Consider the following 56,731-nt stretch of genomic DNA (forward strand, 5'->3'; position numbering starts at 1 on the left):
CTCGACCCGCCCGCGACGGCGACGCGCGCGACGGTGCCGCCCGAACCGGCACCGGCCGCGCCACCCACCGCCCCGACTGGCGCCCGCAGACCGGCGCTACCAGCACCGGCCGCCCGACGCGCTCGTTCGACCGCGACGCTCGTCCGGCGCGCGACGAGCGCGCGCCCCGCAGTTTCGACCGCGACGCCCGCCCCGCTCGGTCGTTCGACCGCGACGACCGTCCGGCTCGCTCGTTCGACCGTGACGCTCGTCCGGCTCGCTCGTTCGACCGCGACGAGCGCCCGACCGAGCGCCGCGAATCGAGCTTCTACCCGAGCCGCGACGCGAAGGCCGCCAAGGTCGACGACGTCGTGCTCGACCGCCTGACGGCCGACGCCGTGCTCGCAACCGACGTCGAGGGCGTCACCTTCGCCGACCTCGGCCTCGGTGCGAACATCGTGCGCGAGCTCGAGGAGCAGGGCGCGAGCTCGCCGTTCCCGATCCAGGCGGCGACGATCCCCGACGTGCTCGCGGGCAAGGATGTGCTGGGCCGCGGCCGCACCGGCTCGGGCAAGACGATCGCGTTCGGGGCTCCGTTGGTTGAGCGGCTGATGGAGAACGGTGGCGGCAAGAAGCGTCAGATGGGCCGCGCGCCCCGGGCGCTCATCCTGGCCCCGACCCGTGAGCTTGCCCTGCAGATCGACCGCACCGTGCAGCCGATCGCGCGCAGTGTCGGGCTCTTCACGACGCAGATCTACGGCGGCGTGCCGCAGGGCCGCCAGGTCGGTGCGCTGCAGCGCGGCGTCGACATCATCATCGGCACGCCCGGTCGTATCGAAGACCTCATCGAGCAGGGTCGCCTCGACCTGAGCCACATCGAGATCGTCGTGCTCGACGAGGCCGACCACATGTGCGAGCTCGGGTTTCTCGAGCCCGTGCAGCGCATCATCCGCCGCACGCGGCCGAACGGGCAGCGCCTGCTGTTCTCGGCCACGCTCGACTCGGGCGTCGCGAGCCTCGTCACCGAGTTCCTGCACGAGCCCGCCGTCTACGAGGTGGCGGGCGAGGATCAGGAGTCGTCGACGATCGACCACAAGGTGCTGCTCGTCGACCAGCGCGAGAAGCGCGGCATCATCGAGCAGCTCGCGGCCGGCGACGGCAAGACGCTCATCTTCGCGCGCACCCGCGCGTTCGCGGAGGAGCTCGCCGACCAGCTCGACGACGCCGGCATTCCCGCCGTCAGCCTGCACGGCGACCTCAACCAGGCCCGCCGCACGCGCAACCTCGAGAAGCTCACGAGCGGTCGGGTGAATGTGCTGGTGGCGACGGATGTCGCGGCCCGGGGCATCCACGTCGATGACATCTCGCTCGTCATTCAGGCCGACGCGCCCGACGAGTACAAGACCTACCTGCACCGTTCCGGCCGCACGGGCCGCGCGGGCAAGGTCGGCACGGTCGTCACGCTCATCACGCGCCCGCGCGCCCGCCGCTTCGGCGAGCTGCTCGAGCGCGCCGAGATCGAGGCCGAGACCACCGAGGTGCGCGTCGGCGACGCGTTCCTCGACCGCCTCGCCGCGCTCTAGCACCGCGCTCACATCACCGCCCGACGGGGTCGGCCGCGCACCTGCGCGCCGGCCCCGTCGTGCGTCTCCCGCCAGACTCCCGAATCCAAGGAGTTTCGACCGACCGAGTCGTCACGAACTCCTGAGATTCGGGAACGAATCGGGGGGACACCCGCTGCGGCTGCAGATTCGGGAACGAATCGGGGGAACACCCGCTGCGGCTGCCGCCGGGCGACGCCGGGCTCTGCAGCGGCCGCCAACGGGGCGGGATGCTGCGCCTAGGCCGCCGCGAGCATCGCGCTCGCCGCGAGGGCCAGCACGAGCCCGACCCACTGCAGCCGCGCGATGCGCTCGCGCAGCACGAGCGCCGCGAGCAGAATCGTGCCGGCGGGGTAGAGCGCCGTGAGCACCGAGACGATCGTCAGATCGCCGACCCGCAGGCCGACGAGCACGATGATGTTGGCGATCGCGTCGAGCAGTCCGCAGCCGACGGCGAGCCAGAACCCGCCGCGCCAGCCGCCGCGCAGGGCGGCCGCGCTCGCCCCCGCGCGACGTCGGCCCGCGATGACCGCGAGCACGACGATGAGCGTGATCATGATCGACGCGTTGACCGTGCGGTTGACGACGAGCGGCACGAGCCCGCTGTCGTCGGGCGTGTGATCGATGAGGATATAGAAGGCTCCGATGAGCACGCCCGAAGCGGTGGCCATGAGCAGCCCGCCGAGGGTCGGTCGCACCGCTTCTTTCGCCGGCACGAAGCCCACGAGCACGACCGCCACGAGGGCGAGCGCGAAGGCCGGGTAGGCGATCGCGCCCAGCTGGGCGCCCGTGACGAGTCCCCAGGTGAGAGGCACGATCGCCGACGTCACGGCGGTGAGGGGCGACAGGATGCTCATCGGCCCGATCGCGAGGCACGCGTACAGCAGCGCGATGGCCGCCGCCCCCGTGACCCCCGAGAGGCCGCCCCAGAGCACAGCCTCGGGCGACCAGCGCCCGGGCACGACGAGCGTGCCGAGGGTGAGCAGCACGACGCCCGAGAGCGCCCCGAGCGCGGTCACGCGCAGGGCCGAGATGCGGCGCGCAGCGAGCCCGCCGAAGAAGTCGGCGGCGCCGTAGACGAGGGCGCCGGCGAGCCCGAGAACCACAGTGAGCACGTCGCGCACCTCCTGGCGTCGATCTTGCCAGGTCACGCTCGATGAACAGCTTCTGACGATTCGTTGACCACTGGTGGCAGCACTCGACGATTGGCATATCGTCGAATAGGGTCGATCGTGTGACCCCCGTTCGGGGGTAAACCGGTGTGTCTACACCTGACGTCATTTCATGGGGAGTCGTTCCGTCATGCCTTCTTTCTCTTCTCTCGGACGCCGATCGGCGCCGAACCGCACCATCTCGCTCGTCGCGGCCCTCGCAGTCGGCGTGGGCCTTACGTCGCTCGCGGCTGGGTCGGCCGTTGCCGCTGAGCCGACCGATCCGACCGCAGGACCGGTCGAGATCGACATCCTGACCATCAACGACCTGCACGGTCGACTGGAGGCGGCCCCCCCGGCCGCCGGCGCGGCCGTGCTCGGCGGGCTCGTTGAAGCGACCCGTGCGGCGAACCCGAACACCCTGTTCATCTCGGCAGGTGACAGCATCGGCGCCTCGACGTTCACGTCTTTCATCCAGCAGGACGAGCCGACGGTCGACGTGCTCAACGCCATGGGCCTCGACCTCAGCGCGCTCGGCAACCACGAGTTCGACCAGGGTCGCGCCGACGTCGACGGCCGCGTCATCCCGAACTCCACCTTCCCGTACCTCGGAGCCAACATCTACGAGAAGGGCACGTCGACGCCGGCGTACCAGGAGTACGAGGTCATCGAGGTCGGAGGCGTGGACGTCGGCTTCATCGGGGTCTTGACCGAGAGCATGCCGTCGCTCGTCAGCCCCGCCGGTATCGCGACGCTCGACTTCGGCGACATGACGGCGGCCGCGGTGCGCGTGGCGGACCAGCTGCAGGACGGCAACGCCACGAACGGTGAGGCGGATGTTGTGATCCTGGTTGTGCACGAGGGCGCCGAGACGACGACACTCGCCGCGGCGACCGGCAACACCGAGTTCGGCAACCTCATCAACGGCGTGCTCGGCAAGGTCGACGCCGTCGTCTCGGGCCACACCCACCTGCAGTACGACATCGAGGTGCCGGTTCCCGGCACGAACGAGGTCATGCCGCTCATCCAGGGCGGCCAGTACGGCGAGGCCTACGGTCACCTCGAGCTGTCAGTCGACCCCACGACGCACGAACTGCTCAGCATCACGGCGGGCGTCAAGCCGCTCGTCGGCGCCGCGCAGCCCGACCCCGAGATCGCGGCGCTCGTTGCGGAGGCAGTTGCCTTCGCCAACGTCGCCGGCAACGAGAGCCTCGGTTCGATCTCAGCCGACATCCGTCGCGCCGTGACCACCACCGGCAGTGAGAACCGCGGCGGCGAGTCGACCCTCGGCAACCTCGTCGCCGATGTGCAGCTCTGGGCGACGCAAGACCTCGGTACGGACCTGGCCATCATGAACCCCGGTGGCCTTCGAACCGACCTGGTGTTCGCGTCCTCCGGCCCCCTCGACCCCAACGGGAACCTAACCTTCCGTGAGGCAGCGAACGTGCAGCCCTTCGCCAACACGCTCGTCACGCTCGACCTCACGGGGGCGCAGCTGCGGTCCGTGCTGGAGCAGCAGTGGCAGCCCGTCGGCGCGGCGCGGCCGTTCCTCAAGCTCGGTCTGTCGAACGGCTTCGAGTACACCTACAACCCTGCCGGCGCCGCCGGCTCGCGCATCGGCACGATGACCCTCGGCGGCGCCGTCGTGGCCGATGACCAGGTGGTGACCGTCGTCACGAACTCGTTCCTTGCGTCGGGCGGCGACAACTTCGGTGCACTGCTGCAGGGCACGAACCGGGCCGACTCTGGCCGCATCGACCTGCAGGCGTTCGTCGACTACGCCGCGGAATTCTCGCCCCTCTCGCCCGACCCGGCGCAGCGGTCGGTCGGTCTGTTGCTCAGCGCTCCCGACGCCGACGGCTACTCGGCCGGCGACTCGGTCACCGCGACCCTGAGCTCGTTGCTCTTCACCAACGCGGGTGACCGCGACGCCTCGGTGACGCTCTCGATCGGTGGCATCGAGGTCGGGTCCGCCCCGATCGATCCCACGATTGTCAACGCCACCGACGAGAGCGGTCGCGCGACGATCGACTTCACGGTGCCCGCGGGCATCAGTGGCGAGCAGCAGCTCGCGATCGCGGTCGCCGACAACGGCACCTCGGCGAGCGTTCCGTTCGAGATCTCGCCGCCCATCGGCATCGAGAAGGCGCCGAAGATCATCGGCGGTGTCGTGGTGGGTCGCACGGTGGCCACGGATGGAGGCCGCTTCGAGCTCGACGCGGTCGAGCGCACCTACCAGTGGCTGCGTGATGGCGAGCCGATCGAGGGCGCCACCGGCGCGACCTACCTCGTGTCGGCTTCCGACGCCGGAGCCCGTCTCTCGGTCGTGGTCTCCGCCAGTGCGGCGGGGTATGCGACGACGAGCAGCGAGAGCGCCGACCGCAAGGTCGCCGGCAAGCCGGTGAAGCTCCCCAAGGCGGCGTAGCAGGCGTCCTGAGCGCGAGCGGGGCGGAGGGCGTGCTCTCCGCCCCGCTTTCGCGCGCGCCCGAGACCACGCAGCTGGCCGAGTGCGACACGGGCGCCGACCCCCAGCCGCGCGGGAATCAACGCCGCGCTCCCATCGTTGACGGTACGGGTGCTCGGCACCCGCGGTACCCGTCACATTCGGGCGGTGCTCGCGTGGCGCCCGTACGCTACAACGACACGACTTTCGGCAAGGAGACCCTCATGGCCCGCATCTACTCCGACATCACGCAGGTGTTCGGCAACACCCCGCTCGTCACGTTGCGGAAGGTCACCGACGGCGCGGGCGCGACGGTGCTCGCCAAGCTCGAGTTCTACAACCCCTCCGCGAGCGTGAAAGACCGCCTGGGCTTCGCCATCGTCGAGGCCGCTGAGAAGAGCGGCGACCTGAAGCCCGGCGGCACTATCGTCGAGGCCACGAGCGGCAACACGGGCATCGCCCTCGCGATGATCGGCGCGGCCCGCGGCTACAAGACCGTGCTGACGATGCCCGAGACCATGAGCAACGAGCGCAAGATGCTGCTGCGCGCCTACGGTGCCGAGCTCATCCTCACCCCCGGCAGCGAAGGCATGAAGGGCGCCGTCGCCGCCGCCGAGACGATCGTCGCCGAGCGCCCTGGCACCATCCTCGCCCGGCAGTTCGAGAACGTGGCCAACGCCGAGATTCACCGCCGCACGACGGGCCCCGAGGTGTGGAACGACACCGACGGCGCCGTCGACATCTTCGTCTCGGGCGTCGGCACCGGCGGCACGCTCACGGGCACCGGACAGTACCTCAAGCAGCAGAAGCCCGGCGTTCGGGTCGTCGCGGTCGAGCCGGCCGAGAGCCCCATCCTCAACGGCGGCGCCCCCGGCCCGCACAAGATCGCCGGCATCGGCGCCAACTTCGTGCCTGCCGTGCTCGACCGCGCGGTCTACGACGAGGTCATCGACGTGAACATCGACCAGGCCGTCAGTATGGCCCGCCGTATGTCTGCCGAAGAGGGCATCCTCGCCGGTATCTCCTCCGGCGCCACGGTGCACGCCGCTGTCGAGCTCGCGAAGCGCCCCGAGAACGCCGGCACGACGATCGTCGTCATCGTGGCCAGCTACGGCGAGCGGTACCTCTCGAGCGTGCTCTACGACGACCTGCGCGCGTAGATGGGCATGCGGGAGGACATCCGCACCGCCCGATTGCGCGATCCGGCCGCGCGCTCGGGCCTCGAGGTCTTTCTGACCTCGGCGGGCCTGCACGCCGTGTGGTGGCACCGCATCGCGAGCTGGTTGTGGCGGCACGGATTCAAGCTGCTCGGCCGCATGGTCGCGCAGGGCGCGCGGTGGTGGACGGGCATCGAGATTCACCCCGGTGCGACGATCGGCAAGCGCTTGTTCATCGACCACGGCATGGGTGTCGTCATCGGCGAGACGGCCGAGATCGGCGACGACGTCATGCTGTACCACGGCGTCACGCTCGGCGGCCGCAGCCTCGAGAAGGGCAAGCGCCACCCGACGGTCGGCAACGGCGTGCTCATCGGCGCGAACGCGACGGTGCTCGGCCCCGTCACGATCGGCGACCGCTCGCAGATCGGCGCGCTGGCCCTCGTGACGAAGGATGTTCCGGCCGACTCCGTCGCGACCGGCATCCCCGCAACCTCCCGCCCCCTCGATCGCGGCGCGGGAACCACGGGGGCCGACGGCTTCGTCGTCGATCCCGCCATCCACATCTAGAGGACGGCGCGAGCCGAATTCTGTTCGCGACTCGACTCGTGCTGACCTGGAGAGGGACGAGTGCCTGCCGTCAAAGTTCCTGAGGTTTGCTCTTGACGCGACAAGACCCCGAGGCCAAAGTAGGGTTCACAGACTCTTCTGTCTACGTCAACGAAGGGGCCCACGTGTGACCACTCGCCGTAGTCGTTTCTTCGCCGCTATCGCCGCTATCGCCGTCATTGCCATCTATGGCTCATCTTTCATTCTTGGCTCGCCTGCCAGCGCTACAACAACTGCGACTGATCCGTACGGAGAGGTACGCACGCACCTCGAATTGTTCGGAGTTCCCGCAATTCAAGTGGAATCCCTCGTCGCTGCCCTGGATGGCGGCGAGTCCTGGGACGTGTACGACACCGAAGCGAAACCGGTAGACCGCGATCGGATGATCATCAATGGAATGGACTATCGCATCGACCGTTTCGCTGATGGGTCATTCTCCGCGCACGGAGTAGAAATTCCGCAGGTCTTGACGAGTGGTCTCATTCAACCCATGGGAATACAGGCTTGCGTGGTCACCGGTGGGACTGGATTCAAGAACTACGACAATTGTCAGATTGATGGAGTTTGGGGCGCGGTCGTCGCCGGGGCTACAGGGGTGGACTTCACGATTGTCCAGGGTGGTTACGACCGGATCAGGTACGCCGGCGTTCCTTTCCAAAGGTGCCTCGTAGGAACAACAGGCAGTTCACCGTCTCTTGTTGCGTCTCGGATGACCGAGACAGCTTCTTACCGCGCTTTCGTGCGCTGGCAGGGTGATGCAAGCACAGTTTGGGGCGGAAGTTGGAACTACTGGGTCGAATTGCGCGTCGGCCGCGACACCTACTCGACGGTCACGTCGTGACTGTGCCTGATCCGATCATCCCACCCTGGTTCGAGGTGGCTATGCCGCTCGGGTACGCCTTGGCGGTGGCACTCGTGGTCGTGGGCGTGATTCTGGTGGCGCGAGCAGTTGGCCTCAGCAGACTCGCACGAGTCGCCTGGATTCTCGTGATCGTGATGATTCCCGTGCTTGGCCCCATCACCTGGTTCATCGTCCACGCGATTCAGAAGAGGAGCCTTCGAGAGCATACGGTTCTTCACCCATAGCGCCCGCGTAGGCTTCGGCATCGGCGCGCGGATCGGCGCCCTGGCCCTCGTGACGAAAGATGTTCCGGCCGAGTCGATCGCGGCTCAGATGTGGATAGCCGGGTCGACGACGAAGCCGTCGGCGCCCGTGCCACGCGCGCCGCGATCGAGTCGGCTATCCACATCTGAGCCGCTCTAGGACCTTCGGCACTGGCCGAGTGGTCGCGCGCGCGGCATCCTGATCCTGCCGGGGTTCGAGGGAGGCGCGATGACCGCACGCGGTTTCGTGCGCGGCCTGTTGCCGCGACGCGCGGACTACGCGATGGTGCGGCGCACGTGGCGGGGCGACCTCATCGCGGGCCTCACGGTCGGCATCGTGGCGCTGCCGCTCGCGCTGGCGTTCGGCGTCAGCTCGGGCGCGGGCGCTGAGGCGGGGCTCATCACGGCCATCGTCGCCGGGCTCGTGGCCGCTGTGTTCGGTGGCTCGAACATCCAGGTCTCGGGCCCGACCGGGGCGATGGTTGTCGTGCTCGGCCCCATCGTCGCGGCGCAGGGCGCGGGGGTTGTTGCGCTCGTCACGATCATGGCTGGCGTCATGGTGCTCATCGCCGCGGTGCTGCGGCTCGGACGAGCAGTCGCGGTGATTCCGTGGCCGGTCATCGAGGGCTTCACGCTGGGCATTGCCGTCATCATCTTCTTGCAGCAGGTGCCCTCGGCCCTCGGGGCTCCCGCCGGGCCGAGCACCAACTCGCTCGTCGCGGCCGTGCAGACCATCGCGGCGACCGATTGGGCCGCCGCGCTCGTTCCGCTCGCGATCGTCGCCGTGGTCGCGGTCATCATGATGCTCGCGCCACTCGTGCGGCCGTGGGTGCCGGGCTCGATCATCGCGATCGTCGTCGTCACGGTCGCCGCCACGTGGCTGGCGCTGCCGGTTGACACCATCGGCACGCTGCCCGCCTCGTTACCGGCTCCCGGTCTGCCGAGCCTGTCGGGGGTGGATGTCGCGGCCCTCCTGATTCCCGCCGCCACGATCGCGGCGCTCGCCGCCATCGAGTCACTGCTCTCGGCACGCGTGGGTGCATCGCTCGCCGACACGGGCCGCCTCGACCCCGACCGCGAGCTCGTCGGCCAGGGGCTCGCCTCCGTCGCCTCGGGACTCTTCGGCGGCATGCCCGCGACGGGAGCCATCGCCCGAACGGCCGTGAACGTGCGGGCCGGGGGGCGGTCGCGGCTCGCGGCGATCATCCATTCGATCGTGCTCGTGTGCGTGGTGTACCTCGCCAGCACGATCGTGGCGACCATCCCGCTCGCCGCGCTCTCGGGCGTGCTCATGGTCACGGCCGTGCGCATGGTCTCGGTGCCGACCGTGCGGCGCATCGTGACGGCGACCCGCTCCGACGCGCTCATCTTCGGCGCGACCGCGGTCGTGACCATCGCCTTCGACCTCATCATCGCCGTCGGCATCGGCATTCTCGCGGCGGGCATTATCGCGCTGCGCACTCTCGCGGCGTCGAGCGGGGTGCAGCGCGAGCCACTGCCGGGCGAGCCGCTGCCGGGCGACGAACGCATCGCGCTGTTTCGACTCGACGGCGCGCTGTTCTTCGGCGCGGCCGAGCGCCTGACCGACGCCATCAGCGAGACCGCGGGTGTGAGCGTCGTGATCGTGCGGCTCTCACAGATTCGCGACCTCGACGCCACGGGTGCGCGCGTCATCGTCGAGCTCATCGAGGGGCTCGAGCGCCGCGGCATTACCGTCATCATCAAGGGCATTCAAGAGCGGCACCTGCGGCTCGCCACGCGGGTCGGGGTCGTCGGCGCACTGCGGCACCCCAACCACCTCGTCGCCTCCCTCGAGACGGCCGTCGAGCACGCCCGTTCGCACATCGCACGCGAGCAGGCGGCGGGCACCGGGTCGTAGGCCCCGTCGCCCGCTGGCGTTGCTCACCCTCCTGGGGAAAGCCGTGACCGACGAGGTCGCCCCACTGAGATGCTCCGGCTGTGGTGAGCAGACTCCGAGCGGTCATCTATGTCGACGGCTTCAACCTCTACCGCCAAAAGCTGCAGCATCACCCCGACACCAAGTGGCTCGACCTCTATCGCATGTCTGAGCTATTGCTGCCGACGCACGACATCGTCGGCATCGAATACTTCACGGCCCTCGTCAAGCCGGCGCTCGGCACTGACCCCCATGCCCCTATTCGTCAGCAGACGTACCTTCGAGCACTCGCATCGCTTCCCACACTTCGTCAGCACTTCGGGCAGTTTCGTCACGATTCGCGACGGCTCCCCGTCATCCCGATCGAGCTTGACGATGAGGGGGTGCCGCGTCGTGTGAAGGTGCGAAAGACGTAGGAGAAGGGCTCTGACGTCAACCTCGCCGCACGCATGGTCCTCGATGCGAGCCACGACCGGGCGGACGTATACGTTCTCGTGTCGAACGACTCCGACTTCGCTGACATGCTCGGCCTGCTCAGCACCGAGCTGGATGCGAGGTTCGGCCTTTTCTCTCCCGTCGAGTCGCCTGCCGCGCGTCTCTTGCAGCAGCGGCCTTTGTTCATCAAGCCCATCCGCAGAGCGGCGTTGCTCGCATCGCAGCTGCCGTCGGCCGTCGTGACTCCCGATGGAAACACCGTCCACCGGCCTGCTGAGTGGCAGTGAGTGCGATGCGTCTGGGCGCGCAAACAAAAACAGGGGCCCCCGGAGGGGCCCCGTACCCGGTGGCCGAAGCGCCCGGGGGAGTGCAGCAAGGCTATCAGTCCACCTCGTCGCAGCCACGGCGCCTTTCCACATCGCGCGCGAGCAGGCGGCCGGTGAGGTCAGCCCTGCCGACTAACCTGGGGCGAGTGACCACGACCGCGACCACGCCCCAGCAGGTGCTCGAGTCGGTCTTCGGCTACCCGGCCTTCCGCGGCGAGCAGCAGGCCATCATCGAGCACGTCGTCGGCGGCGGCGATGCCCTCGTGCTCATGCCCACCGGTGGCGGCAAGAGCCTCTGCTACCAGATCCCCGCGCTCGTGCGGGAGGGCGTCGGCGTCGTGATCTCGCCGCTCATCGCGCTGATGAAAGACCAGGTGGATGCCCTCGAGGCGGTCGGCGTGCGCGCCGCGTTCCTCAACTCCACGCAGGGCCCCGACGAACGGCGGGCCGTCGAGGCCGCCCTGCTCGCGGGCGAGGTGGATCTGCTCTACATGGCTCCCGAGCGCGTCACCGTGCCCTCCACCGCCGAGCTGCTCGACCGCATCCGCGTCAGCCTGTTCGCCATCGACGAGGCGCACTGCGTCTCGCAGTGGGGGCACGACTTCCGACCCGACTACCTCGCGCTGTCGCTGCTGCACGAGCGCTGGCCGAGCATCCCGCGCATCGCCCTCACAGCGACGGCCACCGCCGAGACGGCGACCGAGATCGTGCAGCGGCTCGACCTCGGCCAGGCCCGGCGGTTCGTGGCGAGCTTCGATCGCCCGAACATCCAGTACCGCATCGAGCCGAAGAACCAGCCCGTGCAGCAGCTGCTGCAGCTGATCCGCACCGAGCACCCGGGCGACGCGGGCATCGTCTACTGCCTCTCGCGCGCATCCGTCGAGAAGACGGCGATCGCGCTCGCCGAGCACGGCATCCCCGCCCTTCCGTACCACGCGGGTCTCGACGCGGCCACGCGCTCGAACCACCAGTCGCGCTTCTTGCGCGAAGAGGGCATCGTCATGGTCGCGACGATCGCCTTCGGCATGGGCATCGACAAGCCCGACGTGCGCTTCGTCGCCCACCTCGACCTGCCCAAGAGCGTCGAGGGCTACTACCAAGAGACCGGGCGTGCCGGCCGCGACGGCCTGCCCGCGACGGCGTGGCTCGCCTACGGCCTGCAAGACGTCGTGCAGCAGCGCCAGATGATCGACCGCTCCGAGGGAACGCCCGCCTACAAGCGCCGCATGAGCCAGCTGCTGGATGCGATGCTCGCGCTCTGCGAGACCGTTGAGTGCCGCCGGGTGCAACTGCTGGCCTACTTCGGCCAGAGCTCGCAGAAGTGCGGCAACTGCGACACGTGCCTCGCGCCGCCCGAGAGCTGGGATGGCACGGTGCCGGCGCAGAAGCTGCTCTCGACCATCGTGCGGCTCGAGCGCGAGCGGCGCCAACGCTACGGTGCGGGCCAGCTCATCGACATCCTCATCGGCAAGCGCACGCCGCGCGTCGAACAGCTCGGGCACGCCGACCTCGCGACCTTCGGCATCGGCACCGAGCTGAACGACCAGGAGTGGCGGGGCGTCGTGCGCCAGTTGCTCGCCCAGGGCCTGCTCGCCGTGCACGGCGACGGCTACGGCACGCTCGTGCTGACCGAGGCGAGCGCGGCCGTGCTTAACGGCACGCGCGAGGTGCGGCTGCGACGCGAGGTCGCCCGGCCGACCCGCTCGGCGCGCCGCTCGGCGCCCTCCGACCTGCCCGCGGCCGCCGCGCCCCTGTTCGAGCGGCTGCGCGCCTGGCGCGCGGCGACGGCGCGCGAGCTCGGCGCCCCCGCCTATGTCGTGTTCGCCGACGCCACTCTGCGCGGCATCGCCCTGACGACCCCGTCGACCCTCGACGAGCTGTCGACGGTCAGCGGCGTCGGTGCCGCCAAGATGGAGAAGTTCGGGGATGCGGTGCTCGCGATCGTGCGCGGCGACGATCCGCCCGCCGCTGCAGCCGTCGAGCCGCCCGCTGCCGCACCCGTCGAGCCCGACCTGCCGGCATACATTCCCGACGACGACATCCCCTACGACGACATTCCCCCCGAGGAATGGAACCTCTGACACGATAGGGCGGTGCTGACCTTCCTCGCCCGGGCCTTCCTCGGCCCCATCGCGCGCCTGGTCTGGCGGCCCTCCATCATCGGGCGCTCGAACATGCCCGCCGAGGGCCCCGTGGTGGTCGCGAGCAACCACCTCTCGTTCATCGACTCGATCGTCATCAGCCTGCTCGCCCGTCGCCCCGTCAGCTTTCTCGCCAAAGAGGAGTACTTCACCGGGAAGGGCATCAGAGGCGCGATCTCGCGCGGATTCTTCTCGGGGGTCGGGGCGATCCCCGTCAAGCGCGGCGCAGGGCAGGCGGCGCAGGACGCGCTCGACGCAGGCCTTGCGAAGCTGCAGGCGGGCCAGGCCTTCTCGATCTACCCCGAGGGAACCCGCTCACGCGACGGGCGGCTCTACCGCGGCAAGACCGGCGTGGCATGGCTCGCGCTCACCGCCGGGGCGTCGGTCGTCCCGGTCGCCCTGACGGGCACGCAGAACCTGCAGCCCGTGGGTTCGACGCGCGTGCGGCTCGCCCGCATCACGATCGAGTTCGGCGAGCCGATGGACATCAGCGCCTTCGGGCCGGCCGCCTCGGGTCGCGCCCGCCGGCACGCGACCGATGCGATCATGGCGCGCATCCAGAGCATGTCGGGTCAGGAATACGTCGACCAGTACAACGAACCGCCGCCCGCCAACGTTCGCGAGCGGGTGCGCCGCTTCTTCCGTACGCGCTCCGAGCTCTAGAGCCGACTCGACACGCGGCCCCAGCGACGGGGCTGCTGCCTAGACCGAGTCGCCCTCGGCCGGCTCAGCATCGGCTCGCTCGCCCGTGGTGGTCGCCGGCTCATCCTCCGACCGTCGCCCCGTCGCGGCCCCCGCAACCGGGGCACCGAGCCGCAGTGTCGCGAGCAGGCCGATCGCGAGGAACCCGGCGGCGGTGAACGCCGCGAACCGCGTGGCGTCGCTGAAGGCCTGCCGCGCCTCGGCGGCGACCTCGGGCGACTCCGCCTCGAGGCCGGGAATGGCCGAGCCCGCGCTGTCGACGACGGCCGACACGATGCCGTCGCGCGCCTCGGCCGGCAACCCGGCCGCATCGAGCCGGCTGTCGAGGGCGCTGCCGAGCGAGGTGAAGAGCACGGTGCCGAGCACGGCGATGCCGAGCGCCGAGCCGATCTGGCGGGCCGTGGACTGCGTGCCGGAGGCCTGCCCGCTCGCCTGCACCGGAACATCCTGCAGCACCACGCCCGTGAGCTGCGCGGTCGCGAGGCCGACGCCCACGCCGTAGACGAGCAGACCGAGCGCCACCGACCACCAGGGGGTGTCGACCGCGATGACGAGGCCGATGAGGATCAGGCCGATGATCTCGGCGGCGATGCCCACGCGCACCGTGGAGACGGCCGAAACGCGCCCGCTGAGTGAGCCGCCGACGCCGCTCGCCAGGAACGATCCGCCCGCGAGGGCGAGCAAGATGGTGCCGGTCTGCAGGGCGTCGTAGCCGAGCACGTTCTGCAGCCACAGCGGCAGCGACAAGATGATGCCGAACTCACCCATCGACACGATGAGCGCGGCGACGTTGCCGTTGCGGAACGAGCCGATGCGCAGCAGCGAGAACGCGAGCATGGTCGACTTGCCCGCCCGCTCGCGGCGCAGACCCCACCACACGAACAGAACGCCGGCCACGATCGAGATGGCGAACGAGATCGGGATGGGGCTCAGCGCGAGCGGCCACTCCCAGTCGCCGATGGTCAGGCCCTCCGCGGCGAGCCACCAGCCATAGGTGCGGCCCTCGATGAGACCGAACACGAGGAAGGCGCTCGTGATGACCGAGAGCAGAGCGCCCGTCCAGTCGATCGATTGCGCAACCTCTGCCTTCGTCGCGACGACGAAGAGCATCAGCCCGATGAGGATGATGATGCCGAGCGGCACGTTGATGCCGAAGGCCCACCGCCACGAGTAGGCGGTCGTGAGCCACCCGCCGAGCAGCGGCCCGACCGCGGCCATACCGCCGATGGTCGAACCCCACACGGCAAAGGCGATGCCGCGCTCGCGCCCCTGGAAGGTCGCGTTGAGGGTCGAAAGCGTGGACGGCAGAATCATCGCGCCACCCACGCCCTGCACCACGCGCGCGAGAATCAGCGCCGAGCCCGAGTCGGCGAACGCCGCCCAGACAGAGGCGAGCATGAAGATGATCACACCGATGACGAGCATCCGTCGCCGGCCGAAGCGGTCGCCGAGCGTGCCGAAGACGAGCAGCAGGGCGGCGAAGACGAGCGTGTAGCTCTCTTGCACCCACTGAACTTCGGTCGAGGTGATGCCGAGTTCGTCGACGATCGACGGCACGGCGACGTTGACGATCGTCGAGTCGACGATGATGAGCGAGACGGCCAGGCTGATGACGAAGAGCCCGATCCAGCGGGTGCGCGGTGAGGTCACGCGCTGACGCTACTCCTGTCGCGTGCCGCGGGATTACGCGGGGGCGGAACCCGCCTCGGCCTGCGCCGCGACCTGCTTGCGCACCTCGTCCATGTCGAGGCCCTTCACCGCGGTGATGACCTGCTCGAGCGCGGGCGCGGGCAGCGCTCCGGGCTGGGCGAAGACGAGGATGCCGTCGCGGAACGCCATGAGCGTCGGGATCGAGCGGATGTTCGCGGCCGCGGCGAGCGCCTGCTCGGCCTCGGTGTCGACCTTGCCGAAGGTCACGTCGGCGTGCTGCTCGCTCGCCTTCTCGAAGATGGGGGCGAACTGGCGGCACGGGCCGCACCACTCTGCCCAGAAGTCGACGAGGGTGATGCCCTCGCTCGTCACGGTCTGCTCGAAGTCGGCGGCGGTCAGGGTCACGGTTGCCATGCCTCCATGATGCCACAGTCCACAGATACCCCTAGGGGTATTCTCTCGAGGCGAACGCGACGCGGGATGCGCGGGGCGCGACTCTGCGCCTCTCCACTATGCGAACGCCCAGCAATGTGAGGGCATCCACAACGGCTGCACGGTGCCCCGTAGCCCGCTTGGTGGAGCGAGCACCACGAAACCCCGCGCGGTGCCGCCGAGTTCTAGCGTGACCGACATGAGCACGATCGAGATGCCTGCCGCCGAGACGACCTCGGCCACGACGGCCGCCACGAGCCCCGCCGCCGCGCCTGCCGCCAGCACTGCCAGCACCGAGCCCGCGATCGACGTTGCCGCCCTGGGCGAGCAGCTCATGGGCCGCTGGGCCGACAGCCGCCGCGCCTCGCGCGCGCTCATGCGCGACTCCGCCTTCCACCGCGACCCGAGCCTCGGCATGGTCGAGCACCGCGAGCGCGTGCTCGGGCAGCTGAAGCTGCTGGTCGAGCGCGGCGATGTGCACCGCGCCTTCCCGGCCGAGTTCGGCGGCGACGACGACTTCGGCGGCTTCATCGCGAGCTTCGAAGAACTGCTGCTGGGCGACCCGAGCATGCAGATCAAGTCGGGCGTGCAGTGGGGCCTCTACGCCTCGGCGATCCTGCACCTGGGTACGGCCCCGCATCACAAGGCCTGGTTGCCCGACGCCCTCGACCTCACCACGCCCGGCGCCTTCGCCATGACCGAGACCGGGCACGGCAGCGACGTCTCGGCCGTCGGCACGACGGCGACCTACGACGCGGCGACCGATGAGTGGATCATCCACACGCCGTTCCGCGCCGCGTGGAAGGACTACCTCGGCAACGCCGCGCTGCACGGTCGCGCCGCCACCGTCTTCGCGCAGCTCATCACGCGCGGGGTCAACCACGGCGTGCACGCCTTCTACGTTCCGCTGCGTGACGAGAAGGGCGCCTTCTTGCCCGGCGTCGGCGGAGAAGACGACGGTCTCAAGGGCGGGCTCAACGGCATCGACAACGGCCGCCTGCACTTCACCAACGTGCGCGTGCCGCGCACCAACCTGCTCAACCGCTATGGCGATGTCGACGAGAACGGCGTCTACACCTCGCCCATCGAGAGCCCCGGTCGCCGCTTCTTCACCATGCTCGGCACGCTCGTGCAGGGCCGCGTCTCGCTCGACGGCGCGTGCGTCGTCGCGAGCAAGCTCGCCCTCACGATCGCCGTGCGCTACGGCACCGAGCGTCGCCAGTTCGCCGGCGGAGGCGACGACGAGGTCGTTCTGCTCGACTATCAGCGCCACCAGCGCCGCCTGCTGCCGCGCCTCGCGCAGACCTATGCCATGTCGTTCGCGCACGAGGTCTTTCTCGAGAAGTTCGACGCCGTGTTCTCGGGCGCCACCGACACCGATGCCGATCGAGAAGACCTCGAGACCCTCGCCGCCGCCCTCAAGTCGCTCAGCACCTGGGGCGCGCTCGACATCATCCAAGAGGCGCGCGAAGCGTGCGGCGGTCAGGGATTCCTCGCCGCCAACCGGCTCACCCAGCTGCGCGCCGACCTCGACATCTATGCCACCTTCGAGGGCGACAACAATGTGCTGCTGCAGCTCGTGGCCAAGCGCCTGCTCACCGACTACTCGCGCGCCTTCGCCAAGGCCGACGCGGGCGTCATGGCGCACTACGTGGCCGACCAGGTGAACGAGGCCGTCGTCAACCGCTCGGGCCTGCGCCGCCTGGCCCAGTCGGTCGTCGACTTCGGATCGACCGCGCGCTCGGTGGGCTACGTGCGCGACACCGACTCGCAGCGGCAGCTGCTGACCGACCGGGTCGAGACGATGGTGGCCGAGCTCGCGGGCAAGCTGCGCAGCGCATCCAAGCTGCCGCGCGACGAAGCGGCCGCCCTCTTCAACCGCCACCAGAACGCGCTCATCGAGACGGCGCGCGCGCACGGCGAACTGCTGCAGTGGGAGGCCTTCACCGAGGCGCTCGAGACGATCGAGCACGAGGGCAACCGGCAGGTGCTCACGTGGCTGCGCGACCTCTTCGGCCTCGGGCTGATCGAGAAGAACCTGGCGTGGTACGTCATCCACGGCCGGCTCAGCGACCATCGCGCGCAGGCGATCACCGACTACATCGACGACCGGCTGCTGCCGCGCCTGCGCCCGCACGCGCTCGCGCTGACCGAGGCCTTCGAGTTCGCCCCCGAGCACCTGCGCGCCGACATCGCGACGGGCGCCGAGCGCGAGCGGCAGGAGGAGGCACGCGCGTACTACGCCGACCAGCGCGCGCGCGGCCTCGCGCCGATCGACGAGAAAGACCTGCTCGCCGCCAAGAAGGCTCGCCGCTGATCATGCGGCGGGCGTAGGGTCGCTCGCATGAGCGACTCCGCTGCCTCGACCCCGCCGTTCCGCCTGCACCCGGCTGCGGCGTGGGCCCTCGTCGGTGCCCAGTTCGTGTTTCTGCTGCTGCTCGGCTTTCTGCCGTGGGGTGCGCTGTGGCAGCGCGGCGCCGGCACCCTCGTGCTGGGGCTCGTTCTTGTCGCGCTCGGCGTGGGCATCGCCATCGCCGCGGGGGCAGGCTTGGGCCGCACCCTCACCGCCAGTCCGATCCCGAAGGCCGACGGCGTGCTCGTCACGACGGGCGTCTTCGGTCTCGTGCGGCACCCCATCTACTCGGGGCTGCTCGTGCTCGGCCTCGGGCTCGTCGTGATCGGCGCCTCGGTGCTGCACCTCATCGCGTGGGTCGCGCTGCTGAGCGTGCTCATGGCCAAGGCGCGGTTCGAAGAGCGGATGCTCGCCGACCAGTACCCCGACTACGCGGCCTACGCCGCTCGCGTGGGCCGGCTCGTTCCGGGGCTCGGGCGCATCCGCCCCTGATCGCGGGTTAGAGTGCGGCCATGAGCCTCACCGACATCGTCATCCCGCAGCCCGGCGACCCCCGCGGCGGTGAGCTGACGGCGGTGCTCGGCGTGCCCGAGGGCTCCGGCCCCTTCGTGCCGCTCGTCGTCGTGCATGAGGTCTTCGGCATCGATGAGTCCATGCGCGATCACCTCGAGCGACTCACCCGCCTCGGCTACCTCGTGGTGATGCCGAACCTGTTCAGCCGCGGCGGCGCGCGCCGGTGCCTCGTCGCCACCTTTCGAGCACTGCGCTCGGGCACGGGCGCGGCCTTCGACGACATCGAGGCGGCGCGCCAGTACCTGCTCGCCCGCGCCGACACCACCGAGCACGCGGGCGTCATCGGCTTCTGCATGGGCGGCGGCTTCGCGCTGCTGCTGGCGGGGCAGGGCGGCTACGGCGCGGCATCCATCAATTACGGGATGCTGCCCGACGACCTCGACGCGACCCTCGACGGTGCCTGCCCCGTGGTCGGAACCTTCGGCGGCCGCGACCGCACCCTGCGCGGCGCGGCGGCGAGGTTGGAGGCCGCGCTCGTCGCCCGCGGCATCGAGCACGACGTGGTCGAGTACCCCGAAGCGGGCCACGCTTTTCTGAACGCGCACGCCGCGGGGTCGACCCTCACGCGCGTGATGATGAAGCCCATGATGGGCTCGGGTCACCGGCCGGTCGAGGCCGATGACGCGTGGGCGCGCATCGACGGGTTCTTTCGCAGAACGCTCGTCGACTGACCTCACAGCGGGGGTCTTTCGCCGCGACGCTCCGACTGCAATACTGAACCGCTTTCCCCTCTGTCGCCCGATCGTTGCCGAGGCCTGCTATGTCGCGTTCCGTCCGTGGTGTCGCCGCTTTCTCTCTCACCGCCATCCTCGTGGGCGCGGGCCTCGTCGCCGCGTCGCCGGCGGCCGCGTTCACGGCGCGATCGCTGCCCCCGGGCGTCGACCTCGCGAACGCCGGAACGCTGGTCGACCCCGACTATCTCGTCGACATCGACTGCTCGCTCATTCCTGACGACACCACGTAAGACTACGACACGCAGTTCGACTACGCCGACCTGCCCGTGCCCGCCGACGCGGTCGTCACGGTCTCGGTCGCCAACTGCGACTCGGTGGAGCTCTACTCCAACAGCGACGACCCGCGAGTCACCCCGCAGTACACGCCGCTCGACGGCCCCGATGCCGGTGAGGCGCAGGTGTTCGGCACCGACTGGGACTCGGGCGACATCGACCCGCTCACCGCCACCGAGTACGAGGTCGGGGCCAACACCGAGTTCATCGTGCGCGACGGCGACGACCCCACCGGGTACTTCGTCATCGACGTCGAGTTCTTGGTCGATGTGGCCGACCCGCAGGGCGACCTCGTCGATGAACTCGACCTGACCATCCCTGCCGACGCCGACGCCGACATGGTCGTGGCGGACGACCCGCAGTACTACGACGAGTTCGACGACCTCGAGCTCGGTGGAGTCACCGACTGCGGCATCACCGACGGCAACCACTTCTGGGCCTCGAGCGAGGTCGTCGTCGAGACGCGCGGGTTCTACAGCTTCCGGGTCTCTGACCTCGACCCGATCAGCAGCGACGTCGACTTCCGCCAGCCCGATCGATACATGGCCGACCCGTTCCTCGCGCTGTACAGCTCTTTCGACCCCGCGAACGCGCACCTCGGCGTCGTCGGCTGCAACGACGACTCCGACCTCGACGACTACGGCGACTACTACCTGACGAGCAGCGGCACCGTCATGAGCGACCGCTACTCGCAGTTCACGGTCGAGCTGCAGCCGGGCACTTACACGCTCGTGCTCACGTCGTACGACGAGGAGAGCGAGTTCGACATCACGTCAGTAGCGGCCGCTGCCGCGACCCCCGGCGACGCCACCGATGACACCAAGGGTCTGGTGGCACCGGCGGCGTTCGGCGAAGACGAGACGGGCACGGTCGAGGTCTGGTTCGAGGCGAGCAGGCTCGCCGCGACCGGTGCGAGCGAGATCAATGGCGGGATGCTCGCCGCCGGTCTCGCCCTCATGACGCTCGGCGGCCTCGCGCTCACGACCCGACGCAGCGCACGCAGCGCCTAGCGCGCTACTTGTGGGTGGCGTTCGTCACCGCGTCGGAGTTCTGCGTGCGACCGTTCGAGGCCTTCTTATCGGCCTTGGCGACCCGCTTCTCTTTCAGCGTCTTCGCGGCGGCGGTCTTCGGGCTGTTCTTGCGTGCAGACTTCTCGCCCATGAGGCTCTCCTTGTATTGGGGAGCCGGAACGGGCCCTTGAGCCGAGGGTACGCCTAGCGCTGTACTGATTGCGCTCGGCTAGACGCCGAGCTTGGTACGCACGGCGTCGTCGCTGGGCTCGACGAGGTGCGATCCGTCGGCGAAGACGACGACGGGAATGTTCATGCGGCCGCTGATCGCCTGTGCCTGCGCGGCGGCGTCGGCCGAGGCCTCGACGTCGATCTTGGTCCACTCGACGCCGAGGTCGTTGAGCAGCGATTCGGTGCGGCGGCAGTCGCGGCACCAGTCGGCGCCGTACATCGTGATGGTTCCGGCGGCGGGAGCGAGAGAGTCGGTCATGCCTCAACCCAACCACGCGAGCGGCTGAGATGTTCCCGCGAGCGACCCCTGTCGAGCATCCACCGCCGTCTCTAGACTGACCGCATGAGCACCGCGACCCCTGCCCGCACCCCGCTCGACGTCGAGTCGGAGGCCTTCGCGGTCGCCCTGGCCGTCGGCGCCGTGACCCTCATCGTGGGCGGCGTGCTGTTCGCCGGCACCAACCCGCCGATCTGGGGCGGTATCTCGCTCGGCGTCGCGAGCGCCGGGTCGATCCTCGTGGCGGGCGTGATCGTGGCCTACGTCGGCTACTGGCGCAGCCGCAGCGTGCTCGGCCAGCAGTGGCGGCTCGAGCTCGCGTCGTGGAAGTTCATCGTCGACGCCACCTCGGTGGCTTTCGTGCACGCCGTGCTGGCGGTGCTCGCGGCGATCGCCACCTTCTTGCTGCTGCAGCGCAGCTTTCAGGGCGTGACGCTGGATGCTCCGTTCACGACGATCGCCATGGCGACGGTCACGGCCCTCGGCGCGTATTGGATCTACCTCTCCGTCTCGTCGATCACGACGCCGAAGCTCTCGAGCCTGCTCGTGCTCTTCATGACGTTCGGCACGATCACGGCCATGGCGACCGCGAGCGATCCGGCCTGGTGGGAGTACCACTTCAGCCAGCTCGGCACCTTCGGCGACCGCTCGAGCAGCCTGTTCAACCTGACGCTCATCATCGCGGGCTTTCTCGTCACGACCTTCGCGCTCTACCTGCAGCGCGACCTGCAGCTGCTCGTCGACCGCGGCGTGCTCGTGAAGGCGAGCGCCCCGCGCACCGTCTCGATCATCTTCGTGATCATGGGCGTCATGCTGTCGTGCGTCGGAATCTTTCCGCTGACGGTCAGCATCCTGCTGCACAACCTGTCGGCCTCGGGCATGGCGGTCACGTTCCTCGTGCTGCTCTTCGCCTCGCCGTGGCTGCTGAAGGGCCTGCCCGGGCGCTTCTTCCTCGTGAGCTTCGGCTTCGCGGCGGCGCTCATCGTCGGCGCGGTGCTCTTCTACCCCGTGCAGTACTGGAACCTCACGGCGTTCGAGCTCGTCGCCTTCGCGATCATCTTCGCGTGGATCGCCGTCTTCATCCGCTACATCAGCGCCCTCACCGAGCAGACGACTCCGGATGCTGTGCCGGCGCCTACGGCGGCTGCGGCATGACCGGCTCGGCCCTCGGCAGCTTCGGCGACCCGGCCACCACGGCCGCGTACTACGCGGCGAAGCTCGCCGTCGAGACGGATGCCTCCGACGTGTGGGCCGCGCGCCAGGCCGGTGAGGTGTTCCACCTCGTCGACGTGCGCGGGCAGGCCGCGTGGGATCAGGGGCATGCGGCCGGGGCGCGGCACATCCCGCGGCAGCAGCTGGCTGAGCGGGTCGCCGAGCTCGGCGAGGGCATCCCCGTTGTCGTCTACTGCTGGTCGCCCGGCTGCAACGGCGGCGCGAAGGGCGCGCTCGAGCTCGCGCGCCTCGGAGTGCCGGTGAAAGAGATGATCGGCGGCTTCGAGTACTGGGCGCGCGAGGGCTACCCGGTCGAGGACGCCCGGGGCGCGGTCGTGCGCGACATCGACCCGCTCACCAACGTCACGGGCTGAGGTGCGCGACTAGTTGCCGAGCAGCGCGGCGATGCCGACGGTCAGCAGCGGCGCGACGATGAGGGCCGGCAGCATGTCGGCCACGGCGACCGCGCGCAGGTTGAGCAGGCGCAGGCCGACGCCGAGCAGTAGCACGCCGCCCGTCGCCGTGAGGGCCGCGATCGCCGCGCCCGACATGACCGAGCCGAGAGCGAACGCCAGCACGGTGAGCAGCCCCTGCCAGATGCCGACGGGGATCGCCGAGAACGCGACGCCCCAGCCGAGCGACGCGGCGAAGGCGATCGACGCGAACCCGTCGAGCGTCGACTTGAGGGCCAGCTGGTCGATGCCCTGACCCGTGCCGTCTTGGAACGCTCCGAGAATGGCGAGCGGCCCGATCGCGAACACGAGCGACGCGTCGACGAAACCGTTGATGAACTTCTCGCGGGCGGTGAGGGTGAGCGGGGCATCCACGAGGCTGTCGGCGGTTTCTGACGAGCGCGCCGGCGCCGTCTCGGTGCTGGATGCTGCGCCCTTGCCGCGCCGCGTGAGCCGGTCTTGCAGCCAGCCCCCGAAGCTTTCGAGCCGCCGCTCGATGCCCGCGAGCGACCCGACGATGCTGCCGATGAGCAGGGCGCCGATGACGACCAGGAAGGTGCCGCCGGCGCCGACCGCCCCGACGAAGTCGCTGTCGGTGAGCGAGACCAGGTTGAGGCCGCCGAGCACGATCGTGATGAGGCCGAGGGCGTCGGTGACGACGCGGTTGGTGCGCTCGGGCAGGCGGTTGCCGATGAGCACGCCGATGGCGGCTCCGACGACGATCGTCGTGACATTGAGCAGAGTGCCGAGGCCGACGATCACTGGTCAAGGCTAATCGGGCGCGACCGTGCTGCTGCACGCGCGAACATGCTCAGTCGCGCGGTGGCGTCGCTGTGCCGCGTCGGAAGAGGTGCAGGGCGAGCGCCCCGGCCAGCAGCAGCGCGAGCGCGGCGACGGCGGCGGGCGGGCCGAGGGGTGACGGGCCGGTCGCGGCGAGCATCCCGCAGGCGACCGTGGCGCCGTCGCGCACGGTGACCGTCACCGCTGTCGGATGCTCGCCGCCGAACTCGTCGGTGACGATGATCGGGATGCTCTGCTCGCCCGGCGCGGTGAGCGAACCCGCGATGCTGAAGGCGCCCCCGTCTCGCACCGAGCCGCCGTCGAGGGTGACGCCCGTGGGCGCTCCGGTGCCGAGGGCGGCCCCGCTCGCGTTCCAGGGCAGATTGAAGTCGTAGGTGAACGACCCGCTGAACGAGTCACCGGGGCACACCTCGATCGCCGCGGTCTGCACGGCGGCGACGGAGAACAGCGGGCTGCACCCGGTGAGGGGGCAGAGCTCGATGAACAGGCGCGCTTGGTAGTTGGCCGACCGATCGCTCTTGAGATAGACCATCAGCTCGTGATTGGCCGGCTCGAGGTCGTCGACGAGCGTGCACGTCAGTTCGCCCTCGCCCGCGGCCGGAGCGAACAGGGTGAACTCGCACTCGGCGGCGAAGCCGAACTCGCGCGTCGACTTGCTGTCGGCCACCACGCCGAGACCTTCGGGATACGGCGGGAAGGTGAAGGGAACAGCGAAGTACGGTCGGCCGAGAGAGTCGCCCTGCGTCGGATCCATCCAGGCCGTGCCGACGGCGAAGGTCAGGTCGGTGACGGCTTCCGCCGCGGCGGGCTGGGTGTGGTCGGCGGGCGCAGCGATCGCGGCACTCGGCGCAGCGACGCTCAGCAGCACGCTGACGGCGAGAAGAACGCGAGCGCTTCTCGTGCTCGACCTCATGCCCCCAGTGTGCCGGATCGGGGCGGACTCGCCCAAGCCCCTGCCCCTCGGCCGGTCGCGATAGTGTCCCGTCACGACGTCTCGTGAACGAAAGGCAACCCCTCATGGCCATCGTGTGCCGCACCGGCTCGATCACCCGCGCTGACCAGACCCACACCCCGCTCGAGCTGCCGCTGGCCGACCCGCTCGGCGCCGACATCGCGACCACCTACCTCGAGGTGTTCTCGGGCAGGGCCAGCTCGCTCGACGTCGGCATCTGGGAGACCGACCCGGGTCGCTCGCGGTGGGAGTTCGCCGACAGCGGCGAGGTCATCTATGTCATCTCGGGCCGCATGACGGTGACCGAAGATGGCAAAGAGGCCCAGGACATCCAGCCCGGTGATCTCGTGATCTTCCCGATCGGTTGGCAGGGCTTCTGGGAGGTCACCGAGCCGCTGAAGAAGGTCTACGTCATCTTCGAATAGGGGATGCGGGGTCGCGGCCGCGCGGAGCCACGAGCAGTTAGGGCCCCAGTGCCGTGATCGGCACGACGTGAACCCCGTCAGACCGAACGCCTGCGCTTCCGGTTGCGGTGATCACAATAAGGCATTGAGGGTCTCCGTGGCGTGATGTGTCGATGCGCTGTGTGAACTTCGTCAGGTTCGCGGCTGCCGTGTCGACCTCGGCGGTGCTCATCTTGATTTCCACCGCTGCCCATCGACCTCCGGGCACCGCGATGATCGCATCCACCTCGTTCCCGCCTTCGTCACGCCACGTGTCGACGCGGCCGCCCAGTCGCTGGGCGTATACGCGCAGGTCACGCACGACGAGGGCCTCGAAGTGATAGCCGGCCGCCGGGAGGTCGTTCAACAGGTCCGCGCTACTGACCCCGAGGGCGGTTGTCGCGATCGATGGGTCGACGAAGTACCGAGTGGGGGTCGATCGTAGTCGCGATCGTGACCGCATGTGCGGCATCCACGCCTCGGAGTCATCGAGCAATTGCAGCCGCTCGAGCGCGTCGAGGTGGCTGTATACGGTGGCGGGGCTGACGGGCCCTCGTTCACCACCGGCATCGGCCGCGATCGTTCGCGTGGCCGGAGCGTGAGCAACGAAGCGGGACAGCGACGTGAGTACCCGCCGTAGAGTTCGCGGGTCGCGACGCCCGACCATTGACGGAACATCAACTTCGATGACCTGTTCCAGGTATCCCGTCAGCCACCTCCGTGCGGTGGCCTCATCGGCCTCGAGAAGGTCGGGCCATCCGCCGACCACGACGCGTTCCATGAGGTCCGGAACCGTGAGGCCGCTATCTCGGCCCGGCTGGCGTTCACCATCGAGGAGGGCAGCCAGTGACACCTCGCCGTTGGAGTGCCCCGATTCGAAGAGGCTCATGGGGCGCATCCGGAGAGTCGCAAAGCGGCCCGCCCCAGAATGCCGGTTAACGTCGTCTCGTGGTCGGGCCGAGCCTGTGAGCAGGTAGAGACCGCGCCCGCGGTCAAAAGCATCGACGGCGCGCCGCACGCTGTTCCAAAGCTCGGGCACCGTTTGCCACTCGTCGAACAGAATCGGCGTCGGTCTGTCAAAGAGGTACTTCGAGTTGAGTTCGATCGACGCCCTGGCGGTGCTGTCGCGATCCATGTCAAAGACCGTCGCTGCGACGCGGGAGGCCGTTGCCGTCTTGCCTGAGGCTTTCGGCCCTTCGATGAGCACTGCGCCGACCGCCGCCATGAGGTCGGCAAGTTCTCGGTCGGCAACGCGTGCGCGGTAGTCAGGCATCCACAAACTATACACTTCGCGATGACAAAAATGAACAGATTGCGAGACTCTAAATGAACGTTTTGCGACGACCGCGCCCAGACGGCTCCGCGCGAACGCGAAAGAACGGCGCAACGTTACAACGAAAGGCCTCTCAGACTTGGAGCGTCACGAGATACACGAAAAGAGACTTGGAGCGTCGCCGGGCCATCGAGGTTGACTCTCAGCCGACGGCGCGCCGCACGAGTTCGGTGATGCGCTGAGCTTCGGTCGCTCCGATGCTCGTCACAGCGAACGACGCTGGCCACATGGCGCCGTCGTCGAGCTGCGCGGTGTCGTTGAATCCGAGCGTCGTGTACCGGGTGTCGAACTTGCTGGCCGGCTGCACGAAGCACAGCACCTTGCCGTCGAGCGCGTAGGCGGGCATGCCGTACCAGGTGCGCGGAGCCAGCTGCGGAGCCGCCGCCATGATCACCTCGTGCAGCGTCGTGGCGAGCGCGCGGTCGCCCTCGTCGGGAAGCTTCGCGATCGCCTCGAGCAGGTCGTTGAGCTCGGCCTCGGCCTTCGCGGCGCCTTTGGCCCGCTTCGCCTGAGCGCGCAGCTCGGCCGCCCGCTCCTTCATCGCGGCCCGCTCGTCCGCGGTGAACCCGTCGTTGCCAGTGGATGCTCTGCCCTCAGCCATGCGCACCAGGCTAGACCCACGCCCACGCCGTGGGCGCTGCCCTACTCGGTGATTGTCGGCTGGAAGTAGTCGAACAAGCCCTGGGGTACGGGGTCATCGAACCGCAGCGTCACTCGGACCACCGGGATTGACTCGTTGTTCTTGTCGACCATTGATGTCTGGAACGGGTTGGTCGCCCGCGCTCGACCCAGGTAGAAGAAGTCCGTACCGTCGTTGTCGTCCTTCTTTGCGAAGACATCAATCTCGACCGAGTTGCTCACGATCGCCTTGACCTCGGCGCTGTCGAGCGTTCGGCGGCTGCGCGTAAACCACGTCATGGTTCGCGTGTCGATGAGCTGATCCTCGTACTGTGTGCTCGCGGTCACATTTTCAGCCTTGTGATACGTCACGAAGATCGGGCACGTTCCAGTGTCACCGTCGACCTTGTAGCCGAAGATCGTGCCCATCATGTTCGACCGCCAGCGGAGTAGCCGAGACGCGTCTTTGCGGGAGTATTGACGCCCAACGCTGAACGGCTCGGCATCGCCGTACTTGCGGGGAATGATCGAACGGGCTGTCCAGAGCAGATCGTGGACTTCGTTGTGGAAGTCGTGACTGGTCTCCAGGTTGCCGCGGAACACATCGCCAAGTCGATACTGGCCGTCGTCGCTGAGAACGACTGGACTGGTTCCATATCGCGATCGCTCTGCTTCGGTGAGGAACTGAAACGTGAGCGTTCTCAGCGCGCTCATCGTGAGTTCCTTATCTGCCTCGTCACCAACCGCGGCTGTGCGCTGCGCCAGCTCGTCGAGTGACCGCGGAATCCCGCCCCGCAGCTCGAAGAGCACGTCTGTTTCCGTCAGCCGTTTCGCGGCGAGCACCTCGTTTCCGAGGAAGTCGAGCATCCGCGACTGCGCTTCAGTGTGATTGTGGTCGACCTTCAACGCGCGGCGGAGGAGCTCCGGGTAGTGCTTCAGGCTCGTTGCGAGGACGACCGGGTCGGTCGAATCAGACGCAGCGAAGTCCAGGAGGCGCGGCGTCCGCCCGAGCCGTGATCGCATTGCCTCTAACGAAGGCTTCAGCAACGCGGCGCTACTCAGCTTCGTCACGGCGACGGAGTCGAGTACGCGCTTTTGGGCGATCTTGTCGAAGCGAATACTCGAGATGTTCGCAAGCACTCCGCGCTCCTCAGCTTCGATAAGCCGGCGCCGGAGTGACTCCTTGTCCTGCGAGTTATCGCCAAAGAGGGCGATCGGGATGAGGTAGTTGTTCGCGTAATTCCCAATGAAGTCGATGACGATCGTGTAGTCCTTCGCGGGAGCCTTGCGCAGACCACGTCCGAGTTGTTGGACGAACACGATGGCTGACTTGGTCTGTCGAAGCATCACCACTTGATTTACCGAAGGGATGTCCACGCCCTCGTTGAAGATGTCGACGGTGAGGATGTAGTCGAGCTCTCCGCGCTCGAGCTTCTCGACTGTTCGCAACCTTTCGTCGACGGAGTGCATCCCGGAGAGGGCGACGGTCCGGAGCGGTTCGCCGTGAAGGGTCAAAGTGTTGAGCTGGTCGGACAGAGCTGTCGCTTCGTCGACCCGGCTGCAGAAGATGAGGCCTTTCGGCGAAGTCCCTGCATGACCGTAGAGCTCGAGGGTTCGCACGACGTGTTGCGCTCGTAATCGTGAAGCAAGCCGCTCAACGGTCGTTGCGTCGTCCGTCGTCGTGCCGTCTTCGAACTCAACGTCCGCGACACCGAAGTAGTGAAATGGAGCGAGCATGTCAGCTTCAAGGGCAGCCTGGAGGCGAATCTCATAGGCCACGTTGTAGTCGAAGAGTTCGAAGACATCAGATTGGTCTGACCGCTCGGGCGTCGCCGTGAGCCCGATCGTGAAGGCCGGCGTCAGGCGGTCCATGACGAGTCGATAGGTCTGCGCGCCCACGTGGTGCGACTCGTCAACCACGACGTAGTCAAACTCGTCCGGTCGCACATTGTTCAGAACGTCCGACCGGGACAGAGATTGAATGGTTGCAAAAACGAAGCGCCTATCCGTTTGCTTGCTGCCGCCGGCCAGCTTCCCGATCTCATGCGGTGAGAGCCCGAGAAGGTTTGTGAACTCCTCGATGGCGCGATCGAGTATCTGTTCCCGGTGAACGATGAAGAGGAAGCGCTCAGGCTTGACCATCCCCACGTGGAAGGCGGCAAGAGCTGTCTTCCCCGTGCCGGTCGCCGACACGACGAGGACTCGGCGCTCTCCGTCCGCTCTCATCTGCTCGATAGCAGCCAACGCTTCTCGCTGCATCGCGTTGGGTTCAAACCGTGGCACGATGGACTCTGGCGCCTTCGGCGATTCGATCGAGGCTGAGGCTTCGGCCACCTTGCCGGTTGCCCAAACAGTGGTCGGCCGTGGACGCGCCTCATACTCCGCGATCCACTCGGAGGTGAGGTCGAGAGAGTTCTCGAGCTGCTCGAGCTCGAGCTCGTCGAGCTGCCGCGACAGGTTGCTCTCGGGGGATCCGGAGACCTTGATGTTCCACTCGAGGTTTGCGACAAGGGCCGACTCTGTGAGGTTGGCGCTGCCGAAGAGAGCGACGGAGCGATCGGGTCGGTGGAAAATGTAGCCCTTTGCGTGGAACGCCTTGCTGGAGTGGATTCGGGACGAGATACCGATCTTCTCGAGGGCCTTGAGTTCCTTGAACACGCTTGGGCTGTTGAAGCCTAGGTAGTCCGAGGTGACGATCGTCCCTGTGCCGTTGAAGTCGACGAGCTCCTGCTTCAACAGGGCGAGTGCCCGCGGCGTCACGAAGGCAACGGAGAACAGAAAGCGCTCGGCGTGCTTCAGTTCACGGCGCAGTACTCGAAGCACGGATGAGTTCTCGTTGTTGAGCACGACCTCCGGGTTGAGGTTGTGCGGCACGAGGGCGGACTCGAGCAAGTAGCCGAACTCGGTCTCCCGACCCAGCGGCGACTTCCAGAAGTCTTCGCGGTGTTCAGACACCAGCTGCTCGCAGCTTCTCTACGGCTGGGATGTCCGCAGGAGCCCATTCGAGAGTGTCGAGTGCCTCGACAGGCAGCCACCGTTCTTCCACATGCTCGTTCGATTGCGGCTCGCCGGCGACGAGTTCACACAGGAATGTCGCGAGGGTGATCACGGCAAAGACGTATTCGTGGGTTGTCGTTTCGAGAGGTTCGAGAACCGAGATCTCGCAGCCCAACTCCTCGTCGATCTCCCGGATGAGGGCCTCGGCGAACGACTCGTCCTTCTCGACCTTGCCCCCGGGAAACTCCCACATGCCGGGCAGCGCACCACCGAGGCCTCGACGAGCGCAGTAGATCAAGCCGTCACGGACGATGACCGCTCCAACCACCGTGATGTGTTTCTTCATCGTTCCTCTCTCATCGTCTATCGCCACAGTCTTGACGATAGGAGCGACAACCGCTCACTGTCGGGAGGACTCTCGCTTTCCGCACAACCTCCAGTTGCCAGGCGTCTCAAGAGATAGGAAGGGCCGGGGCCTCCGAAGAGACCCCGGCCCGAGCATCCTGCAGCCGGACGAGCTGGCGGCTAGCTGGCCACCAGGTCGAAGCGGTCGGCGTTCATGACCTTGGTCCAGGCGGCGACGAAGTCGTGCGCGAACTTCTCGCGACTGTCGTCTTGCGCGTAGACCTCGGCGTACGAGCGCAGGATCGAGTTCGATCCGAACACGAGGTCGGCGCGAGTGGCCGTGTAGCGCACCTGGCCGGTCGTGCGCTCGCGCAGGTTGTACGCGTTGAAGCCGGCCGGCTCCCACACGTAGCCCAGGTCGGTCAGCGTCACGAAGAAGTCGTTCGTCAGCGCACCGACGGTGTCGGTGAAGACGCCGTGGCTCGTGCCACCGAAGTTCGTGCCGAGCACGCGCATGCCACCGATGAGGCAGGTCAATTCGACCGCCGTCAGGTTCATGAGGCTCGCGCGGTCGAGCATGAGCTCCTCGGCCGGCACCGTGTAGTCCTTTTTCAGGTAGTTGCGGAACGCGTCGTGAATCGGCTCGAGCGGCGCGAACGAGTCGACGTCGGTCCACTCCTGGCTCGCGTCACCGCGCCCCGGGTGGAACGGGATGCTCACCTCGACGCCCGCCTTGCGCGCAGCATCCTGAACCGCCAGATTGCCGCCCAGCACGATCAGGTCGGCCACGCTCACGCCGGTCTCGGCCGACAGCGCCTCGTAGACGCCGAGCACGCGGTGCAGGCGCTCGGGCTCGTTGGCGTGCCAGTCGCGCTGCGGCGCCAGGCGAATGCGCGCGCCGTTCGCGCCGCCCCGCTTGTCGGAGTCGCGGTAGGTGCGCGCCGAATCCCACGCCGTCGTCACCAGGTCGGTCATCGACAGGCCGCTGCTCAGGATGCTCGCCGCGACCGCCGCCACGTCGTAGTCGGCCTTTCCGGCCGGCACCGGGTCTTGCCAGATGAGGTCCTCGGTCGGCGCGAGCGGCCCGACGTAGCGGTTGCGGGGGCCCATGTCACGGTGGGTGAGCTTGAACCAGGCGCGCGCGAAGACCTCGCTGAAGTACTCGGGGTCGTTGTAGAAGCGCTCGGAGATCTCGCGGTAGATCGGGTCTTTGATCATGGCCATGTCGGCGTCGGTCATGATCGGGTTCTGGCGGGCGATGCCCTCCACGTCGAAGGGCTTGTCCTCCTCAGCGATGGCCACGGGCTCCCACTGCCAGGCGTCGGCGGGGCTCTTCTTGAGCTCCCACTCGTGACTGAAGAGCATCGTGAAGTAGCCGCTGTCCCACTGCGTGGGGTGCGTCGTCCAGGCGCCCTCGATACCGCTCGTCACCGTGTCTTTGCCGATGCCGCGGCTCACGTGGTTGTTCCAGCCGAGGCCCTGCTCGGTGATGTCGGCGCCCTCGGGCTCGGGGCTGAGGATCTCGGCCCGGCCGTTGCCGTGCGTGCGCCCGACGGTGTGGCCGCCCGCGGTCAGCGCGACCGTCTCTTCGTCGTTCATCGCCATGCGGGCGAAGGTCTCGCGCACGTGCGCGGCCGTCTTGAGCGGGTCGGGCACGCCGTTGACGCCGGTGGGGTTCACGTAGATGAGGCCCATCTGCACGGCGGCGAGCGGGTTCTCCATGGTCGACGGGTCGTCGACGCTGCCGTAGCGCTCGTCGCTCGGCGCCAGCCACTCCTGCTCGCTGCCCCAGTAGGTGTCTTTCTCGGGGTGCCACAGGTCTTCACGACCAAAGGCGAAGCCGAAGACCTTGTGCCCCATCGACTCGTACGAGAGGGTGCCGGCGAGAATCATGAGGTCGGCCCAGCTGATGCGGTTGCCGTACTTCTTCTTGATCGGCCAGAGCAGGCGGCGGGCCTTGTCGAGGTTGGCGTTGTCGGGCCACGAGTTGAGCGGCGCGAAGCGCTGCGTGCCCGAGCCGCCGCCGCCGCGGCCGTCGGCGATGCGGTAGGTGCCCGCCGAGTGCCAGGCCATGCGGATCATGAGGCCGCCGTAGTGGCCCCAGTCGGCCGGCCACCAGGGCTGGCTCGTGACGAGCAGCTCTTTGACGTCTTTCACGAGCGCGTCGACGTCGAGCTTCTTGAGCTCTTCGCGGTAGTCGAAGTCGGCGCCGAGCGGGTTCGTCTTCGTGTCGTGCTGGGCGAGGATGTCGAGGTTGAGGCCCTTGGGCCACCACTCCTTGACGCCACCGTCTTTCGAGGTGTGGGCTCCGTGCACAACGGGGCAGGTTCCGGCGGCGGCGACATCGGTCATGTGTTCCTCTTTCTCTTGACGTCAAGGTTAACCGGCGACGGGCCGCGCCGAGGTGCGAACAGCGGTCACCAACAAGAGCGCACCGCGATGCGCGTTCGCAGATGTGGGGTGGCTCCGAGCTCGGCCCAGATCAACCCGATTGCGAGCGTCGATCTACCACCCAGTCGTCAGCAGGTGTTGAACCGTGAGGGCGAAAACCGCCTGGGCGGGCAGGCCGACGCGCCGCCATCGCTCCGACAGCAGTGCTGTGCCGACGAGCATCCACGGCACGAATGGCAACCAGATTCGTTCGACTTCGGCGCGACTCATCTGCGACACGTCTGCGAGTAGGCACATGCCGACACCCGCGATTGCCAGGTACGCGACCGTTCGACGCGCACGCTCGTGGTCGTCGATGCCGGTCATCGGCGCGCGCCACGACGTCCACGGGATGCTGGCGATCGCTGCACCGGCGGCAGCCCCGACCCAGGGCCCCGCGCTGATCGACAGCGCAGCAAGGTTTCCCCACATCCAATATTCGGGGGGTCGGCGACTCGCAATGCCGTCCCAGTACCGTTCTTGCAGCACAGGGAAGGCCTCCCACCAGGCGAAGCCTCCGAGAGCGAACAGGCCCACGACCGCAAGTGCGGCCGCTACCGCCCAGGGAAGAGGCCGCCACGACTTGGTCAGCACGAGGATCGTCACGGCGAGCACGCCGAGAAGCGGCAGCCCGTACGACAGCATGACGCAATAGCCAAGCAGCACTCCGGCGAGCATGCTCCATGCCACCTGCCGCCCGCGTCGCTGCGACGTCGCGGCGATCGCGAGCGACAGCATGCCCCACGCCGCGAACGCTGCGAAAACGGCGTCGCCGGAGACAGACATCCAGATCGCAGCGGGCCCGATCACGAGGAAAGGCGCGGCGCGGCGCGCGAGCGTCTCGGCGCCGAGTCGGCGGACGGTGTGCAACACGGCAACCGCTGTGGACGCTGCGATCGCCGTCACCACGAGGCCGGCGGCGAGCCCGCTGCCGAGACCGAGCCACACGAGTACAACGAAGAAGAGGAGCGCGCCGGGTGGGTGGCCCGCGATGTGCACTGGCCAGTTGTTCTCGCTGTCGAGAGGGATTCGATCGACGTAGATGCGCAGCGTCTCGCCGACGTCGGTCACCGCGCGCGCGGTGTTCAAGTACTCGTACTGTGTGTCGAGGATCACCCCGATGCCGTCGAGTCCGTCGACGGTCGCGAGGCTCAGCATCCACGCGAGCCCCATGGCGTACGTCACGATCATGAGCCGCGGCCACGACATCGTTCTGATCCTGGCGGCGAAGGCGACGGCGAGGCCCGCGAGCGCGATCGCCGCGGGGGTTCCCGGTCCCACCCGCGGCATCCACTCGGCGTGCAGCGGCGGGAACGAGTTCACGAATACTTTCCAGTCGAAGAGCGCCGGAATCGCGATGGCGGCGGCGATGAGCACAACGCTGACGGCCAGCCCGAACGCTGCCGAGCGCGAGACCGCGCGCGTGGGGCCCACATCTACCTCGGTCTCGCCGGCCATCATCGCGGAGGAGTCACGGTGTCGCGCAGCGGGGCGGCGGCGAATTCCCGCATGCCGTCGTCAAAACGCACGGTCGCTCGCCAGCCGAGCTCGTCGTGGATGCGGCGTGCCGAGGCGGTGATGTGCCGCACGTCGCCGAGACGGTACTGGCCCGTCACCTGCGGATGTGGCCCGCCGTACGCGTCGGACAGCGCCTCCGCCATCTCACCGACGGTGTGCACCTCGCCGGTCGCGACGTTGAACGGGCGGAATGAGCCGTTCGTCTCTGTTCGCGTCCACTCCGCAGCGGCGAGGTTGGCGGCCGCGACATCGTCGACATGCACGAAGTCGCGCCGCTGCCCCCCGTCTTCAAAGACCTGTGGCGCCGCCCCAGCCTCGAGGGACGACCGGAAGATGGCCGCGACGCCCGCGTAGGGCGTCGCCCGCGGCATCCCTGGTCCGTAGACGTTGTGGTACCGCAAGGCGGCGACCATGCCTCCGGTCTCGCGTGCCCACACTGCGCTCAGATGCTCTTGCATGAGCTTGCTCGCCGCGTAGACGTTGCGCGGATCGAGCGGTTCATCCTCGTTGATCTGCAGGGGTTCGAGCGGCTCACCGGTTCGCGGCGATACGGGCTCAAATCGGCCAGCGTCGAGATCGCGCTGCGTGCGCGGTGGCGGGATGATCGGGCCCACGGCATCGCGATATCGGCCCTCCCCGTAGACGACCATGGAGGAGGCGAGCACCAAGCGCCGCACACCGGCAATTGCCATCGCGGCCAGCAGTGATGCCGTTGCGAGGTCATTGCTGCGCACATAGTCGGGGGCATCGGCGAAGTTCACCCCCAACCCAACTTTGGCGGCCTGATGGCAGACGGCGTCGACGCCGCGAATCGCCCGCGAGAGCGCCGTGCCGTCGGCGAGATCGGCGTGGATAAACTCCACGCCGTCAACACTTACGGTCGGTGGCTCGCTCGAATGAACGTCAGCGCGCAGGCTGTCGATCACGCGCACGCGCCATCCCCGCTCGCGCGCCGCGCGTACGACGCGCGAGCCGATGAAGCCTGCGCCGCCCGTGACGAGCATCGTGCCAGTCATCCGCTCAGGCCTTCGCCTCACGTGCGAGCACGAGACTGACCACAGCCGGATCGATGTGCTGGTCGGGCACGTAGTCAGCGGGAATGCGGGCGATCGTTCCGTCAATCGCCGCCGCAATGCGCGGCTTCGCCTTCGCGAGTAGGCGGAGCACTGTCTCGGCGCTCACCGGCTCGTCCCCCGGCGCGCGACCCGTATCTGCGTCGGTGACGAAGGAGAGGCTCGCGTACCCGATGTTGAGTTCCGCGGCCAGCGCCGCCTCGGGGTACTGGGTCATGTTGACGATGTGGGCGCCGGCTGCGCGCCACGCAGCGGACTCGGCGCGCGTAGAAAAGCGAGGCCCGGCGATCACGACCGTCGTTCCGGTCGGGCGGAACTGTTCGCCAGCATCCGTCAGCGCGGCAATCATTGCCGCTCGAAGAGCGGAACAGTAAGGGTCGGCGAACCCGAGGTGCTGAACGCCGAACTGAGCATCCGCGCCGTCGAAGTAGGTGTCGTCACGATCGCGTGTGCGATCCAGCAGCTGATCCGGCACGACGAACGATCCCGTCGGCGTTTCGGCAGAGAGCCCACCGACGGCCGAGGAAGCGATGATCGCCCGCACCCCCAGCGACGCGAGGGCCCAGATGTTTGCTCGGTAGGGCACGCGATTCGGCGATAGATGATGTCCCTCGCCGTGCCGAGATATGAAGGCCACCTCGCTGTCGCCCAGCCGTCCGATCGCGATCGAGCTCGAGGTCGGGCCGTAGGGCGTATCGATCGTGATGGTGCGTGCGTCGTCGAGCAGGTCGTAGACGCCGGAGCCGCCGAAGATTCCGACGGGGACGCGATCAAGAATTCGCATGGATGCTGGCTCCCAGTTCGTCAAGCACGTGAGACAGGCGACCCTCGGTGAGCTGAGATCGCACGGCGTGAAGGCTCTCAGCGGTATCGATGTCGGTGAGGGTGACGAGGTCGCGCGTCACGAGGCCAGCCTCGAGCAGCCGGGAACGCTGGAGGGCGCCGGTATCGGGCTGCGACATGGGAACGCCGCGCACGAGGTCGCCATCGGGCTGCCGAAGCCCCAGCAGCCAATACCCGCCGTCGGTCGCGGGGCCGAAGAACGCGTCGACCCCAGTCGGCCAATGCTGCAGCGGCTCACGGATGTGCGCGGCGGAGATCTGCGGTGTATCCATACCCACGACGATCGTCGGCCCCGTGCAGCTGTCGATCGCTTCAGCGATGCGCTCATCGAGCGTGCCAAGGCGCTGAGCGACGGTCTCCCAGCCACTGGTGTCGAAGTCCACAACCCCGTCGAGGCACAGAACACGTCGTGTCGCCAGCGTACTCGCGAGGGTGTCGAGGGTGTCCCTTAAACTTGCCTCGGCGATCAACGCGGCCTGCACAGGCGTGTAGGGCGGGCAGAGTCGGGTCTTGACCGAGCCGGGTCGGCACTCCTTCGCCATCACGATGATCGTCGTCATCGCGCTCGCTCCCGCAAGACGCGGGCCATGTCAGAGATCGCCGTCGCCGTTCCCCGTACGGTTCCCGTGACCTTCGAGCGGCCTACTCGCGGTCGGTAGTCGACATCGACCTCGAGGATGCGCCAGTGCTGTGCCGCCGCCGCGAGCACCATCTCGAGGGGGTAGCCGCTCCGCCGATCGTTCAAGCCAAGGGCGACAAGGTCAGCGCGACGAGCAGCACGCATGGGGCCGAGGTCGTGAAGGTCGGCGCCCGTCGCTCGGCGGAGGCGACGCGCGAGATAGGCATTCGCCATTCGGGCGTGTACCGGCCAGGCCCGAGCCAACTGCGGGCGCCGTCGCCCGAGCACGAGATTCGCTCGGCCGTCGACGATGGGGGCTACGACCCGAGCGAGGTCGGCAGAGTCGAACGATCCATCGGCATCGCAGAACGCGACGATCGGCGCGGTCGCCGCGAGCAGGCCCGCGTGCGCGGCCGCTCCGAACCCTCGCCGAGTTTCGGTAATGACGATCGCGCCGTGTGCGGCGGCCACCGCCGCCGATCCGTCGGTCGAGCCGTTGTCGACGACGATGCCGCGATACCCGCGCGGCAGGCCATCAAGCACCGCGGGCAACGCGCCGGCCTCGTTCAGGCAGGGGAACACGACATCCACTTCGGCAGTCACGAGCTGCTCACGCGCACGGGAACCACTCCGCCGCCGCGTCTGCCCGCAGGCGATGCTCCACGAACTGCCGCCGCACCTCGTCGATGGCGTTCTGCAACGGGAAGATCTCCGCCATTACGAACTGGTCGGCGTGATCAGCGGCGACAGGATGCCAGTACACACCGTCGGCGGTGATCGTCACTTCCGGAATGAGGGAGTCGACCGTGAGCTCCACTCCGTCGTCGGCGACGCCGCGGTGGGCGATCGCCCGGATGACCTGGTGATCGCGTTCGATGCCAAGCGCGTCGAGAAATGCGTGAAACGGATCGAGCTCACGCATGTGCGTGACGGGCACCGTTGCTGCCACCTTCACAGCGAAGCCTTCACTTTGCGCGGTTCGGATTCCGTTCACCGCCCGCGCCCACGACCCACGACCGCGGTGACTGTCATGCACGTCCGGCGTCGGTGAGTCGAGGCTGATCTGCAGCGTGAGGCGATCGCGATCCATACGGCGAAGTCGTTCGAGCTTGGCACCGGTCAGCAGCATGCCGTTTGTTAGCAGCGTCGTCGGCAGGCGCCGGGTGCAGACGGCGACTAGTGCGTCGATGTCCGGCAGGAGAAACGGCTCGCCGCCCGTCAGGATCAGCTCGGTGACACCGGCGTCGAGCGCCTCATCGGCGATCCGTTCGACGCGGTCGGCGCCGATCGCTCGCCGGTCCGTTTGCGGCGACGATCGTACGCAGCAGTAGTCGCACGCCAGGTTGCAGTCGAAGTTCGTGTAGATCCAGACCCTCGTTCCTGGCCGCTGATCAGGCTCGAGGTCGGCGATGGGGTCGCGTCGGCGACCGGTGCGTACCAGAATGCCTTTTGCCGCCGAGCCCGAGACGAACTCGTGGCCGGCTCGCTCGCACCACTCACGCGCGATGCGGGCCGCGTCATCCGGATCGCCGTCGAAGTCGACCGCGACGGTCGTTCCTCGCGCCACGCGCCCGGTGGCCTGTACGAGGTCGAGAAGCAGCGTCTGGTTCACCATCGAGGCGAGATCCCCTGCTCGCTCACGGCGCGGAAGAGCGACTCATAGCCCTCGAGTTGCGGCGGCACCCAGGCGCGAAGTCCCTCCATCTCCAGGATCGGGCGGTGCGCCGGGTTGTCCCAGTCCATCTGCATCAAGCGGTCGACCCACGACGAGTAGCGGTCCTCGGGCGTCGTGGCGAGCGCAGTGAAGGTGCAGTGGCTGTAGATCGGCGACATCCAAAAGGCCTCCAGCGCTCCGGGCATGAGCTCATCGCGCCCGATCGCCTCCCACGTGTTGATGCCGATCGCGGCGGCATCCGCTTCGCCGGCGAGCACCGCCCGAATCGCATCGAGCTCGCTGCGACCAGTGTCGCCGTGTTTGCCCACGTCGCTGTTGATGCGCATGAGGTCAACATCATCGGCGTGGATGCCCGCATCCTGCAGGAAGGTCACCGGCAGGATCGCCGCCTGCGCGGAGTCCTTCGAGCCGAGGGCCAGGCGGCGACCGCGTAGATCCTCCAGCCCAGAGAGACCTGCCCCTGCTTGGGCGACGAAAACGGTCTGGTACACGGTGTCGGTGTCTCGCATTGCCAGCGCTCGGCATTCGCCCTCGGTCTGCAGCACCGTGCGCACCCACGCAAGGTTCGTGTTCCAGGCAAGGTCGATCTGTCCAGAGATGAGGGCGTCGACCTGACGGCCGTAATTCGAGTACAGAACGAAGTCCATCTCGGTGTCGGTGCCCGCGAAGTACTCGCGCATGCCTTCCCAGATCGGCACGACGTTGGGCGAGTAGGCGACGGCGCCGACGAGTAGGGGAGCATTCATGCGGTTATCCATTCCGTGAGTCGAGATCGGGGTCTCCGGTGCGGTCCGCCCAGAGCAGGCAGGTCACGCCGAGCGTGCCCGCCACGAAGAGAGAGAGCGACGATGCGTCTCCACCGAGCAGCGCGACACCCGTTGCGAGTTGCGCGAGTTGGGCGAGCGCGGCGAGCGCGAATCCCACTGCCGCCGCGGCGCTCAGCAAGGCGCTGCGTCGGATGCCGGCGACGATCGAGCTGACGCCAAGCGCCAGAAACACCGCGGCACCCGCCGGCTCCAGGTCGACGAAGTCGATGTACTCGGGAAGCGACGGAGTAAATACGAACACCGCGGAGATGATCGACCCGACGCCGATCACGGTCATCGCCCGCGTGGTTGCTGGCCGCATCGGCCCGCGTCGCGGGCCGGCAGTGCGGGCTCCGGGGCCTCTCACGAGAGCACCGTCATGAGACGCGCCACTCGACCAGGCGACCGAACCCACATCGGTCGCAGTAGCCCGTCGATGCCCCACGTGCGACCAGCGGCAGACAGCAGCAGCACGAGGTGCCCGACGCCCATGAGGATGTAGCCCCAGTGCCACTCGTCTGGCGCATTCAGTACCGAAAGGGCGATCGCGCCGGTCTGGATGACGCCGACCGCGGCCCAGCCCCGTGTCGCGAGCCCGAGAATGAGGAAGGCCCCGAGGGCAACCTCCGTCAGGAGCACCGCCCAGCCGATGACGGCGAGCTGGGGAAGGAAGACGGTCTCGACGAACCACGAGTATGGGGCCAAGACCGGGAACTCCACTGCCTGGCTCGCCCAGAAGTACAGGCCCCGGTCGCTCGATTGACCGAAGTCGGGCGGCACCTTCCATCCGGCGTTCTGCACCCAGAGAACGCCCAGCGCGATGCGCAGCACTGCGAGGCCAGCGCCCGTCGACGACGGAAGCTGCACGGCGGCCGAGCGGTCATGCGAAATCGGCGTCGAGGTGGTCATCGCACAATCAGACACCTCGGCCGAGGTCAGCGCATAAGGCAAGTCCTTACGGTCCCCTTACGGACGCCGGTCGCCCCTCGCTCTGGAGGGTGCCAAGTCCATAGCATCGCCGCAGTCACCGCTATCGGGCGGAGGCCCGACGGGGGAGGCTTTCGTGGCAAACCGACTTGACCAGTCAGCGTGGCGACCGATGCACACGCGAATTGCGATTGCGCTGGGCATCGGGTGGATGCTCGATGCGTTTGAAGTACAGATCATCGGATCAGTGATTCCGGGTATCCAGGCGGAGTTCTCGCTCGATTCGTTGCAATCCGTTTGGATCAACGTCGTCTGGTTCGGCGGTATCGCGGTCGGAGCCATGCTCTTCGGATGGCTCGCCGACCGCGTCGGGCGCAAGAGACTGTTCGTCGCCACGCTCATTCTGTATTCGGTCGCTGCAATCGCGACAGCGGCTGCCCCGACCTACGAAATCTTCATCGTCCTCCGGTTCATCACGGCCCTCGGTGTCGGAGGCGAGTATTCCGCGGTGACGTCGGCGATTGCGGAGTTCATGCCGGCCCGCAATCGCGGGCGTAGTAATGGACTTGTCATGACGTTCTGGGCCCTTGGTGGCATTCTCGCGAGCGTCATCTCGATCGTCGTCATCTCGACTCTTGGTTTGACCTGGCGCTACACGCTGCTCTTCGGGGTTGTGAGTGCGGCCTATGGCCTGCTCGCACGCCGGCTCATTCCCGAGTCGCCGCGCTGGCTCGCATCGCGCGGCAAGGTCGAGGAGGCCGACGCCGTCGTCGAGAGCATTACTGGTCTCCGAAGCGCACACGGCTACGTCGACCCCAACGGGTCGACGTCGGGGCGAGCGCCGCTGCGAGAACTGTGGACGAACTACCGGGGCCGGCTCCTCTTCGGCATGTCCCTCGACTTTTCCGAAGCAGCCGGTTATTACGGCCTTTTCACGGCGATGAGTATTCTCGTGTTCTCGCAGGCGACCGGAGCCGTGCCGATCAGCGATACCGCGCTGCCCTACTACTTCTTGATCGCCAACGTGGGGGCGCTGCTCGGCGGCATCGTGGTGTCGTTTGCCCTCGACGCGATTGGGCGCAAGCCGACCGTAACGTTCTCATATGCCCTCGCGGCCGCGAGCATGATTGGTTGCGCGGCCGCGGCAGCCACCGGGTCGCCCACGATCGTGCTCATCGCGTTCACGGTCGCGGCATTCTTCGCCACGTGCGCCTGGGTGTCGGCGTACCCGACTTTCTCCGAACTCTTCCCGACGTCGCTCCGCGCGAGCGGGATTGGCGCGAGCGTCGCCGTCGGTCGGCTCGGCGCGATCATCGGTCAGGTTGCCCTTGCGTTCACCGCCATTTCGTGGGGAGTCGGCGTGATGTTCGGGATGCTCGCTGCGTTCTGGCTCATCGGCGCAGTCGCGGGCGGAATCTGGTGGAAGTTCGGCACGGAAGCACGGGGGGTCTCGCTCGAGGAGCTGGTCGCTTCGCGATCCTCGGCAAGCGTGGGTTCGAACGGATGATGAAGTGGTGGCTCCGACGGGCGTCGATCCCGTGACCTCACGATTTTCAGTCGTGCGCTCTACCAACTGAGCTACAGAGCCGCAGGGCGATGATGCCCCACTACGGAACAAGCCCCCTCCGAAGAGAGGGCCCGTCGCCGTGGCGACCCTGACCGGACTTGAACCGGCGACCTCCGCCGTGACAGGGCGGCGCGCTAACCAACTGCGCTACAGGGCCAAACGTATTCAGTTGTGTGGTGCTGCTGCTGGTGACCCCAACGGGATTCGAACCCGTGCTGCCGCCGTGAAAGGGCGGTGTCCTAGGCCACTAAACGATGGGGCCAGGTGGCGCGAGCCGCAGAGCAACCGAGGCACAAGCATACGGGTCGAGCGCCGGGAATGCCAAACCGGCGGCCGCGGGCGGGCGCGCGGGTTCGGCGACGATCCGACCCGCCTCCCGGGCGGGCGTGGCCGCGCGGGTTAGCGTCGCGACAAGGATGCGGGTGCTCTGCCGACAGGGCGCCCTGCGATGCGTGCGGTGCGATGCCTGGCCGAACGCGGCATCCATTGGTACTGTGGTCAATGGTGCTCGTGTGGAAGTTGTGACATAACGCACGAGTGCCGGTTCGGGGAGACATCATGCGGTCAGCAGAACGCTGGGGGAGCGCGACGATGACAGAGACGACGGCCATGCCGCCGGTCGTGACGGCACGGGATGCCGCCGACCGACCGCGGCGCCGTCGCGCGAGCGCATTCATCGCTGCAATCGCGGCCGTGGCTCTGCTCGTGAGCGGTTCGATCGCCGTCACCGAGCGCCCCGCGTACGCCGTCGACTACCCGAGCTGGGATGACGTGCTCGACGCCCGCCGCGACGTGGCGCGCGCGCAGGCGAAGATCAAAGAGATTCGCGCGGCCATCGCCGCCATCACCGCCGAGGTCGAGCGCACCCAGGCCATCGCCCAGGAGAAGGGCGACATCTACTACGAGGCGCAGCTCGCCTTCGACGAGGCCGCCTTCACGGCCGACCAGCTGCAGGCCCAGGCAGACGAGGCACAGGCCCGCGCCGACGAGTCGCGCTCGCGCGCCGGCCAGTTCGTGGCCGAGCTCGCGCGCTCGGGCGGCGGCGACCTCTCGGCCTCGCTCTTCACGAACCCCGGCAATGCCGACGAGCTGCTCTCGCGCCTCGGCTTCGCCAGCAAGATCACCGAGCAGGCCGAGGGCATCTACGCTGCGGCGCTGCAAGACCAGAACGCCGCGCAGTCGCTCACCGACCAGGCCAACGTCGCCAAGGAGATCCGCGACGAGCTGCGCCTCGAGGCGCAGGCGGCCTTCGAAGAGGCCCAGGTTGCGGCCGAGGCGGCGCAGAACGCCCTCATCGCGCAGCAAGAGAACCAGGCGCGGCTCGAAGCCCAGCTCGACGTGCTGATCAAGAACCGGGCGGCGACCGAGAAGGATTACCGCGCCGGCATCGCCGCGCAGTACGGTTCGGGATCGAGCCTCGGGGCCGGTCAGATCAAGAACGGTTGGGCGGTGCCGACCAACGGCTACATCAGCTCGGGCTACGGCTACCGCGTGCACCCCATCAGCGGCGCGGTGCGCTTTCACGCCGGCGTCGACATCGCGAACGCGGCCGGCACGCCCATCTACGCGGCCGCGAGCGGCGTCGTCGAGTACGCGGGGTGGAACGGCGGATACGGCAACTTCATCCGCATCAACCATGGCAACGGCCTCACCACCTCGTACGGCCACATTCAGAACGGCGGCATCTTGGTGCGCATCGGCCAAGAGATCGTCGTCGGGCAGAACATCGCCCGCATGGGCACGACCGGCAGCTCGACCGGCAACCACCTGCACTTCGAGGTGCGGCAGAACGGCGGCACGACCAACCCCGTGACCTATCTGCGCAATAAAGGACTCTCGATTGGGTAGTCGGCTCTGATGCGACGCCCCGGGCGCCGCGCGATCGGAGCCGTCACCCTCGTGACGGCTCTGGTTCTTGCGCTCGGAGCCGCGGGCCTGCAGCGACCGACCACGGCGCTCGCCGCACCGTCGGGCCCCTCGTGGGACGACGTGCAAGAGGCGAAGGGCGACGTCGAGGCCACCGAGATCGCCATCGCGCGCATTCTCGACACGGTGGCCGAGGTCAACGCCGAGTTCGAGCAGTTGCGCACGACTGCCCTCATGGCCGGCGAAGAGCACCAGCAGGCCACGATCGCGCTCGACGAGGCCGAGATCGCCATGCAGTCGGCCGACCGCCGCCGCGACGCGGCCCTCGAGCGCGCGAGCGCCTCGGGCCAGCAGGCCGCCCAGCTCGCGGCGCAGCTCGCGCGGGCCGGCAGCGGCGACATCACGATGGCCCTCATCGTCAGCGGCGATGACGCGGATGCCCTGCTTTACCGCCTCGGAACGATGAGCGCCCTCAGCACGCGCACCGACGCCGTGCTCGCGCGGGCGGTGAGCGACCGCAACGTGGCCGACTCGCTCAGCGAGCAGGCCGTCGTCGCGCGCGATGCCCATGCCGACGCCGTCGCCGAGGCCGAAGCGGTGTTCGCCGATGCCGCCGATGCCGCCGCACAGGCCGAAGCGCAGGCCGCCCAGCAGCGCGCGCTGCTCGACGAGCTCTCGGTCAAGCTCGCCACGCTCACGGGCCGCTCGGCCGCCCTCGAGCGCGCCTACCTCGACTCGCTCGAGCACGCCGAGCCGCCGTCGAACCCCGCGCCGAGCCCGAGCGCGCCGGCCCCCGGCCCGAGCCCGAGCACTCCTGCGCCCGCGCCGAGCCAGCCGACGCCCCGCCCTAGCGCGCCGGCTCCCGCGCCGTCGCCGAGCAGCCCTGCTCCGTCACCCGCGCCGAGCACCCCGGCCCCCGCGCCGAGCCCGCCGCCCGCGGCATCCGGACCCACCCCGAACCCGACGATCGTGAACGCGGCCATCGCCTTCGCCAAGGCGCAGCTGGGCGAGCCGTACCAGTACGGTGCGAGCGGCCCGAACTCGTGGGACTGCTCGGGGCTCACGATGATGGCCTACTCGGCCGGCGGGCTCGCAATCGGCGGGCACTCCGTCTCGGCGCAGTACAACCGGGCGGCCTCGCGCGGCCTGCTCGTGCCCTACGGCGAGGCGCGCCCCGGCGACCTGATCTTCTACAGCTACGGCGGCTCGGCGTCAGGATCGAAGTATCACGTCACGATCTATCTGGGCAGCGGCCAGATGATCGAGGCGCCCTCGCCGGGCAAGCCCGTGCGCATCGTGGCCGTGCGCAACTACGACCGCATCCCGGTCGTCGCACGGCCGAGCGGGTAGCGCCGCTCGAAGCGACGCCCGCAGAGGCTAGTGGGCGGCGGGCACGTAGGCCGCGATGCCGGCCTGCACGATCGCCTCGGCCTCGGCGGCGTCGCCCCAGCCCTCGGTCTTGACCCACTTGCCGGGCTCGAGGTCTTTGTAGTGCTCGAAGAAGTGCTCGATCTCTTTGCGGGTCTGCTCGGGAACATCCGAAATGTCTTGGATGTGCGCCCAGCGCGGGTCTTTCGCCGGCACGCAGATGACCTTGGCGTCGCTGCCGCCGTCGTCGGTCATGTTGAACACGCCGACCGGGCGCACCTGCACGCCGACGCCCGGGAACAGCGGGAACTCGAGCAGCACCAGCGCGTCGACCGGATCGCCGTCGAGGCCGAGGGTGTTCTCGAAGTAGCCGTAGTCGGTCGGGTACACGAAGGGCGTGAACAGCACGCGGTCGAGAAAGACGCGCCCCGTCTCGTGGTCGACCTCGTACTTGTTGCGGCTGCCGCGAGGAATCTCGATGACGACGGGGTAGGCGCCCATGGGCGTGCTCCTTCGAAGAGGGGAGTAGAGAGAAGAAAGTCGTGCGCGCGAGCGCGGCTCTAACCTTAGTGGATGCCCTCCGAGCCCGATCCGGACGCCCGACGGCCGCGGCTCACCCCCGCGGTCGCCGACACGCGCCGCGCGGTGCGCGAGGCGCTCGCCGACCTGCCGGCGGGCTCGCTCGCCCTCGTGGCCCTGAGCGGAGGCCCCGACTCGCTGGCGCTCGCCGCGGCCGCCGGGTTCGAAGCGCCGCGGCTCGGGCTGCGTGCGGGCGCGGTGATCGTCGACCACGGTCTGCAGCCCGACTCGGCAGCGGTCGCGCTGCGTGCGGCCGCGGCGGCGCGGGCGCTCGGGCTCGAGCCGCTGCAGATCGAGCGCGTGCGCGTCGAGCAGTTCGGCGTCATCGACCCGGTATCGGGCGACGCGCACATCAGGGGCGGCGCGGGCGGGCCCGAGGGCGCGGCGCGTGCGGCCCGCTATGCCGCGCTCGAGACCGCGGCCGTCGAGCTCGGTGCCGCGGCCGTGCTGCTCGGCCATTCGCTCGACGACCAGGCCGAGACCGTGCTGCTGGGGCTCGCCCGCGGCAGCGGCACGCTCAGCATCGCGGGCATGGCCCCGGTGGCGGGGTTGTACCTGCGACCGCTGCTCGGGCTGCGCCGCGCGACGCTCGCGCAGGCCTGCGCCGACCAGGGGCTCGAGCCGTGGCACGACCCGCACAACAGCGACGAGCGGTTCGCGCGCGTGCGGGTGCGGCGACGCATCCTGCCGATGCTCGAAGAGCACCTCGATGCCGGCATCGTCGAGGCGCTCGCCCGCACCGCCGCGATCGCTCGAGAAGACGCCGAGGCGCTCGATCACATGGTCGACGAGATCGCCGAAGAGCTGACCGACCTGGCCGAGGGCGGCTGCTCGCTGACGGTGGCCGGGCTCACGGCGAACCCCCCGGCCATTCGGCACCGGCTGATCCGGCTCGTCGTGCGCACCGAGTTCGGGGTGTCGATCAGTCGCGCCCAGACCCTCGAGGTGGCCCGGCTCGCGACCGACTGGCACGGCCAGGGGCCCGTGCACCTGCCCGGCGTTAGGGTGGAACGCATCGCAGGGCTCATCATCTTCGCCCTCGCCCCCGATCACGCTGAGGAGTAACCCCGTGGACGTCGACGACATCCGTTCCGACCTGACCGAGGTGCTCGTCACCGAGCAAGAGATCCACGCGAAGCTCGCCGAGCTCGCGCGCCGTGTCGAGGCCGACTACGGCGACACCCCGCCGCTGCTCGTCGGCGTGCTCAAGGGCGCCGTCATGGTCATGGCCGACTTCGCGCGCGAGCTCGCCGTGCACGTCGAGATGGACTGGATGGCCGTGTCGAGCTACGGGGCCAGCACCGAATCGAGCGGCGTCGTGCGCATTCTCAAAGACCTCGACACCGAGATCGCGGGCCGCGATGTGCTCATCGTCGAAGACATCATCGACTCGGGGCTCACGCTCTCGTGGCTGCGGGCCAACCTCGAGTCGCGCGGGGCGAAGAGCGTCAAGATTCTCGCGCTGCTGCGCAAGCCCGAGGCGGCGAAGGTGCAGGTCGACGTCGAGTACGTCGGCTTCGACATTCCGCCCGCCTTCGTCGTGGGCTACGGCCTCGACTACGCCGAGAAGTACCGCAACCTGCGGGCCATCGGCGTGCTCGCGCCGCACGTCTACGCCGACTGAGCGGCGCTCCGCTCCGCGCGAACATCCAGCGGCTGCCAACAGACTGCGCGATAGCCTGGCAGGCACGTTCCACCGGAAGAAAGGTGCGGGGCCGCCAGCCCGCCAGCCCATGAACCTCAAGAAACTCGTTCGAGGACCGTTCCTCTACATCGTCGCGGGAGCCCTCGTGCTCTGGATCGGCTTCGCCCTGCTCGGCGGCATCGGCGGGTTCCGGCAGATCAGCACGCAGCAGGGCCTCGAGTTCCTCGCCGAGGAGCAGCTGACGAGCGTCAAGATCGTCGATGGCGAGCAGCGGGTCGACATCGTGCTCGCCGAGGCCGACGAGGAGTTCGGCCAGAACGTGCAGTTTTACTACGTTGCACCCCGCGGCGCCGCGATCGTCGACGCCGTCGACGCGGCGAACGTCGACGACGAGTTCACCGACGAGGTGCCGCAGACCAACTTCTTCGTGAGCCTGCTCGGGCTCATCATCCCGTTCCTCATCATCGGCGTGATCTTCTACTTCTTGCTCACGCGCCTGCAGGGCGGCGGCGGCCGGGTCATGCAGTTCGGCAAGTCTCGCGCCAAGCTCGTGAGCAAAGAGACCCCGCAGGTCACGTTCGCCGATGTGGCGGGGGCCGACGAGGCGATCGAAGAGCTCGAAGAGATCAAAGATTTCTTGAAAGACCCGACGCGGTTCCAGGCGGTCGGCGCTCGTATTCCGAAGGGCGTGCTGCTGTACGGCCCTCCCGGCACGGGCAAGACGCTGCTCGCGCGCTCGGTCGCGGGCGAGGCGGGCGTGCCCTTCTACTCGATCTCGGGTTCTGACTTCGTCGAGATGTTCGTGGGCGTCGGCGCGAGCCGCGTGCGCGACCTCTTCACGCAGGCCAAGGAGAACGCGCCGGCGATCATCTTCGTCGACGAGATCGACGCCGTCGGCCGCCACCGCGGCGCCGGCATGGGCGGCGGGCACGATGAGCGCGAGCAGACGCTCAACCAGATGCTCGTCGAGATGGACGGCTTCGACCCCAACACCAACGTCATCATGATCGCGGCGACGAACCGCCCCGACATTCTCGACCCCGCGCTGCTGCGCCCGGGCCGCTTCGACCGCCAGATCCAGGTGGATGCTCCCGACATGAAGGGGCGCGAGAAGATTCTGCAGGTGCACGCCAAGGGCAAGCCCATGGCCGAGAACGTCGACCTCGAGGTGCTCGCCCGCAAGACGCCCGGCTACACCGGAGCCGACCTCGCGAACGTGCTCAACGAGGCCGCGCTGCTCACGGCCCGCGCGCGCGAAGAGATCATCACGAACCAGGCGCTCGACGAGGCAGTCGACCGCGTCATGGCCGGCCCGCAGCGCCGCACGCGCATCATGCGCGACCACGAGAAGCTCATCACCGCGTACCACGAGGGCGGCCACGCGCTCGCGGCCGCGGCGATGCGCAACACCGACCCCGTCACGAAGGTCACGATCCTTCCGCGCGGCCGCGCTCTCGGCTACACGATGGTGCTGCCGATCGACGACAAGTACTCGGTGACCCGCAACGAGCTGCTCGACCAGCTGACGTACGCCATGGGTGGCCGCGTCGCCGAAGAGATCGTCTTCCACGACCCGACGACGGGCGCGAGCAATGACATCGAGAAAGCCACGGCGATCGCGCGCCGCATGGTGACCGAGTACGGCATGAGCACCGACGTCGGGGCGATCAAGCTCGGCCAGTCGAGCGGCGAGGTCTTTCTCGGCCGCGACATGGGCCACCAGCGCGACTACAGCGAGAAGCTCGCCGAGCGCGTCGACGCCGAGGTGCGCGCGCTCATCGAGCAGGCGCACGACGAGGCGTGGCAGGTCATCAACGACAACCGCGACATCCTCGATCGCCTGGCGACCGAGCTGCTCGAGAAAGAGACGCTCGACCACCTGCAGCTCGCCGAGATCTTCGCCGACGTCAAGCGCCTGCCCGAGCGCCCGCAGTGGCTCTCGAGCAGCAAGCGGCCCCTGCCCGACCTGCCGCCCGTACCCATGCCGACGAAGGCTCCCGTCGAGGCCGCCGCGCTCGCGAGCACGGCCCACGACGCCGCGGCCCCCGGCGCGACGGCGCACGCGTCGACCGACGCCCCGCCCGCGACGCGCGACTGAGCCGCACCATGCCCCCGATCGACACCGGCCGCATCGAGGCGGCCGTCGCCGAGATCCTGGCCGCGATCGGTGAGGATGCGCAGCGCCCCGGCCTGCTCACGACCCCGCAGCGGGTCGCCGAGGCCTACGCCGAATTCTTCTCGGGCGTCGGCGTCGACCCCGTGCCGCTGCTGCGCGACGAGCTCGCCACGCAGGATGCGCCCGAACAGCGCGGCGAGATCGTGCTGCTGCGCGACATCGCCCTGCGCTCGATCTGCGAGCACCACCTGCTGCCCTTCACGGGCGTCGCGCACGTCGCCTACCTGCCCGCCGAACGCCTCGTGGGCCTGGGCAGCATCGCCCGCACGGTCGAGACCCTCGCCTCGCGCCCGCAGCTGCAAGAGCGCCTGGGGGAGGACGTCGTCGCCGCGATCGACGCGGCCCTCGCGCCGCTCGGCGCCCTCGTCGTCATCGACGCGCGGCACGGCTGCGTCGGAGCCCGCGGCCCGCGGCAGGCCGAGAGCACGACCGTCACGGTCGCCGCGAGCGGGACGCTCGCCGACCCCGTGCGCCGCGCCGAGGTGATGGCGCTCATCGGCGGAGGCGCCGCGTGAGTGCGCGCCCGGAGCTGCGCGCCGCAGCGGCGGCGGCGCGACCTGAACTCTGGGGCGTGCTCAACGTCACGCCCGACTCGTTCAGCGACGGCGGGCGCTTCGTCGACCCCGATGCGGCCCTCGCGCAGGGGCGGCGCCTGGTGGCCGAGGGGGCTTCCGTCATCGACGTCGGGGGCGAGTCGACCCGGCCGGGTGCCGAACCAGTGGCGCCGCAGGTCGAGCGCGAGCGCGTGCTGCCCGTCGTGGCGGCGCTCGCCGCGGAGGGCATCCGCGTGTCGATCGACACCATGAACGCGAGCACCGCGGCGGCCGCCGTCGAGGCCGGGGCGATCATCGTCAACGACGTGAGCGGCGGGCTCGCCGACCCCGCCATGCTCGAGACCGTCGCGCAGCTCGGCACGCCCTACGTGCTCATGCACTGGCGCGGTCCGAGCTCGACGTGGGATGCGGTGAGCGAGTACGACTGGGCGCCGCAGGACGTGGCGAACGAGCTGCTGGGCCGCTGGCACGCCGCGCTCGGGGCCGGCGTGCAGCCCGAGCGGCTGTGGGTCGACCCCGGCCTCGGCTTCGCCAAGCGCGCCGAGCACAACTGGCAGCTGCTCGCCGAGCTCGGCACGCTGCGCTCGATCGGCGCGCGCGTGCTGCTGGGGGCCTCGCGCAAGCGGTTCCTCGGCGCACTGCTGCCCGATGGCGCCGCCGTCGAGGAGCGTGACCTGCTGACCGCGGTCGTCTCGGCCCTCGCGGCGGGGCACGTGGATGCCCTGCGCGTGCACGACGTGCGCGCGAGCGCCCGCGCCCTCGACGTGTGGCAGTCGATCGCCGACGCGGCCGAGCAGACCCCGGTGTTCGGCGGCTCGTACACCGCGAGCCCCCCGGCCGACGCGCCCGCGCGCGGCGACCGCGCCGCCTCCGACCGCATCACCCTCACGGGCCTGCGCGCCTTCGCGCACCACGGCGTCTTCGACCACGAGCGGCGCGATGGGCAGGAGTTCGTGATCGACGTGACCGCGCATCTCGACCTGCGCGGCGCGGCCGCGTACGACGAGCTCGCCTCGACCGTGCACTACGGCGAGCTCGCCGAGCAGGTCGTGGCCGCCGTCGAGGGCGACCCCGTCGATCTCATCGAGACCGTCGCCGAACGCGTCGCGGGCGTCGTGCTGCGGCACGGTGCCGTGTGGCAGACCGAGGTCACGGTGCACAAGCCCCAGGCGCCCATCACGGTGCCGTTCGCCGATGTGAGCGTCACGATCGTGCGGGGGCGGTCGTGACCGCCGTGGCAAATACCGAGGGCGGGCACCACGGTGCCCGGCCAGCGACCGCCGTCATCGCGCTCGGCAGCAACCTCGGCGACCGCGAGGCCACGCTCGAGCGGGCGGTGGCGGCGCTCGACGCGCTGCCCGAGTCGAGCATCCACGCCGTGTCGTCGTGGCACGGCACGGTCGCACTCACCCTCGACGGCCTCGACCCCGAGAAGCCCGCCTACCTCAATGGCGTCGCGCTGCTGCAGACCCGACTCGACCCGTACACGCTGCTCGACGCCCTGCGGCAGATCGAGCTCGAGAACGGCCGCGAGCGCACCGAACGGTGGGGCGACCGCACGCTCGACCTCGACCTCATCGCGCTCGACGAGCTCGAGATCGACTCCGCCGTGCTGCAGGTGCCGCACCCGCGCGCCCATGAGCGCGACTTCGTGCTCGCCCCGTGGCTCGAGGTGCAACCGGATGCCGTGCTCGTCGGGCACGGACCGGTTGCCGCCCTGCTCGACGGCCTGCCCGCCGACCCGACCCTCGGCGGCCCGGCGTGACCCGCACCCGCCCGCTCGCGCTCATCGTCGCCGCGCTCGTCGGAGCCGCCGCCGCTTTCGCTCTCGACTCCCTCCTGGCCATGCGCGGCGTCGCCGTGCTCGTGCCGCCCGTCTCGCTCGCCGTCGCGCTCGTGCTCATCGGCGTCGTCGTGCTGGCGCTCGCGTGGCCCGTGCGCCGCGCGGCGAAGGGCGAGCGGCGCATCGACCCCTTCTACGCCCTGCGCGCGGTCGTGCTCGCGAAGGCTAGCGCGCTGGCCGGTGCGCTGCTCGCGGGAGGCGCCGCCGGCATCCTGCTGTATCTGCTCACTCGGGCGGTCGTGCCGTTAGGCTCGACCCTGGCCGCGGGGGGAACCGTCGTCGCCGCCGTGCTGCTGGTCGTTGCCGCCCTCGTCGCCGAGCACTGGTGCGCCCTGCCGCCCGATGATCCGACCGAGGAGACGCCCGCGTGACCACCACCGAACCCGCCGCGCCCGAACCTGCCGCGACCGAGACCTCCGACACCGCCTCGAGCCGCCTCGAGCGGCCCGAGACCGAGTGGCAGCGGGTTTCGCCCACGTACATCCCCGTCGACATGATCGGCACCCTCGTCTTCGGCGCCATCGCCACGGCCGTCGCGTTCGTGCCCTTCTGGCTGGGGTGGGCCGAGGGGTGGATGCTCGGCGCGGCCATGGGCGCCCTCTTCGTCGTCGTGCTCGCCCTCACCCCCCGCCGCGTGCGGGCCATCGGCTACCTGCTGCGCGACGACGATCTGCTGTTCCGCCGCGGCATCATGTTCCAGCGCTTCGTCGCGGTGCCGTACGGACGCATGCAGCTCGTCGACATCAGCCGCGGACCGATCGCCCGCGCCTTCGGGCTCGCCGAGCTCAAGTTCGTGACGGCCGCGGCGTCGAGCGGCGTGCTCATTCCCGGCCTGCCGCTCGCCGAGGCCGAGCGACTGCGCGACCACCTCGTGGCGGTCGCCGAGACCCGCCGGGCGGGGCTGTGACCGAGCCCGGCGCCGAGCCCGCGGCCGCCCCCGTCGAGAGCTCCCTTCGCTCGACGACCGATTTCGCCGACGGCGAGTGGCACCGCCTGCACCCGGCCACGCCGCTCTTCCGCGGCGGCATCGCCTTCATCGCCATCATCGGCGTGCTGATCGTCAACCTGCGCGACCGGTTCATCGAGCTCTTCTTCGGCGGCGACGACATCGACCTGCCCCCGTCGGGCGGCGACCTCGAGGCCGACGCGATCGACTTCATCGTGCGCGAAGAGCTCGTGCTCGTAGCGCTGCTCGCCGCCATCGGCCTGCTGCTGCTGCTCGTGGCGGGCTTCTACTTCTCGTGGCGCCTGCACACCTTCCGCATCACCGACGAGGTCGTCGAGGTGCGGTCGGGCATCCTTTTCCGCACCAACCGCAAGGCGCGACTCGACCGCATCCAAGGCATCAACATCGGGCGGCCGTTCGTGCCGCGGCTGTTCGGGGCCGCCAAGCTCGAAATCTCGGTGGCCGGCAACGACGCGAGCGTGCCGCTCGCCTACCTGCGGGGTCGCGACGCCGACGCCCTGCGCCGCGACATCCTGCTGCTCGCCTCGGGCGCGCAGCGCGGGGGTGCCGATCCGGCGGCCGCCGCGGCATCCGGCATCGGCGGCATGCTCGACGAGCGGGTCACAGAACTGCTGGCTCCCGAGCTCGACGTCGACCTCGCCGAGCCCACGTCGATCGTGCGCATGAACCCCGGGCGGCTCATCGGCTCGACCGTGCTGAGCGACACGACCCTCGTGCTGCTCGCCATGCTCGTGGCGATCGTCGTGACGAGCGTCACGACGGGCGAGCTCTTTCTGCTCTTCGCCATGTTCCCCGGCATCATCGGCATCGGCGGCTTTCTCATCGCCCGCATCACGCGCTCGCTGCGCTATTCGATCGCCGCGACCCCCGACGGTGTGCGCGTGGGCTTCGGCCTGCTCTCGACGACCAACGAGACCCTGCCGCCGGGGCGCATCCACTCGGTCAAGGTCAGCCAGCCGCTGCTGTGGCGGCCCGCCGGCTGGTGGCAGATCGCCGTCAACCGTGCCTCGCGCTCGTCGCAGAACGGCGCCGCGGGGCAGCAGCAGACGACCATCCTGCCCGTGGGCAACCTCGACGACGTGCGCGCCGTGCTGCGGCTGCTGCTGCCCGAGGTGGCGGTCGACGAGGCCGCCGAGGCGCTCGAGCTCGGCCTGCGCGGCCGCGGCGACGAGGGCGGATTCACCGTCTCGCCCCGCCGCGCGCGCGTGCTGCGCTGGTTCTCGCAGCCCCGCAACGGCTTCGCGCTCACCGACACGGCGGTGCTGCTGCGCACGGGCGCCATCTGGCGCTCGCTCACGATCGTGCCGCTCTCGCGCACGCAGTCGGTTGCCGTGCGCCAGGGCCCGCTGCTGCGCGCGCTGCGGCTCGGCGAGGTGCACGTGCACACGGTCGCCGGGCCGATCAGCCCCACGATCGGGGCGCTCGACCGCGTCGACGCCATGCGGCTGTTCGACGACGTCGCGGCCTCGTCGCTGCGGGCGGCCCGCACCGACACGAGCCACCGCTGGCGCCAGCGGTGAGCGGGCGCGACGGGCGCCTCGGCGTCGGCATCGTCGGCGCGGGGCGCGTCGGTCCGGTGCTCGGCGCGGCACTCGCAGCGGCCGGCCACGCGCTCGTCGGGGTCTCGGCGAGCACCGACGACGAGCGCGATCGCGTCGAGAGCATGCTGCCCGGGGTGCCCGTTCTCGCGGTGCCGCTGCTCGTCGAGCGCAGCGAGCTCGTCGTGCTCGCGGTGCCCGACGACCAGCTCGTCGAGCTCGTCGCCGGGCTCGCGGCGCTCGGCGCCTGGCAGCCCGGCCAGCTCGTGCTGCACACCTCGGCGCAGCACGGCACCGCCGTGCTCGACCCCGCGCGGGCTGCGGGCGCGATTCCTCTGGCCGTGCATCCGGCCCTCGCCTTCACCGGCACGAGCATCGACCTCGCGCGCCTGCGCGATGCGTGGTGCGCCGTCACCGCGCCCGGCCCGGTGCTGCCGATCGCCCAAGCGCTCGTCGTCGAGATGGGTGCCGAGCCCGTCGTCATCGCCGAGGCCGACCGGCCCGCCTACGCCGACGCGATCGCCGCGGCCTCGCAGTTCTCGACCGCGATCATCGGCCAGTCGGTCAGCGCTCTGCGCGCCATCGGCGTCGACGAACCGGGCCGCGTGCTCGGCGGCGTCGTGCGCTCGGCGGTCGAGAACGCGCTGCAGTCCCCCGCGGTCGATAGCATCGACCGGTGACCGACACGACCCCGCCCGCCGTCGAGACGACCATCGCGGGGCTCCGTTCCCGCCTCGACGCGGCGCGCGCTGCCGGATCGACGGTGGCCCTCGTGCCCACGATGGGCTCGCTGCACGACGGCCACCTCGCCCTCGTCGAGCACGCCCGCGAGGTCGCCGACGTCGTGATCGTCTCGGTCTTCGTCAACCCCATGCAGTTCGGGCCGGCGGAGGACTTCGACCGGTACCCCCGCGATCTCACCGCCGATCGGGATGCCCTCGCCGGGCACGGCGTCACCGCCGTCTTCGCCCCCGCGGTCGACGAGATGTACCCCGCGGGCCCCGTGCAGACGCGCGTCTCGGCGGGTGCCGTCGGCGGGCTCTACGAAGGGCGGTCGCGCGCCGGCCACTTCGACGGCGTGCTCACGGTCGTGGCCAAGCTGCTCGGCATCGTGCAGCCCCACATCGCCGTCTTCGGCGAGAAAGACGCGCAGCAGGTGTTCCTCGTGCAGCGCATGGTGCGCGACCTCGACATCCGCACCCGCATCGAGGTCGTCGAGACCGTGCGGGCGCACGACGGGCTCGCGCTCTCGAGCCGAAACGCCTACCTCGACGAGCGGCACCGCCGCGCGGCCCGCGCCATCCCGCAGGCGCTCGAGGCCGCGCAGTCGGCGGCCGACCGCGGCATCGACGCGATCGTCGCCGCGGCCCAGGGCGTGCTCATGGGCGCGACCGAGGTCGAGCTCGACTACTTCGCCGTCGTGCGCCCCGACACGTTCGGGCCGGTCGACGACGACCACCGCGGCCCCGCGCGGGCGCTCATCGCGGCGCGCGTCGGCACGACCCGGCTCATCGACACCGAGCTGCTGCACCTGGGCTAGGCCGGGCCGCGAGCGAGCATCCCGGTCGCCGATAGGCTGAAACGCTGAACCGAGGAGCCTGATGAGCGAGAACACCGCACCTGCCGAGCACGCCGCCGAGCCGACGATCGAGGAGATCGCCGAGCAGAAGCAGGTGCGCCTCGACAAGCGGCAGCGCATGCTCGACGCCGGGCTCGAGCCCTACGCGATCGGCCTCGCCGTGACCGACACCATTCCGGATGTCCGGGCGCGGTTCCCCGAGCTCGAACCCGACACGGCCACGGGCGAGCGGGTCGCCCTCGCCGGCCGCGTCGTCTTCTCGCGCAACACAGGCAAGCTGTGCTTCGCCACCCTGCAGTCGGGGGAGGGCAGCCGCATCCAGGTCATGCTGAGCCTGGCCGAGGTGGGCGACGAGAGCCTCGAGCGATGGAAGGACCTCGTCGACCTGGGCGACCATGTCTTCGTCGAGGGCGAGGTCATCACGAGCCGCCGCGGCGAGCTCAGCATCATGACGAGCACGTGGGCGATCGCCGCCAAGGCGATCCTGCCGCTGCCGAACCTGCACAGCGAGCTCAGCGACGAGACGCGCGTGCGCCAGCGCTACCTCGACCTGATCGTGCGCGAGCAGGCGCGGCAGACCGTGCGGGCCCGCGCCGTGGCCGTCGCCAGCCTGCGCACCACGTTCGCGAACCACGGCTATCTCGAGGTCGAGACGCCCATGCTGCAGACGATGCACGGTGGAGCATCCGCCCGCCCCTTCATCACCCACTCGAACGCCTTCGACACCGAGCTGTTTCTGCGCATCGCGCCCGAGCTGTTCCTCAAGCGCGCGGTCGTCGGCGGCATCGAGCGCGTGTTCGAGATCAACCGCAACTTTCGCAACGAGGGCGCCGACTCGACGCACAGCCCCGAGTTCGCGATGCTCGAGGCCTACCAGGCCTACGGCGATTACCACCAGATGGCCGACTTGACGCAAGAGATGATCCA

Annotated in this window: 55 protein-coding genes, 3 tRNA genes and 1 pseudogene (1 of these 59 cut by a window edge); 34 read left to right on the top strand and 25 right to left on the bottom strand. The window is 69.0% G+C overall.

The genetic code is table 11. The annotated features are described in order from the left end of the window. Window positions 1–1,562: DEAD/DEAH box helicase (locus ACK4HH_RS05615; protein ID WP_409649274.1), on the top strand; the 1,562-nt coding region annotated here is incomplete at its 5' end. 257 nt (window positions 1,563–1,819) lie between these two features. Here ACK4HH_RS05615 and ACK4HH_RS05620 read toward each other — a convergent pair. After that, entirely contained in the window at window positions 1,820–2,695 is an 876-nt protein-coding gene (locus tag ACK4HH_RS05620) for an EamA family transporter (RefSeq protein WP_409649277.1), read from the bottom strand. Window positions 2,696–2,882: 187 nt separating this feature from the next. Between ACK4HH_RS05620 and ACK4HH_RS05625 the strand changes: the two genes are divergently transcribed. The 10 genes and pseudogenes from ACK4HH_RS05625 to ACK4HH_RS05670 all read left to right on the top strand — a co-directional run bounded on the left by ACK4HH_RS05625 (window position 2,883) and on the right by ACK4HH_RS05670 (window position 13,506). Continuing rightward, a complete protein-coding gene (locus ACK4HH_RS05625; protein WP_409649279.1) occupies window positions 2,883–5,156 on the top strand; it encodes a 5'-nucleotidase C-terminal domain-containing protein in 2,274 nt (757 codons plus the stop codon). A gap of 242 nt (window positions 5,157–5,398) precedes the next feature. Next, window positions 5,399–6,334, top strand: coding sequence for a cysteine synthase A (gene cysK, locus ACK4HH_RS05630; protein ID WP_409649282.1), 936 nt, complete (start codon window positions 5,399–5,401; stop codon window positions 6,332–6,334). A 6-nt stretch (window positions 6,335–6,340) separates the two neighbouring features. Then, a complete protein-coding gene (epsC, locus tag ACK4HH_RS05635; RefSeq protein WP_409649285.1) occupies window positions 6,341–6,901 on the top strand; it encodes a serine O-acetyltransferase EpsC in 561 nt (186 codons plus the stop codon). Between the two features lie 166 nt (window positions 6,902–7,067). Further along, the gene (locus ACK4HH_RS05640) at window positions 7,068–7,781 is read left to right on the top strand and encodes a hypothetical protein (RefSeq protein WP_409649287.1); all 714 of its coding nucleotides are present in this window, start codon (window positions 7,068–7,070) and stop codon (window positions 7,779–7,781) included. Further along, window positions 7,778–8,026 (top strand): PLDc N-terminal domain-containing protein, encoded by a 249-nt coding sequence (locus tag ACK4HH_RS05645; RefSeq protein ID WP_409649290.1) that lies wholly within the window; start codon window positions 7,778–7,780, stop codon window positions 8,024–8,026. The genes ACK4HH_RS05640 and ACK4HH_RS05645 overlap by 4 nt, the downstream gene beginning before the upstream one ends. A gap of 247 nt (window positions 8,027–8,273) precedes the next feature. Then, window positions 8,274–9,923, top strand: coding sequence for a SulP family inorganic anion transporter (locus tag ACK4HH_RS05650; RefSeq protein ID WP_409649292.1), 1,650 nt, complete (start codon window positions 8,274–8,276; stop codon window positions 9,921–9,923). Between the two features lie 83 nt (window positions 9,924–10,006). Beyond that, complete coding sequence (locus ACK4HH_RS05655) at window positions 10,007–10,357, top strand: hypothetical protein (RefSeq protein WP_409649296.1); 351 nt, start codon at window positions 10,007–10,009, stop codon at window positions 10,355–10,357. A gap of 15 nt (window positions 10,358–10,372) precedes the next feature. Next, a pseudogene (locus ACK4HH_RS05660) lies at window positions 10,373–10,663 on the top strand (hypothetical protein); the annotation flags it as partial. Window positions 10,664–10,848: 185 nt separating this feature from the next. Then, the gene (gene recQ / locus ACK4HH_RS05665; RefSeq protein ID WP_409649299.1) at window positions 10,849–12,783 is read left to right on the top strand and encodes a DNA helicase RecQ; all 1,935 of its coding nucleotides are present in this window, start codon (window positions 10,849–10,851) and stop codon (window positions 12,781–12,783) included. 12 nt (window positions 12,784–12,795) lie between these two features. Further along, on the top strand, window positions 12,796–13,506 hold the full coding sequence (locus tag ACK4HH_RS05670) for a lysophospholipid acyltransferase family protein (RefSeq protein ID WP_409649301.1): 711 nt from the start codon (window positions 12,796–12,798) through the stop codon (window positions 13,504–13,506). Between the two features lie 39 nt (window positions 13,507–13,545). Here ACK4HH_RS05670 and ACK4HH_RS05675 read toward each other — a convergent pair whose 3' ends face one another. Together ACK4HH_RS05675 and trxA are read right to left on the bottom strand one after the other, a co-directional pair. Continuing rightward, on the bottom strand, window positions 13,546–15,195 hold the full coding sequence (locus ACK4HH_RS05675; RefSeq protein ID WP_409649304.1) for a DHA2 family efflux MFS transporter permease subunit: 1,650 nt from the start codon (window positions 15,193–15,195) through the stop codon (window positions 13,546–13,548). A 33-nt stretch (window positions 15,196–15,228) separates the two neighbouring features. Then, entirely contained in the window at window positions 15,229–15,609 is a 381-nt protein-coding gene (gene trxA, locus ACK4HH_RS05680; RefSeq protein WP_409649307.1) for a thioredoxin, read from the bottom strand. Window positions 15,610–15,826: 217 nt separating this feature from the next. Between trxA and ACK4HH_RS05685 the strand changes: the two genes are divergently transcribed. From ACK4HH_RS05685 to ACK4HH_RS05705, 5 genes are all read left to right on the top strand, one after another. Next, window positions 15,827–17,944: an acyl-CoA dehydrogenase gene (locus ACK4HH_RS05685; protein WP_409649310.1), complete on the top strand. Its 2,118-nt coding sequence runs from the start codon at window positions 15,827–15,829 to the stop codon at window positions 17,942–17,944. A 27-nt stretch (window positions 17,945–17,971) separates the two neighbouring features. After that, a complete protein-coding gene (locus ACK4HH_RS05690) occupies window positions 17,972–18,472 on the top strand; it encodes a methyltransferase family protein (RefSeq protein WP_409649313.1) in 501 nt (166 codons plus the stop codon). Between the two features lie 20 nt (window positions 18,473–18,492). Next, entirely contained in the window at window positions 18,493–19,224 is a 732-nt protein-coding gene (locus ACK4HH_RS05695) for a dienelactone hydrolase family protein (protein WP_409649315.1), read from the top strand. A gap of 89 nt (window positions 19,225–19,313) precedes the next feature. Further along, complete coding sequence (locus ACK4HH_RS05700; RefSeq protein WP_409649318.1) at window positions 19,314–19,517, top strand: hypothetical protein; 204 nt, start codon at window positions 19,314–19,316, stop codon at window positions 19,515–19,517. Window positions 19,518–19,553: 36 nt separating this feature from the next. Next, window positions 19,554–20,570, top strand: a complete 1,017-nt coding sequence (locus ACK4HH_RS05705; RefSeq protein ID WP_409649321.1) for a hypothetical protein — start codon at window positions 19,554–19,556, stop codon at window positions 20,568–20,570. A gap of 4 nt (window positions 20,571–20,574) precedes the next feature. Here ACK4HH_RS05705 and ACK4HH_RS05710 read toward each other — a convergent pair whose 3' ends face one another. Both ACK4HH_RS05710 and ACK4HH_RS05715 read right to left on the bottom strand, forming a co-directional pair. After that, window positions 20,575–20,721, bottom strand: coding sequence for a hypothetical protein (locus ACK4HH_RS05710; protein ID WP_409649324.1), 147 nt, complete (start codon window positions 20,719–20,721; stop codon window positions 20,575–20,577). Between the two features lie 78 nt (window positions 20,722–20,799). Next, on the bottom strand, window positions 20,800–21,060 hold the full coding sequence (locus ACK4HH_RS05715; RefSeq protein ID WP_409649326.1) for a glutaredoxin family protein: 261 nt from the start codon (window positions 21,058–21,060) through the stop codon (window positions 20,800–20,802). A gap of 84 nt (window positions 21,061–21,144) precedes the next feature. On the opposite strand from ACK4HH_RS05715, the gene ACK4HH_RS05720 reads away from it, so the two are divergent. Next, window positions 21,145–22,233, top strand: coding sequence for a hypothetical protein (locus tag ACK4HH_RS05720; RefSeq protein ID WP_409649329.1), 1,089 nt, complete (start codon window positions 21,145–21,147; stop codon window positions 22,231–22,233). Beyond that, entirely contained in the window at window positions 22,230–22,664 is a 435-nt protein-coding gene (locus tag ACK4HH_RS05725) for a rhodanese-like domain-containing protein (RefSeq protein ID WP_409649331.1), read from the top strand. Before ACK4HH_RS05720 ends, ACK4HH_RS05725 begins: the two co-directional genes overlap by 4 nt. A gap of 9 nt (window positions 22,665–22,673) precedes the next feature. Here ACK4HH_RS05725 and ACK4HH_RS05730 read toward each other — a convergent pair whose 3' ends face one another. Further along, window positions 22,674–23,504, bottom strand: coding sequence for a DUF554 domain-containing protein (locus ACK4HH_RS05730; RefSeq protein ID WP_409649334.1), 831 nt, complete (start codon window positions 23,502–23,504; stop codon window positions 22,674–22,676). A gap of 49 nt (window positions 23,505–23,553) precedes the next feature. Further along, window positions 23,554–24,456 (bottom strand): hypothetical protein, encoded by a 903-nt coding sequence (locus tag ACK4HH_RS05735; RefSeq protein ID WP_409649337.1) that lies wholly within the window; start codon window positions 24,454–24,456, stop codon window positions 23,554–23,556. A 104-nt stretch (window positions 24,457–24,560) separates the two neighbouring features. On the opposite strand from ACK4HH_RS05735, the gene ACK4HH_RS05740 reads away from it, so the two are divergent. Then, entirely contained in the window at window positions 24,561–24,920 is a 360-nt protein-coding gene (locus ACK4HH_RS05740) for a cupin domain-containing protein (protein ID WP_409649340.1), read from the top strand. A gap of 37 nt (window positions 24,921–24,957) precedes the next feature. Here the strand turns inward: ACK4HH_RS05740 and ACK4HH_RS05745 are convergent, their stop codons facing one another. From ACK4HH_RS05745 to ACK4HH_RS05810, 14 genes are all read right to left on the bottom strand, one after another. Further along, the gene (locus tag ACK4HH_RS05745) at window positions 24,958–26,211 is read right to left on the bottom strand and encodes an ATP-binding protein (protein ID WP_409649343.1); all 1,254 of its coding nucleotides are present in this window, start codon (window positions 26,209–26,211) and stop codon (window positions 24,958–24,960) included. A 202-nt stretch (window positions 26,212–26,413) separates the two neighbouring features. Beyond that, window positions 26,414–26,872 carry an iron chaperone gene (locus tag ACK4HH_RS05750; protein ID WP_409649347.1) on the bottom strand — a complete coding sequence of 153 codons (459 nt, stop codon included), beginning with the start codon at window positions 26,870–26,872 and terminating at the stop codon, window positions 26,414–26,416. 41 nt (window positions 26,873–26,913) lie between these two features. After that, window positions 26,914–29,844 (bottom strand): DUF3427 domain-containing protein, encoded by a 2,931-nt coding sequence (locus tag ACK4HH_RS05755; RefSeq protein WP_409649350.1) that lies wholly within the window; start codon window positions 29,842–29,844, stop codon window positions 26,914–26,916. Beyond that, window positions 29,837–30,259 carry a (deoxy)nucleoside triphosphate pyrophosphohydrolase gene (locus tag ACK4HH_RS05760; RefSeq protein WP_409649353.1) on the bottom strand — a complete coding sequence of 141 codons (423 nt, stop codon included), beginning with the start codon at window positions 30,257–30,259 and terminating at the stop codon, window positions 29,837–29,839. Before ACK4HH_RS05760 ends, ACK4HH_RS05755 begins: the two co-directional genes overlap by 8 nt. A gap of 152 nt (window positions 30,260–30,411) precedes the next feature. After that, entirely contained in the window at window positions 30,412–32,583 is a 2,172-nt protein-coding gene (gene katG, locus ACK4HH_RS05765) for a catalase/peroxidase HPI (RefSeq protein WP_409649356.1), read from the bottom strand. A gap of 153 nt (window positions 32,584–32,736) precedes the next feature. Next, entirely contained in the window at window positions 32,737–34,122 is a 1,386-nt protein-coding gene (locus ACK4HH_RS05770) for a hypothetical protein (protein ID WP_409649359.1), read from the bottom strand. Then, a complete protein-coding gene (locus ACK4HH_RS05775) occupies window positions 34,119–35,195 on the bottom strand; it encodes an NAD-dependent epimerase/dehydratase family protein (protein WP_409649590.1) in 1,077 nt (358 codons plus the stop codon). Before ACK4HH_RS05775 ends, ACK4HH_RS05770 begins: the two co-directional genes overlap by 4 nt. A gap of 4 nt (window positions 35,196–35,199) precedes the next feature. After that, on the bottom strand, window positions 35,200–36,036 hold the full coding sequence (locus ACK4HH_RS05780; protein ID WP_409649362.1) for an MTAP family purine nucleoside phosphorylase: 837 nt from the start codon (window positions 36,034–36,036) through the stop codon (window positions 35,200–35,202). Next, window positions 36,023–36,655 carry a DUF2064 domain-containing protein gene (locus ACK4HH_RS05785; protein ID WP_409649364.1) on the bottom strand — a complete coding sequence of 211 codons (633 nt, stop codon included), beginning with the start codon at window positions 36,653–36,655 and terminating at the stop codon, window positions 36,023–36,025. Before ACK4HH_RS05785 ends, ACK4HH_RS05780 begins: the two co-directional genes overlap by 14 nt. Next, window positions 36,652–37,317 (bottom strand): glycosyltransferase family 2 protein, encoded by a 666-nt coding sequence (locus ACK4HH_RS05790; protein ID WP_409649367.1) that lies wholly within the window; start codon window positions 37,315–37,317, stop codon window positions 36,652–36,654. Before ACK4HH_RS05790 ends, ACK4HH_RS05785 begins: the two co-directional genes overlap by 4 nt. A 7-nt stretch (window positions 37,318–37,324) precedes the next feature. Further along, window positions 37,325–38,329, bottom strand: a complete 1,005-nt coding sequence (locus ACK4HH_RS05795; RefSeq protein ID WP_409649370.1) for a radical SAM protein — start codon at window positions 38,327–38,329, stop codon at window positions 37,325–37,327. Then, a complete protein-coding gene (locus ACK4HH_RS05800; protein ID WP_409649373.1) occupies window positions 38,323–39,147 on the bottom strand; it encodes a phosphate/phosphite/phosphonate ABC transporter substrate-binding protein in 825 nt (274 codons plus the stop codon). Before ACK4HH_RS05800 ends, ACK4HH_RS05795 begins: the two co-directional genes overlap by 7 nt. After that, window positions 39,140–39,493, bottom strand: a complete 354-nt coding sequence (locus tag ACK4HH_RS05805) for a hypothetical protein (protein ID WP_409649376.1) — start codon at window positions 39,491–39,493, stop codon at window positions 39,140–39,142. The genes ACK4HH_RS05800 and ACK4HH_RS05805 overlap by 8 nt, the downstream gene beginning before the upstream one ends. A gap of 65 nt (window positions 39,494–39,558) precedes the next feature. Beyond that, window positions 39,559–40,104: a TQO small subunit DoxD gene (locus tag ACK4HH_RS05810; RefSeq protein WP_409649379.1), complete on the bottom strand. Its 546-nt coding sequence runs from the start codon at window positions 40,102–40,104 to the stop codon at window positions 39,559–39,561. Between the two features lie 190 nt (window positions 40,105–40,294). Between ACK4HH_RS05810 and ACK4HH_RS05815 the strand changes: the two genes are divergently transcribed. Next, window positions 40,295–41,629: an MFS transporter gene (locus ACK4HH_RS05815; RefSeq protein ID WP_409649382.1), complete on the top strand. Its 1,335-nt coding sequence runs from the start codon at window positions 40,295–40,297 to the stop codon at window positions 41,627–41,629. Window positions 41,630–41,634: 5 nt separating this feature from the next. On the opposite strand, the gene ACK4HH_RS05820 is transcribed toward ACK4HH_RS05815, so the two are convergent. From ACK4HH_RS05820 to ACK4HH_RS05830, 3 genes are all read right to left on the bottom strand, one after another. After that, window positions 41,635–41,710 (bottom strand) — tRNA-Phe (locus tag ACK4HH_RS05820). A 59-nt stretch (window positions 41,711–41,769) separates the two neighbouring features. After that, window positions 41,770–41,846: transfer RNA gene (locus ACK4HH_RS05825), tRNA-Asp, on the bottom strand. 29 nt (window positions 41,847–41,875) lie between these two features. After that, window positions 41,876–41,951 (bottom strand) — tRNA-Glu (locus ACK4HH_RS05830). 329 nt (window positions 41,952–42,280) lie between these two features. Between ACK4HH_RS05830 and ACK4HH_RS05835 the strand changes: the two genes are divergently transcribed. Further along, a complete protein-coding gene (locus ACK4HH_RS05835) occupies window positions 42,281–43,537 on the top strand; it encodes a peptidoglycan DD-metalloendopeptidase family protein (protein ID WP_409649385.1) in 1,257 nt (418 codons plus the stop codon). Window positions 43,538–43,546: 9 nt separating this feature from the next. Then, on the top strand, window positions 43,547–44,905 hold the full coding sequence (locus tag ACK4HH_RS05840) for a C40 family peptidase (protein ID WP_409649388.1): 1,359 nt from the start codon (window positions 43,547–43,549) through the stop codon (window positions 44,903–44,905). Between the two features lie 27 nt (window positions 44,906–44,932). On the opposite strand, the gene ACK4HH_RS05845 is transcribed toward ACK4HH_RS05840, so the two are convergent. Then, window positions 44,933–45,424: an inorganic diphosphatase gene (locus tag ACK4HH_RS05845; protein WP_409649391.1), complete on the bottom strand. Its 492-nt coding sequence runs from the start codon at window positions 45,422–45,424 to the stop codon at window positions 44,933–44,935. A 72-nt stretch (window positions 45,425–45,496) separates the two neighbouring features. Between ACK4HH_RS05845 and tilS the strand changes: the two genes are divergently transcribed. The 12 genes from tilS to lysS all read left to right on the top strand — a co-directional run. Beyond that, a complete protein-coding gene (tilS, locus tag ACK4HH_RS05850) occupies window positions 45,497–46,567 on the top strand; it encodes a tRNA lysidine(34) synthetase TilS (RefSeq protein ID WP_409649394.1) in 1,071 nt (356 codons plus the stop codon). A gap of 4 nt (window positions 46,568–46,571) precedes the next feature. Then, window positions 46,572–47,126 carry a hypoxanthine phosphoribosyltransferase gene (hpt, locus tag ACK4HH_RS05855; RefSeq protein WP_409649397.1) on the top strand — a complete coding sequence of 185 codons (555 nt, stop codon included), beginning with the start codon at window positions 46,572–46,574 and terminating at the stop codon, window positions 47,124–47,126. A gap of 109 nt (window positions 47,127–47,235) precedes the next feature. Further along, on the top strand, window positions 47,236–49,245 hold the full coding sequence (gene ftsH, locus ACK4HH_RS05860; protein WP_409649400.1) for an ATP-dependent zinc metalloprotease FtsH: 2,010 nt from the start codon (window positions 47,236–47,238) through the stop codon (window positions 49,243–49,245). Window positions 49,246–49,253: 8 nt separating this feature from the next. Further along, entirely contained in the window at window positions 49,254–49,838 is a 585-nt protein-coding gene (gene folE, locus ACK4HH_RS05865; RefSeq protein ID WP_409649403.1) for a GTP cyclohydrolase I, read from the top strand. After that, the gene (folP, locus tag ACK4HH_RS05870; protein ID WP_409649406.1) at window positions 49,835–51,106 is read left to right on the top strand and encodes a dihydropteroate synthase; all 1,272 of its coding nucleotides are present in this window, start codon (window positions 49,835–49,837) and stop codon (window positions 51,104–51,106) included. Before folE ends, folP begins: the two co-directional genes overlap by 4 nt. Next, on the top strand, window positions 51,103–51,642 hold the full coding sequence (folK, locus tag ACK4HH_RS05875; RefSeq protein WP_409649409.1) for a 2-amino-4-hydroxy-6-hydroxymethyldihydropteridine diphosphokinase: 540 nt from the start codon (window positions 51,103–51,105) through the stop codon (window positions 51,640–51,642). Before folP ends, folK begins: the two co-directional genes overlap by 4 nt. Then, on the top strand, window positions 51,639–52,091 hold the full coding sequence (locus ACK4HH_RS05880; RefSeq protein ID WP_409649412.1) for a DUF3180 family protein: 453 nt from the start codon (window positions 51,639–51,641) through the stop codon (window positions 52,089–52,091). Before folK ends, ACK4HH_RS05880 begins: the two co-directional genes overlap by 4 nt. After that, window positions 52,088–52,627, top strand: a complete 540-nt coding sequence (locus tag ACK4HH_RS05885; protein WP_409649414.1) for a PH domain-containing protein — start codon at window positions 52,088–52,090, stop codon at window positions 52,625–52,627. The genes ACK4HH_RS05880 and ACK4HH_RS05885 overlap by 4 nt, the downstream gene beginning before the upstream one ends. Then, on the top strand, window positions 52,624–54,207 hold the full coding sequence (locus tag ACK4HH_RS05890; protein WP_409649416.1) for a PH domain-containing protein: 1,584 nt from the start codon (window positions 52,624–52,626) through the stop codon (window positions 54,205–54,207). Before ACK4HH_RS05885 ends, ACK4HH_RS05890 begins: the two co-directional genes overlap by 4 nt. After that, entirely contained in the window at window positions 54,204–54,905 is a 702-nt protein-coding gene (locus ACK4HH_RS05895) for a Rossmann-like and DUF2520 domain-containing protein (protein ID WP_409649419.1), read from the top strand. The genes ACK4HH_RS05890 and ACK4HH_RS05895 overlap by 4 nt, the downstream gene beginning before the upstream one ends. Continuing rightward, window positions 54,902–55,765 (top strand): pantoate--beta-alanine ligase, encoded by an 864-nt coding sequence (gene panC, locus ACK4HH_RS05900; protein ID WP_409649422.1) that lies wholly within the window; start codon window positions 54,902–54,904, stop codon window positions 55,763–55,765. The genes ACK4HH_RS05895 and panC overlap by 4 nt, the downstream gene beginning before the upstream one ends. 61 nt (window positions 55,766–55,826) lie before the next feature. Further along, a protein-coding gene (gene lysS, locus ACK4HH_RS05905; protein ID WP_409649424.1) for a lysine--tRNA ligase crosses the window boundary here: on the top strand, window positions 55,827–56,731 show its 5' portion. 607 nt of this gene lie beyond the right edge of the window; the window shows 905 of its 1,512 coding nt (coding positions 1–905); the start codon lies at window positions 55,827–55,829; the stop codon falls past the right edge of the window.

The organism is Microcella sp., from assembly GCF_046296455.1.
In the GTDB taxonomy this organism is placed as follows: Bacteria; Actinomycetota; Actinomycetes; order Actinomycetales; family Microbacteriaceae; genus Microcella.

Coding starts and splice junctions, on each gene's coding strand:
- ACK4HH_RS05715 (WP_409649326.1), bottom strand. CDS start 21,060: ATGACCGACTCTCTCGCTCCCGCCGCCGGAACCATCACGATGTACGGC.
- tilS (WP_409649394.1), top strand. CDS start 45,497: ATGCCCTCCGAGCCCGATCCGGACGCCCGACGGCCGCGGCTCACCCCC.
- ACK4HH_RS05685 (WP_409649310.1), top strand. CDS start 15,827: ATGAGCACGATCGAGATGCCTGCCGCCGAGACGACCTCGGCCACGACG.
- ACK4HH_RS05835 (WP_409649385.1), top strand. CDS start 42,281: ATGACAGAGACGACGGCCATGCCGCCGGTCGTGACGGCACGGGATGCC.
- epsC (WP_409649285.1), top strand. CDS start 6,341: ATGCGGGAGGACATCCGCACCGCCCGATTGCGCGATCCGGCCGCGCGC.
- ACK4HH_RS05740 (WP_409649340.1), top strand. CDS start 24,561: ATGGCCATCGTGTGCCGCACCGGCTCGATCACCCGCGCTGACCAGACC.
- ACK4HH_RS05810 (WP_409649379.1), bottom strand. CDS start 40,104: ATGACCACCTCGACGCCGATTTCGCATGACCGCTCGGCCGCCGTGCAG.
- ACK4HH_RS05720 (WP_409649329.1), top strand. CDS start 21,145: ATGAGCACCGCGACCCCTGCCCGCACCCCGCTCGACGTCGAGTCGGAG.
- cysK (WP_409649282.1), top strand. CDS start 5,399: ATGGCCCGCATCTACTCCGACATCACGCAGGTGTTCGGCAACACCCCG.
- ACK4HH_RS05725 (WP_409649331.1), top strand. CDS start 22,230: ATGACCGGCTCGGCCCTCGGCAGCTTCGGCGACCCGGCCACCACGGCC.
- ACK4HH_RS05795 (WP_409649370.1), bottom strand. CDS start 38,329: ATGGTGAACCAGACGCTGCTTCTCGACCTCGTACAGGCCACCGGGCGC.
- ACK4HH_RS05805 (WP_409649376.1), bottom strand. CDS start 39,493: ATGACCGTGATCGGCGTCGGGTCGATCATCTCCGCGGTGTTCGTATTT.
- trxA (WP_409649307.1), bottom strand. CDS start 15,609: ATGGCAACCGTGACCCTGACCGCCGCCGACTTCGAGCAGACCGTGACG.
- ACK4HH_RS05840 (WP_409649388.1), top strand. CDS start 43,547: ATGCGACGCCCCGGGCGCCGCGCGATCGGAGCCGTCACCCTCGTGACG.
- ACK4HH_RS05785 (WP_409649364.1), bottom strand. CDS start 36,655: ATGACGACGATCATCGTGATGGCGAAGGAGTGCCGACCCGGCTCGGTC.
- ACK4HH_RS05780 (WP_409649362.1), bottom strand. CDS start 36,036: ATGCGAATTCTTGATCGCGTCCCCGTCGGAATCTTCGGCGGCTCCGGC.
- ACK4HH_RS05625 (WP_409649279.1), top strand. CDS start 2,883: ATGCCTTCTTTCTCTTCTCTCGGACGCCGATCGGCGCCGAACCGCACC.
- ACK4HH_RS05845 (WP_409649391.1), bottom strand. CDS start 45,424: ATGGGCGCCTACCCCGTCGTCATCGAGATTCCTCGCGGCAGCCGCAAC.
- ACK4HH_RS05695 (WP_409649315.1), top strand. CDS start 18,493: ATGAGCCTCACCGACATCGTCATCCCGCAGCCCGGCGACCCCCGCGGC.
- ACK4HH_RS05775 (WP_409649590.1), bottom strand. CDS start 35,195: ATGACTGGCACGATGCTCGTCACGGGCGGCGCAGGCTTCATCGGCTCG.
- ACK4HH_RS05800 (WP_409649373.1), bottom strand. CDS start 39,147: ATGGATAACCGCATGAATGCTCCCCTACTCGTCGGCGCCGTCGCCTAC.
- katG (WP_409649356.1), bottom strand. CDS start 32,583: ATGACCGATGTCGCCGCCGCCGGAACCTGCCCCGTTGTGCACGGAGCC.
- ACK4HH_RS05700 (WP_409649318.1), top strand. CDS start 19,314: ATGTCGCGTTCCGTCCGTGGTGTCGCCGCTTTCTCTCTCACCGCCATC.
- ACK4HH_RS05710 (WP_409649324.1), bottom strand. CDS start 20,721: ATGGGCGAGAAGTCTGCACGCAAGAACAGCCCGAAGACCGCCGCCGCG.
- ACK4HH_RS05815 (WP_409649382.1), top strand. CDS start 40,295: ATGCACACGCGAATTGCGATTGCGCTGGGCATCGGGTGGATGCTCGAT.
- ACK4HH_RS05690 (WP_409649313.1), top strand. CDS start 17,972: ATGAGCGACTCCGCTGCCTCGACCCCGCCGTTCCGCCTGCACCCGGCT.
- folE (WP_409649403.1), top strand. CDS start 49,254: ATGCCCCCGATCGACACCGGCCGCATCGAGGCGGCCGTCGCCGAGATC.
- ACK4HH_RS05770 (WP_409649359.1), bottom strand. CDS start 34,122: ATGATGGCCGGCGAGACCGAGGTAGATGTGGGCCCCACGCGCGCGGTC.
- ACK4HH_RS05750 (WP_409649347.1), bottom strand. CDS start 26,872: ATGGCTGAGGGCAGAGCATCCACTGGCAACGACGGGTTCACCGCGGAC.
- ftsH (WP_409649400.1), top strand. CDS start 47,236: ATGAACCTCAAGAAACTCGTTCGAGGACCGTTCCTCTACATCGTCGCG.
- ACK4HH_RS05745 (WP_409649343.1), bottom strand. CDS start 26,211: ATGCCTGACTACCGCGCACGCGTTGCCGACCGAGAACTTGCCGACCTC.
- ACK4HH_RS05650 (WP_409649292.1), top strand. CDS start 8,274: ATGACCGCACGCGGTTTCGTGCGCGGCCTGTTGCCGCGACGCGCGGAC.
- ACK4HH_RS05735 (WP_409649337.1), bottom strand. CDS start 24,456: ATGAGGTCGAGCACGAGAAGCGCTCGCGTTCTTCTCGCCGTCAGCGTG.